The 57,671-nt window shown below is 48.2% G+C and carries 36 protein-coding genes and 2 pseudogenes (1 of these 38 running past the window's edge); 28 read left to right on the top strand and 10 right to left on the bottom strand.

Annotated features, from left to right (window positions below; genetic code table 11):
• A protein-coding gene (locus L692_RS0122970; RefSeq protein WP_025702311.1) for a XylR N-terminal domain-containing protein crosses the window boundary here: on the top strand, positions 1-1,078 show its 3' portion. It extends 854 nt beyond the left edge of the window; 1,078 of the gene's 1,932 nt are visible here — the last part of the coding sequence; its start codon lies beyond the left edge, outside the window; it ends in the stop codon at positions 1,076-1,078.
• Positions 1,079-1,107: 29 nt separating this feature from the next.
• Here L692_RS0122970 and L692_RS0122965 read toward each other — a convergent pair whose 3' ends face one another.
• Positions 1,108-2,316: an MFS transporter gene (locus L692_RS0122965; RefSeq protein WP_025702310.1), complete on the bottom strand. Its 1,209-nt coding sequence runs from the start codon at positions 2,314-2,316 to the stop codon at positions 1,108-1,110.
• A gap of 279 nt (positions 2,317-2,595) precedes the next feature.
• Between L692_RS0122965 and L692_RS32105 the strand changes: the two are divergent.
• Positions 2,596-2,772: pseudogene (locus L692_RS32105) on the top strand (amino acid permease); the annotation flags it as partial.
• 490 nt (positions 2,773-3,262) lie between these two features.
• Here L692_RS32105 and L692_RS33880 read toward each other — a convergent pair.
• Entirely contained in the window at positions 3,263-3,388 is a 126-nt protein-coding gene (locus L692_RS33880) for a hypothetical protein (protein WP_269636744.1), read from the bottom strand.
• A 26-nt stretch (positions 3,389-3,414) separates the two neighbouring features.
• Positions 3,415-4,542: an acyl-CoA dehydrogenase family protein gene (locus tag L692_RS0122950; RefSeq protein WP_025702308.1), complete on the bottom strand. Its 1,128-nt coding sequence runs from the start codon at positions 4,540-4,542 to the stop codon at positions 3,415-3,417.
• 604 nt (positions 4,543-5,146) lie between these two features.
• Here L692_RS0122950 and L692_RS0122940 point away from each other — a divergent pair.
• From L692_RS0122940 to L692_RS34080, 9 genes are all read left to right on the top strand, one after another.
• Entirely contained in the window at positions 5,147-5,707 is a 561-nt protein-coding gene (locus L692_RS0122940) for an NADPH-dependent FMN reductase (RefSeq protein WP_025702306.1), read from the top strand.
• Positions 5,708-6,017: 310 nt separating this feature from the next.
• Positions 6,018-7,301, top strand: a complete 1,284-nt coding sequence (locus L692_RS0122935) for a Rieske 2Fe-2S domain-containing protein (protein WP_025702305.1) — start codon at positions 6,018-6,020, stop codon at positions 7,299-7,301.
• A gap of 4 nt (positions 7,302-7,305) precedes the next feature.
• Positions 7,306-8,508 (top strand): dipeptidase, encoded by a 1,203-nt coding sequence (locus L692_RS0122930; protein WP_025702304.1) that lies wholly within the window; start codon positions 7,306-7,308, stop codon positions 8,506-8,508.
• Positions 8,509-8,649: 141 nt separating this feature from the next.
• Positions 8,650-9,279, top strand: a complete 630-nt coding sequence (locus tag L692_RS0122925) for a Crp/Fnr family transcriptional regulator (RefSeq protein WP_025702303.1) — start codon at positions 8,650-8,652, stop codon at positions 9,277-9,279.
• Positions 9,280-9,434: 155 nt separating this feature from the next.
• The gene (locus tag L692_RS33175) at positions 9,435-9,665 is read left to right on the top strand and encodes a hypothetical protein (protein WP_051503567.1); all 231 of its coding nucleotides are present in this window, start codon (positions 9,435-9,437) and stop codon (positions 9,663-9,665) included.
• Positions 9,646-10,782 (top strand): sulfite reductase subunit alpha, encoded by a 1,137-nt coding sequence (locus L692_RS29960; RefSeq protein ID WP_084463323.1) that lies wholly within the window; start codon positions 9,646-9,648, stop codon positions 10,780-10,782. The genes L692_RS33175 and L692_RS29960 overlap by 20 nt, the downstream gene beginning before the upstream one ends.
• Positions 10,783-10,993: 211 nt before the next feature.
• Complete coding sequence (locus L692_RS34085) at positions 10,994-11,191, top strand: S-layer homology domain-containing protein (RefSeq protein ID WP_084463322.1); 198 nt, start codon at positions 10,994-10,996, stop codon at positions 11,189-11,191.
• A 103-nt stretch (positions 11,192-11,294) separates the two neighbouring features.
• On the top strand, positions 11,295-11,486 hold the full coding sequence (locus tag L692_RS0122915; protein ID WP_376717941.1) for a TetR/AcrR family transcriptional regulator: 192 nt from the start codon (positions 11,295-11,297) through the stop codon (positions 11,484-11,486).
• Positions 11,487-11,701: 215 nt separating this feature from the next.
• Positions 11,702-12,418: a CPBP family intramembrane glutamic endopeptidase gene (locus tag L692_RS34080; protein ID WP_084463321.1), complete on the top strand. Its 717-nt coding sequence runs from the start codon at positions 11,702-11,704 to the stop codon at positions 12,416-12,418.
• A gap of 286 nt (positions 12,419-12,704) precedes the next feature.
• On the opposite strand, the pseudogene L692_RS33665 reads toward L692_RS34080, so the two are convergent.
• From L692_RS33665 to L692_RS34070, 3 genes and pseudogenes are all read right to left on the bottom strand, one after another.
• Positions 12,705-13,754, bottom strand: a pseudogene (locus L692_RS33665) (tagatose 1,6-diphosphate aldolase).
• Between the two features lie 346 nt (positions 13,755-14,100).
• Positions 14,101-14,334 (bottom strand): transposase, encoded by a 234-nt coding sequence (locus L692_RS34075; protein WP_084463318.1) that lies wholly within the window; start codon positions 14,332-14,334, stop codon positions 14,101-14,103.
• A 111-nt stretch (positions 14,335-14,445) separates the two neighbouring features.
• On the bottom strand, positions 14,446-14,661 hold the full coding sequence (locus tag L692_RS34070) for a transposase (protein ID WP_084463317.1): 216 nt from the start codon (positions 14,659-14,661) through the stop codon (positions 14,446-14,448).
• 316 nt (positions 14,662-14,977) lie between these two features.
• Here L692_RS34070 and L692_RS0122900 point away from each other — a divergent pair, with 316 nt between their 5' ends.
• From L692_RS0122900 to L692_RS0122865, 8 genes are all read left to right on the top strand, one after another.
• Entirely contained in the window at positions 14,978-26,389 is an 11,412-nt protein-coding gene (locus L692_RS0122900) for a non-ribosomal peptide synthetase (RefSeq protein WP_084463316.1), read from the top strand.
• Between the two features lie 17 nt (positions 26,390-26,406).
• Positions 26,407-33,348: a non-ribosomal peptide synthetase gene (locus L692_RS29950; RefSeq protein ID WP_156940560.1), complete on the top strand. Its 6,942-nt coding sequence runs from the start codon at positions 26,407-26,409 to the stop codon at positions 33,346-33,348.
• Between the two features lie 7 nt (positions 33,349-33,355).
• Positions 33,356-34,576, top strand: a complete 1,221-nt coding sequence (locus L692_RS0122890) for an MFS transporter (protein WP_312000863.1) — start codon at positions 33,356-33,358, stop codon at positions 34,574-34,576.
• Between the two features lie 74 nt (positions 34,577-34,650).
• Positions 34,651-35,934 carry an ACP S-malonyltransferase gene (gene fabD / locus L692_RS0122885; RefSeq protein WP_198027811.1) on the top strand — a complete coding sequence of 428 codons (1,284 nt, stop codon included), beginning with the start codon at positions 34,651-34,653 and terminating at the stop codon, positions 35,932-35,934.
• Entirely contained in the window at positions 35,931-37,706 is a 1,776-nt protein-coding gene (locus L692_RS0122880) for a M28 family peptidase (RefSeq protein ID WP_025702296.1), read from the top strand. Before fabD ends, L692_RS0122880 begins: the two co-directional genes overlap by 4 nt.
• 12 nt (positions 37,707-37,718) lie before the next feature.
• The gene (locus L692_RS0122875; protein WP_025702295.1) at positions 37,719-38,456 is read left to right on the top strand and encodes a thioesterase II family protein; all 738 of its coding nucleotides are present in this window, start codon (positions 37,719-37,721) and stop codon (positions 38,454-38,456) included.
• A 240-nt stretch (positions 38,457-38,696) separates the two neighbouring features.
• On the top strand, positions 38,697-40,805 hold the full coding sequence (locus L692_RS29945; RefSeq protein WP_084463315.1) for an S-layer homology domain-containing protein: 2,109 nt from the start codon (positions 38,697-38,699) through the stop codon (positions 40,803-40,805).
• Between the two features lie 196 nt (positions 40,806-41,001).
• Complete coding sequence (locus L692_RS0122865) at positions 41,002-42,180, top strand: phosphoribosylaminoimidazolecarboxamide formyltransferase (protein WP_198027810.1); 1,179 nt, start codon at positions 41,002-41,004, stop codon at positions 42,178-42,180.
• An 81-nt stretch (positions 42,181-42,261) separates the two neighbouring features.
• On the opposite strand, the gene L692_RS0122860 is transcribed toward L692_RS0122865, so the two are convergent.
• From L692_RS0122860 to L692_RS0122850, 3 genes are all read right to left on the bottom strand, one after another.
• Positions 42,262-43,989, bottom strand: a complete 1,728-nt coding sequence (locus L692_RS0122860; RefSeq protein WP_025702292.1) for an ABC transporter ATP-binding protein — start codon at positions 43,987-43,989, stop codon at positions 42,262-42,264.
• Positions 43,986-45,764, bottom strand: a complete 1,779-nt coding sequence (locus tag L692_RS0122855) for an ABC transporter ATP-binding protein (RefSeq protein ID WP_025702291.1) — start codon at positions 45,762-45,764, stop codon at positions 43,986-43,988. Before L692_RS0122855 ends, L692_RS0122860 begins: the two co-directional genes overlap by 4 nt.
• Before the next feature lie 233 nt (positions 45,765-45,997).
• Positions 45,998-46,738, bottom strand: a complete 741-nt coding sequence (locus L692_RS0122850; RefSeq protein WP_025702290.1) for a radical SAM protein — start codon at positions 46,736-46,738, stop codon at positions 45,998-46,000.
• 264 nt (positions 46,739-47,002) lie between these two features.
• Here L692_RS0122850 and L692_RS0122845 point away from each other — a divergent pair, with 264 nt between their 5' ends.
• The 3 genes from L692_RS0122845 (at position 47,003) to L692_RS0122835 (ending at position 50,540) form a co-directional block, all read left to right on the top strand.
• Positions 47,003-47,788, top strand: a complete 786-nt coding sequence (locus L692_RS0122845) for a hypothetical protein (protein ID WP_025702289.1) — start codon at positions 47,003-47,005, stop codon at positions 47,786-47,788.
• 173 nt (positions 47,789-47,961) lie between these two features.
• Positions 47,962-48,408: a DUF1259 domain-containing protein gene (locus tag L692_RS0122840; RefSeq protein WP_025702288.1), complete on the top strand. Its 447-nt coding sequence runs from the start codon at positions 47,962-47,964 to the stop codon at positions 48,406-48,408.
• Between the two features lie 185 nt (positions 48,409-48,593).
• Positions 48,594-50,540, top strand: a complete 1,947-nt coding sequence (locus tag L692_RS0122835; RefSeq protein WP_036725089.1) for a primary-amine oxidase — start codon at positions 48,594-48,596, stop codon at positions 50,538-50,540.
• 66 nt (positions 50,541-50,606) lie between these two features.
• Here the strand turns inward: L692_RS0122835 and L692_RS29940 are convergent, their stop codons facing one another.
• Positions 50,607-51,443: a helix-turn-helix domain-containing protein gene (locus tag L692_RS29940; protein WP_025702286.1), complete on the bottom strand. Its 837-nt coding sequence runs from the start codon at positions 51,441-51,443 to the stop codon at positions 50,607-50,609.
• Between the two features lie 288 nt (positions 51,444-51,731).
• Here L692_RS29940 and L692_RS0122825 point away from each other — a divergent pair, with 288 nt between their 5' ends.
• The 6 genes from L692_RS0122825 to L692_RS0122800 all read left to right on the top strand — a co-directional run.
• Complete coding sequence (locus L692_RS0122825) at positions 51,732-52,091, top strand: hypothetical protein (RefSeq protein ID WP_025702285.1); 360 nt, start codon at positions 51,732-51,734, stop codon at positions 52,089-52,091.
• 35 nt (positions 52,092-52,126) lie between these two features.
• Positions 52,127-53,245 carry a class II histone deacetylase gene (locus L692_RS0122820; protein WP_025702284.1) on the top strand — a complete coding sequence of 373 codons (1,119 nt, stop codon included), beginning with the start codon at positions 52,127-52,129 and terminating at the stop codon, positions 53,243-53,245.
• A 12-nt stretch (positions 53,246-53,257) separates the two neighbouring features.
• Entirely contained in the window at positions 53,258-54,574 is a 1,317-nt protein-coding gene (locus L692_RS0122815; protein WP_025702283.1) for an extracellular solute-binding protein, read from the top strand.
• A gap of 75 nt (positions 54,575-54,649) precedes the next feature.
• Positions 54,650-55,531 (top strand): carbohydrate ABC transporter permease, encoded by an 882-nt coding sequence (locus L692_RS0122810; protein WP_025702282.1) that lies wholly within the window; start codon positions 54,650-54,652, stop codon positions 55,529-55,531.
• Between the two features lie 91 nt (positions 55,532-55,622).
• A complete protein-coding gene (locus tag L692_RS0122805) occupies positions 55,623-56,444 on the top strand; it encodes a carbohydrate ABC transporter permease (protein WP_025702281.1) in 822 nt (273 codons plus the stop codon).
• A gap of 32 nt (positions 56,445-56,476) precedes the next feature.
• A partial coding sequence (locus L692_RS0122800) for a glycoside hydrolase family 3 protein (RefSeq protein ID WP_025702280.1) occupies positions 56,477-57,671 on the top strand: 1,195 nt, incomplete at its 3' end.

Raw genomic sequence — 57,671 nt, 5'->3', positions numbered from 1 at the left:
GAAGGCGGGCCATCAGCGCGACAAAATCAACAAAATGCTGGCGGAGCGATGCACGGTCCAGCTTGAAATTAACGAGCCGTACGAGTTGCCGCATATCCGGCTTGTGACGCCGATCGTGCTGCGCAATCAAATGCTGGGCTTTATTTCGCTGCTGAAATGCGAAGGTGCTTTCGGCGAACTGGAGCCGGTTCTGCTCGAGAGGTCGGCCAATACGTGCGCGATCCAGATGCTGAACGAGCGGACCGTGACGGAGACCGAACAGCGCTTGAAGGGCGAGCTGCTGGATGAGCTGTTTAACCCGACCGCCGACAACCATTCGGTTTCCAGAAGGCTTGCCTATTTGGGCTACGATTTAAGCCAGCCTCATTTTGTTTTCGTCTTTCAGTTTGAGATTGTCGGAAATAAAGTGCTGATGAAGGATAACGAAATTTCCACCGCGCTGAGCAGCAAGATCATGCAGCTGCTCTCGGATCAGGCGGAACAGAAAGGGTTTCGCCTGCTGTTCTCGACAAGACTGGACTGTATCCATGCGCTCATCCCGGAAGCGCTTGTTGACAAGCTGAAATTGACCGTGCGGGAATTCGGGGAAACGATGATCGGGAAGCTTGACCCATTGGACGATTCCGTGAACGTCGTACTGGGCATCAGCGAGGTATGCCGCGAGCTGTCCTCCTTGTCCAAAGCGTTTAACGGCGCCGTCAAAGCGACCGAAATCGCGAAAATGAAACGGAAAAACGGCCAGGTCACGCTTTCGTCAGATATCCGCCACTTGACGATTTTGCTCGATGCCCGGCGGCCGGAAGAGTTGGAACAGTATTCCGCCAATCTGCTCGGATCCATCTATGAGTACGATCAGAAATACGGGGCAGAATTTTTAAAAACGATCTATTATTATTTTGAGAACGAATGCAATCTGCACAAGACGGCGCGGATGCTGAATGTGTCGATCAGCGGCATGCGCTACAGGCTCGAGAGGATCAAGCAGCTATCGGATATCGATCTGTCGAATTCGATAAGCCGCTTTGAAGTCCAATTGGCGCTGGAAATTTTTTTGGTGCTTGGGAAAGTGAATGTGTAAGTTCAAGCCGACAAAGCCGGCAGGCATCATTATTCCTTAAGGGAGGAGGATGCCTGCCGGCTTTTGACGCGAACGAGTGACAAACCGTACAGGGTCAAAAACAGCACCATAAACAGCGCAGACGCCCGGTACATCACGGCGTAGCTTGCTTGGGACGCGATAATGCCTAAGCTGAGGGAACCGCCGGCAATGCCGACGTCCATCGAATTGAAGAACGCCCCGCTAGCGGCTCCCCGTTTCTGAGGGTGCGACCGATTGATTGTCCATGCCTGCAAAGACGGTTGTAGCGTACCGAAGCCGGCGCCGTAACAAACGGATGAAAGCAGCAGTACCGTCATGGAATCGGCCGCGGACAGCAGCAGCAGTCCGATCAGCACCATCAATCCGCCCGGAATCAACACGGTCCGGTGCCCTTTTCGGTCGAATAATTGTCCGGCGAAGGGCCGTACAAGCATGACCATCAAAGCGTTGCACAAGAAAAACCAGCCTACGTTGGATACCCCGATTTCATTGCCAAACAAGGTCATATAACTAATCAGTCCGCCATATGTAAACGAAAGCAACAAGTTAAGCGTACAGGGAAGAGCAATGCTTTTGTCTATCCATTCCAGCATCCCCGATGTTCTTAATTCCGCCGAATCTGCGCGGCGCAGGGCTGAAGAAGTTTGGATGCAGTAAATCAGCGGAAGCGTGAATAGGACGAGTGAGGTTGCGACGCCGAACAATCCCGAAGGACCGTACTGAGTGAGCAGCCATATGCCGACAACCGGAGCGAGCGCCATCGACAAGCCGGTGGATAAGCCGAAGTAGCCCATCCCTTCTCCCATTCTTTGGGCAGGCACGATTTCCGAGACCATCGTTCCAAAGGCTGTCGTCGCAATACCGAAGCCGATGCCGCTAATAAAACGGAAGAGCAGAAACAGAAGTACGGAAGGCAGCCAGTAAAATGCCGCCGTTGCAACGAGAAGACAGAACAGAGCGGTGTACAATAGCTTTTTCCGGTTCATTGTTACTACCGTTTTTCCAACATAGAAGCGGGTTAGAATGGCAGATAACGCAAATATGCTGATGACAAAACTGATCGCCACACTGCTGCTGCCGAATTTATGGGAGACGTAGGCCGGCAACGAGACCGTCGTCATTTGCAGGTTTAAATAGACCAGAAAATTGGAGAAGGTAAATAATATGAAATCTTGAGTCCACAGCTTGGGCTTTTGTTGTTCCTGTCGTATCCTCATCAAGTCCCTCCGTGCTTTGATCCCGGTTATCGAAAATATTGGGGCCAAGGATACTTAGTTGCTGCTTTAACTATATGGGCATAAACTTTACGGGTCAATCTGACGAACGGCGCGGAATTTTCATTCAGGAACTGTATGAAAAGGATAGTTCACGAACCGAGGGTGCGACGGATCCCTTTATTGCAAGGAGTACGAAAACACAACGTCGAATCATTATTCGTGACAGTCAGTTGATCGAAAAATGGAAGAGGAGTGTTCCTTGATGGCAAACAGCAGAATAAATTTCCGAACGCCGGAGGGGTCTCCTATTTTGTTACGCTTACGTTCGGTCAAAAGGCCGGAGCGCTGGTCGGCTGGTTTTTTCTCTTGTCGGTGCCGATCGGCGCTCCAGTGGCTGCGCTAACAGGGGCCGGCTATATGACGGCAGCTATGGGCTGGGGCGAAGGAGCGCGAATTGGGATCAAATATTCGATAAAATTCTTCCCTATGCATGAAGTTGGAAATGGGATAACATTGAAAATTCGACATACAAAAGAAGAGGGATCTCCTCCATATCCAAGTCTCGGATGACGGTTTGCCTTTCAAATGGAGGAGAAGAAAGATCAAATGGGTCTGCGACATATTAGGACCCAATCCATTAAAGCAAAACAAACATTCTAAGTCGTTGCAATCACGAATCGGGATGCTGGTTTTTTTAATGGGAATTCGGATTTTATCTTAGAAAAGGGCTTATAATTCGCCCTTCTCCAGTTTCTCAATCAAGGTGGAAAGATTGATACCAAGCAGGGTGCAGCAGAAGACACAGCGACCGGTATAGTTCGAGATCAGCGAGCAGACTCGTGAGAGCGTCGAAGCATGGTAAGGCAGGCGGGACTGATTGCAACAGATTCCCCTTCTGAAGTTGCAGTGGAGCATGTTTATTCCAGTTCAATCTTGAAGGTCTTGATCAGGCCATCCTGCTTCGCATAGTCGACGGCCAGATCATCAGGCTGTCATCGTCGATTGTTCCAAGGATCGTGACGCCGGGCAGCATCGCCAGCGAGGTCATCATGGCGCTGAATCCCCTCCACACCTCGATGCCTTTGCCGGTTGGCAGGGTCAGATGTAGCCGGGCATCGGCGGCACGCCCAGGAATACCGAGCCGGCGTTGTCGTACATGCTTTCGCTGAGGAACGCGTGCTGGGTCACGACCATCGCGTCGCGCAGATAGCGCTGCAGTGGGTGCCCGTCGTAGATCGCTGCGGTGCCGGCAAGCAGGTAGGCTGACTGAACAGCGCTCGCGCCTGCGCGGGTAGCTTGTACGGATGCCAGACGCAGCATGCTTGTTTGGTCAGCGGAGACACCTTCGCCCCTCAGGATCGAGTCCCAAGCAGAATCGGTGGCCTCGTAGAAGAAGGCGCGCGCCGACCTTAACGAGGCTTCTGACTTTGCCACGGCGATTCGCAGGTAAGCGCGATCGGCCATCTTCGGTGCACCGGTGATGCCAGTACGGCCACCGGCCATTCGAGAAACTTCATCAAGCGCGGCGCGGGCGACGCCAAGATTGACCACCGCCAGTACCTGTGCCGCATAAGCGATGGATGGGTACTGGTAAAGCGGCTCATCGATAGAAGGCACACCGCCACGAACAAAGGTCATTTCGTCAGAGACGAAAACATCTTTCACCCGCAGGTCATGGCTGCCCGTTCCTCGCAGCCCGAACACTTCCCAGTTCTCGACGATTTCCACGTCTTCGGGCATGAGCACGGCGGTGCGCGGCTTGCCGCCGTCCCCGGCGCCAATACCGACGCCGAGAATGTCGGCGCCCTTGCAGCCGCTCGCGAACTTCCAGAGACCGTTCACGCGCCAGCCGCCCTCGACCTTCTCTGCGGGCTGGATTGGAAACAGGCCGCCCGCGAACGCCAAGTCCGGCCCATTTGCGTAAAGGCGTGCGAGCGTGTCGCGCGGCAGGGCCGCCAGGTAGACCCCAGCAGAGCCGAAGCTCGCCACCCATCCGGCGGAGCCGTCAGCCTCGGAGATGGTTTCGATCAGCCTGAGGAATTCCGAGGGCGAGCTGGCATCGCCGCCAAAGCAACGCGGAGTAGCAGCACGAAAGACGCCCAGTTGCTTTAGTTGCGCTACCATGTCCCGAGGCACGTGCCGCTTCGCGTCAAATTCGTCCCGTCGGGCGCGGATTTCGGTAAGTACGCGGTTGAGCAGGTTCGGACTTTGCACTTCAACTTTCATGATTGTTTCCTCCTTTGGATGTTTTAATTTAGGGGTATATTTGCGGCGTTAGGATTCCAATAAGAAGAATGGACGCCCAATGATGGCCTTAAGACGGAAATAACGGTCGATTCCGGTAGCGCGGAATACGTGAGTCATATTTGTTACTGTCTGCAAATTCGGAACATCGTAAAGTAATACGGCGTGATAGCCCTTATCTCCCGCATGACCGGCAGTAAGGATATCTCTATCAAAAGTTCCTAGAAGCGTAATATCGTATTGCTTCCAGCCGGAAATCACTTCGTTCAGCCATGCAAATCACCTCTTCAATCAATTGATTTGTTAAAGGATGTTACTGTTTGTTCCACACCACTAACATTAAATTAATTTACATTTTGAAGAAACCAATCGGACCCTGCTGTATTTTTTAGGTTTTACTGTATGAATCGATCAGTCTCATTAAACAACTATGAATAAGTCATACCGGAGTTTTTTTTAGGAACCGTGGCATATGGGAGAGATTCAATAAAACAAGAAATAAGTAAACTTCTTTACAATAAACTTGAGTGATTCAAATTATAATAGAAGCAACTAACCATTATTTAAAATATGAGGAGAGCAGAAGATGAAACTATTAGGGATTTCCGGAACGATTACAGGGTCCAAAACAGTCGTTGTGGTGAATAAAGTGTTAGAAAAAATACAAGCGGATTACCCGGAAATAGAGGTTGAATTGCTGGATTTAAAAAAATTCGATGTGCAGTTTTGCGATGGGCGAGATCCGTCTACTTACACGGGAGATACGAAAAAGGTTATCGATCTCGTTTCTTCTGCAGATTTTTATATCATTGGTACGCCTATTTTCCAAGGATCCATTACAGGAGCACTAAAAAATCTGTTTGATCTGGTTCACCCACAAGCTTTGCGTAATAAAGTGATGGGCTTTGTGGCTACAGGGGGAACCTACCAGCATTATCTTGTCGTTGAGAATCAATTGAAGCCGATCGCCGGTTACTTTAGAGCTTTCGTGGCCCCGGGCTATGTTTATGCTCAAAATGATCACTTTAATAAGCAAAATGAAATCATCGACGCGGAGGTTCTGGAAAGAATTCATAATTTGGCCGATGAAGTCGTTATGATGCAAAAAGCCTTAAAAGTTATCGCGAAGAGCGAAGAGGTCGTATAGTTCATTTAAGGTCATCAAAATGTATTTGAGTCAGGCGGCAAACGCGTGGAGTTATTCTCTGACGGCTACGTGGAGTGAGCGGGATTTAGAAAATAAACCGTATTTTGGATGGGAAACTAGACCCTGGAGCCTTAGCCGCTCTGGGGTTGTTTTTTTGCGACAAAAAATGAGTTTGTGTAAATCGCTTTACAATTTTGATCTGTAAAAGTTCGTATAATTTGATTAAAGCCAATTTATTTATATTCTACGCAATTTTATTAATTGCATACGAATGCTAAATTTCCAGCAAAAAAATAGGAGGTTCAACCACATGTTAAAAACTGAAGATAACAAACTCTTAACCCAAACGGATGCGGGCACACCCATGGGCGAATTATTTCGCAAATACTGGATTCCAGTCGTTAACTCGAATGAGATTGCAGAACCGAATGGCAAGCCGTTGAAAATTAAAATTTTGGGAGAAGATTTGCTCATTTTCCGGGATTCGGAAGGTAAAGTGGGACTCGTTGACGAGAAATGTCCACACCGTCGTACATCTTTATCTCTAGGTATTAACGCTGATTGTGGTTTAACCTGTATCTACCATGGATGGAAATTTGATGTGGAAGGAAACTGTTTGGATATCCCTTCAGAACCGGCCGAAAGCAAAATGAAAAAAGCAATTCATTTAAAATCATATTCGGTGCAAGAAAAGAACGGCATCATTTGGGGATACCTTGGTCCCAAAGAATCCGAACCGCCGTTCCCTGAATTTTACTGGATGGGTCTCCCTGACGATCAACTGATTTCAGAACGTGTTTGGCAGGAATGCAACTACCTTCAGGTTATGGAAAATGATGTGGATTATGTGCATGCCGCTTTTTTGCATAAGGCTTTGAATGAACAGAATATTAGCAGCGAATTATTAAGCAGCGATCTGGGGATCAATCCATCTCATCCTTTGGTGAAGAATCCTCCGGTTAAACAAGCGGTTGAGAATACGAATTACGGTAAACGTTGCATAGGTGTTGGCGTTGAGGATGAGGACAATTTTGCTTTTATGGAAATTCATTATATTTTCCCATTCTATACCTTTCCACCGCGGATGGAGGGTGAGGATGGCATGTGGCATGCATTTATTCCGCGCGATGACCACAGCACATGGAGCTGGGATGTCCAATTCTCCCATAATAAACCGATTGACGGGGCAGGGCAAAGCCAAAGAAGAGGCTTAATCTTGGATGAAAACTTCCGTAAGCTTCGTAACCTTGGAAACGATTATGAGCAGGACCGCGACTTGATGATTGATGGAAATTATTCGGGAATTCGCGGAATCGCCAATCAGGACCATGCGGTAACGGAGACAATGGGGCCAATCGTTGACCGCTCCAAGGAGCATCTGGGAACTAGTGATTTGCCACTCATTCATATACGCAAAATGCTGCTTGAGCAGGTGAAGGGATTAAAGAAGAAAGAAAAAGAACTGCACGAAATTCCATTAAAGAAACTATTCAGCTGCGGAACAGTAGATTCGAAAACAAAAACCTGGAGAGAGGCTATCCCGCTTCAAGAAAGCTTTCAGCTGAGCACTGACAAACATTTTGAGGAGACCTGATTCCATGAAACAGAAAGCTTATGACGGTTACACTTCGTTCTCTTACTTGGCTGAGGGGGCCCATTATCAAAACGTACCGTTATCAAGCCAGGAAGCCGCTCCAGAGTCGTATGTTTTCGATTTAACCGGAAAGCAGGAGGCACAAGTTCAACGAATCTTTGACAAGCATATCATGGTATCGATGAGAGATCATGGATTTATCATGCCTGCTCGTCGTGAGGATATCGATCCCTATTGCCGGGATGGATATACCGCATTTGCTTACGAAGGGTTAGCCAAATCCGGGCTGGATGTGGTGTTCGATAATTTTATGGATGGTATCATGAACATTACCTCCAAGGCAGGGTTAAAATGGGATGATGTCATCTACAATCTAGGTTTGAGATATTGTGATATTGCTAGGCAGGATACCGCGATCATAGCAGGAACCTTAACCGATATCCACAAAGCGCATGAAGGCGGCAAGGTCGCAATAGTCCCTTGTCTGGAGGCTGCTACAGCCATAGAGAATGAGATTGACCGTGTTGATATCCTGTATGGATTTGGCATTCGCTGCATGGGAATAACCTATAATGAAGCGAATACGCTTGGCACGGGATTGGCCGAGGAAAGGGACGGCGGTTTAACCAAGTTTGGAAAAAGAGTGATTAAACGGATGAATCAACTAGGGATGGCGATCGACATCTCTCATTGCGGAGACGTGACAAGTATGGATGTCATTGAAACGAGCGAGAAGCCAGTGTTGATTACGCATGCCGGAGCAAGGGCTCTTTGGAACACGCCACGTATGAAATCGGATGAGGTACTCAAGGCTTGCGCAGCAAAAGGTGGCATTATTGGAATATTGGCAGCGCCAAATACAACCTTGACCAAGGTACATCCAGGACATTCATTAGACTCGGTAATGGCACATTTTGAATATATCCGTGAGTTAGTCGGAATAGATCATGTAGGGTTTGGTCCTGATACGTTTTATGGCGACCATGTCGCTTTGCAACATGCGGTTGATCAGCGACTAAGCATCGGCGACTCCCATAGCGGGGAAAAATTTAATGAGGCTCCCTTTGTGTTGGGTGTAGAAAATCCTACTGAGGCCATGCCCAATATCGTGAAGTGGCTTGTTCAGCATGGTTACAGCAATAAGGATATTGCAAAGGCAGCAGGCGGAAACGTCATGCAGGTTTTACAGAAAATCTGGATTAGATAAGGGCTAATTATTGGAAGCCATAATGTATATAGGAGGAGGGGCAGATTGCACGCATGACTCGGCTCTTACAATTTGTGTTCATTGTTAAGACCTCATGGGATCTTTTATAATATAAGAAACTCTTCCAAAAGGAGGTTTCTTATGACTGAACTAAAATCCATTAATGATCCATGGGATGCGTTCAAACAATTCGGAGAACGCAAATTTGTACCCAAACATACAGTTATCTACAATCAGGGAGATATTATTATTGGGTTTTATTGTGTCGAGAAGGGGCTTATCAAAATTAAAACCTGCACCAACCTTGGGGAAGAGAAAAATATCAATTTTATTGGGCCCGGGCAAATGTTTGGTGAGCTTGCACTTATACAGGAACCCTCGATTTCAACGGCAATTTCAGCAGAGGATTCGGTCATTTATTTTTTTACGCTACAGCGTTTCAAAGAATTACAACAGCAATCGGACAAACCGCTTATGCTCATTTTCAGCTCCATGCTAAAGAAGATGAGTGTGCTTGTCGAACAATCATTTCACTCTACAGCCGAACAACAAATTGCCCATGCACTACTTCAATTATGCGAATCGTCGGGAAACGAGAAAATATACATTAAACAAAAGGATTTGGCTGAATTTTCCGGACTTACTCGAGTTACCGTGAATAAGGTGCTGAAAGTTTGGAGGGAAAAAGGGATTATTGAAGCACAAAATAAATTGATTCATATAAAAAACAAGGAAATACTAGCTACTTTTAGCCAACATACTACATTATAAATAATTAAGAGCCGGTTATCTCTATTATTTAAGGGATTAACCGGCTTTTGTAGATGCATTGGAAGCGGGCCGCAGAGATTAATTGTCCCGAATCTCTTTACAACTTATCCTAGGTATGGAGAACATGACCGAATCCGCTCATAGGGGAAAGAAACATGAGTTTGCACTACGAAAATCTGCGGCTAACACGCGTTGTATCGACTAAAGACGGAAACGAACATGTTGCCGGAACGATGAGTGCCTCTCTTGGTCGGTTAATTTTGAGCTTGACACTTAACCCTGAGCTCAATCTAGTGGAAGGTCTTTGGAAATGGTTAAAATCCGATATCATCATAGTAAACTCCAAATACGAAAGAAGGCAAAAAGGTGAGTACAATATTTTCTAGAACAAATCCATTTCATGCGAAAGTTCTCAAAAATGTAAATTTAAATGGAGTTGGCTCCAGCAAAGAGACAAGGCATCTCGAGTTGTCGTTAACAGGAGCTGGCCTTTCCTATGTCCCGGGCGATTGCCTGGGAATGATCCTCCAAAATGATCCGGAACTTGTGAATTCCATTCTTGAGGAAATGAAATTGGACGCCGAAACGGCAGTTGAAATTAATAAGCATGGTGAGACCCTCCCATTAAAGGAAGCTCTAACTACAAACTTTGAAATTACGCTCTTAACGAAAAAAATTGTACAGCAGGCAGTGGGATTAACAGAAGACGAAAAGCTGCAAGAGCTTGTAGCGGTTGAATATGCCGATCAACTTAAAGAATATGTAGACGGGCGTGATCTGCTTGATTTGTTGCGTGATTATGGACCTTGGAAAGCTTCTGCCCAGGAGCTTGTCTCTTTGTTAAGAAAAATAACGCCACGGCTATATTCAATTGCAAGCAGCATTTCCGCTAATCCTGAGGAAGTGCATTTAACAATCGGTGCTGTGCGCTATACGGCTCACGGACGTGAACGTAAAGGCGTTTGTTCGACCTTAGTTGCTGAACGTCTCCAAGAAGGAGATTCGCTGCCGATATTTATTCAACAAAACAAACATTTTAATCTGCCGGAGTCGCAAGAAAAAGACATTATCATGGTCGGTCCGGGCACAGGCATTGCGCCATTCCGTTCCTTTATTCAGGAACGTGCAGTAAATAAAGCACCAGGCAGAGCATGGCTATTTTTTGGCGATCAGTATTCAGCCACGGATTTCCTCTATCAAGCCGAGCTTGAAAGTTATCTAACAGACGGGGTACTGACCCGATTAGAGACTGCGTTCTCCCGTGATACGGCGGAAAAAGTATACGTACAGCATAAAATGGTTGAAAACAGCAAAGAACTGTTTGAGTGGCTGGAAAATGGCGCATACTTCTACGTTTGTGGAGACAAGCAGTATATGGCGAAAGACGTCCACAACACACTCATTGACATTATTGAAAAAGAAGGCATGATGACCCGTGAAGCCGCCGAAGCATATCTGAATGATATGAAAGAGCAAGGGCGTTACCAACGTGATGTATATTAAAATAAATAGGCGATAACCGCACGGACGAATAGTTTAGAAGAAGAGGAGTGACTTAATTCCGCAATTAGCGGTTGAAGTCATTCCTTTTTTACAGCTTTGTAGAGGGGCAGCATACTGCAATGAGTATTGAATCCGATCATGGCAAGCCGGTCACGTCCGAACAATGACAAATAAAGCTAGCCATGGAGTGTATTCGTAATTACATGCTGCACTGGAAAAGGGCACGCAAAAACACAAGTATACGGATGCGAACGTCATATCGGATTTCGCAAAGAAAGCCGTAGAAATGACCTCTTCTCTGGGTCTGATCCAAGGGTTTAGTGACAGAACGTTCAAGCCCAGGAGTCTGACGACACGCGCCGAAACAGTTGTCGTCATGAAGAGGCTCCTCTTCACTCACTTTATTTAGAGGAATTTTTCTTACTTAAACCATACTATTTCAATTGGAATTATAATTTTGTTATTGACGGGTATACCGTCCGGATTGTACAGTAAAAACGGAAGGAGCGGTAATGATGAAGTCAGGCTCTAAACGTGACACCATTTTAAAAGTGGCCTGCAAATTGGTCAGGGAAAGGGGCGCCTCACAGCTCACGCTCGATGCGGTCGCCAAGGAAGCTGGGATAAGCAAGGGCGGACTTCTTTACCATTTCCCGTCAAAGAATGCGCTTATTCAAGCAACAGTAAAGATAAGTGTGGTTTAACGTATACATTCGAAGAGGGCGACTTATCTTTCATTTATAAAGAGAAAGTATGCACTCTTTTAAGTATGGGTAAACCTAATAGCTTTATATAATAAGAAGAGGTGTTTTTGATGTGAATTTCTTTAATTCCTTTTATCTTTATTACAGTAGCTATTGTATTTTACCGTAAACGAGACGCCTAAGTTTAGGCTTCATCTCTTTTATAAAATAAGGAAATGAATTTGCCCCTCTGGAAAAGGATTGGCTTAAACCGATTAATGAAGAGCGAAAGCGAAGAACTTTTGATGATTATACAAAAAAGGATGGATTACATGTGGAAAAGAAGACGCTCCCTATTTTTTCTTATATTTTACATCGTGTGGGCTTTAAAAGAAGTTATTTTCCGTGACCATCATGATGCAACATTTGCTCTAATCTTTGTAAAGATCGTGATCTGGATCATCCCAGTTTTTCTATTTCTTCGGTACCTTGAGTGTAATCATAAACCGTTCTCCTATTTGAAGTTAAATACAAATATAAGACGGGGGATTCTATGGGGAAGTATAGTAAGCCTACTGCTAATATTAATTGAGGGGACCTTAATAACCGTTACGCATACACGATTCAATTTAGATTTAGGATGGCGGTGGATTACCACTTTCGTATTTGCTTTACCAGAAGAGGTATTGTTCAGAGGATTTATCTTACGAGGTCTTAATGACTCTATCGGTTTTAAGAAAGCCAATATCATTACAGCTGTTCTGTTTGTATCGATTCACTTTCCTGTATGGTTTATTCAAGGGATTGTCCTCCCGAAGCTAGTCTTTAATATAATCGTTGTTTTCATTGTTGGGGTCGCCCTGGGATATCTCTTCAAAAGGACAAACTCCTTATGGTCGGCCACCATTGTACATACGGTCTATAATTTGTTGATATACACTAGGTCGGTATAAGGACCCATTACTTGGCATTCGTGATGAGAGAAAAATTGAATCTTTGCGCACCATGTCAACAAGCAGAAGATGCACGCAAACTCGTCGGTCTGTTCTTTATATGAGGATGAGGTTCGTGACCTTGATTACCAGACTACTGCTTCATCTAAGTTGCTGCGAAAACGGCCACAAATGATGTCACTAAGCGTGGTTACTAAAAATAAGCGATCATTCGAGAAGGCGGTTAAACCTTTTAACTCGATTGATCGCTTGTTTTGTTATCATTGATGATGCAAGAAACGATGTATTATATCCAAGGAGTAGCGGTTTCTTGAAGAACATTTTTTAATCTCTCCAGGTTGGCCAGCCCGTCCTTTTGCAACCATTCCCGGAATGCGTTATCGCCTTGTTCTGCAAAGGGTTTTACTCCGTCATTCCAAGTTGCTCTTCCACAAAGAACACCGCAAAATGTAGAACCTGCATTTTTGGCGAATTTCAGAGTATCAATGAACTGCTCATTGGTTACTCCGCCACTTAAATAGATAAATGGAATACGGCTTTTTTCGGAATTTCTGCGATAGAATTCAGACGCTTCATTTTGACTGAACACCGGAAGATAATTTGAGTATTGGTCATAACCGGCAATATTATAGATGGAGACAGGAACTTCTACTTTGAGCAGTTCAATACCATACTCTTACTTTGAAAACTCATCCATAAAATAATCAATAATAGCAGGTTTAATTCTTGCAAATGCATCGCTTTTTGTCGATAAACCCTCAGCACTGTAGGAAACGGCTTCGAGAATAAATAACAAATCATTTTGTCTGCATTCGTCGCCGACTCTTTTGATGAATGCTTTCTTAATAATGTTATATTTCTCCTCTTCGTTTGGGTCAAAGTACACAAGAAGTTTAAGTGCCGATACACCTTTTTTTACAAAATCCTGTACGGACCAGAAATCCACCAGATTGGGTAGTCTGCCTTTTTCATTAGCATCATATCCTGTCTTCTCATAGGCCATAATTAAGCCGACATCCGGATTAAGTTTATTGGAGGCTTCCCATCCGTATTCCGGATCAAGCAATAGGGAGGAAGAAGCGTTTCCGAGAACCTCACTGATACCTGCCTTAAACTGGGTTAGCCCTTCTTCATAGGACAAATTGTCATTGTAGCTTTGAATCATTTTTCCCAGAGATCCGCGTTGATCAATCGCTGTAGCCAGAATGATATGATTTTCGGTTGAAATAAGCTCAAGTCCTCTGAAAGAAACTCCGTCTACGATACGAACGGTATTTCTTCTGTACAAATTGTTACTTCCACTCTCCGCTTTACCACTATTTGCGATACGGTTCACCGTAATTGATCTTCAACTACCCTGCTCGTTTAACGGCGCCGTCAGTCCGCTCTCAATTTCCTGAATGATGGAGCTATATACTTCTTTTTATGCATAAATATGCTCCCCTTGCAGTAACAGGTCTTTATTATTTCACCTGTCTACCGTATGGGGAGCATATCAAAACCCATGAACTGGCTGCTGGGGACCGTTGTTCCAATCGCTGTTGTCTCCAGATTTTTTTATTCTCCTTAGCAGTGAAAATCCGGACACAAAGGCGACCGCTGCCGCGCAATCTCTAAAATCCTACTTTTGAGACGGCCTCTTCTTTGATCATCTAGGCTCCTCTTTATTTATGTTTCACGGTCTAACGCGCTTTTTCACCCGCCGATTGCGTTTGCTTTGGGATAACAGGAGTGATTGCTCGGCTTTGCAGAAGTTCCAGAATGGCATTTGTATCGTAAGCGCGGTCTGCTAAAACTTCGCCCGGGCCGAACTCCAGCTCATGGAGAAGGCGATAGCAGGTGACGGAATCGTGGTCTTGCCCTGGCGTCAACTCAAAACGCAGAGGATAGCCGAGCGCATCCACGATCGTATGAATTTTGGTGGTTAATCCTCAGCGTGAACGTCCGATGGTGGCGTCCATCATGATTTGATCCCAATCCGGCTCTATGGCAACGTGTTTCAGAAATCTCATCCCATATCTTCGTTTTTACAACCGCCAGAAGAAACTGTAGGCGGAAGACCATGGGCCGTAATGACTGGGTAAAACTCGCCATGGCGCTCCGGTTCGAGCGACCCAAAGTACCGCGTTCAGCATTTGCCGCCGATCTTTAGGCGATCGTTCTCCTTGTTTTTTTCGGGCCGGGGGCAATAGGGGTTCTAGTACATTCCATTCTTCATCCGTTAACTCATATCTTCGTCTCATGTTCCTTATTTTACTTAATTTCTACGCGTTGTTCATTTTGCGTACAAGCCCTAAAACTCTTTTTGCTTACAAGAGAAAGAAATTCGGAAAAGTTGACGTAATAAGCTTTTTGGCTAAATTCACAGTAGGTACATTAAATGCAAGCTTCCAGGCGAATCGCAAAGAGTAGAAACAAGCGATATTAAAGTGGAAGACAATGATTTTATCACAAAAATTCCACATTTCATTGTCGATTACAGTTAAAATATTGAATTTATTAAGTATAATCTCTGTATATGCCAAATTTTCGTAATAGAAACAATAATCGATAAATTATATGTGGATTTCCTTTGTAGGAGGAAGATTGTATGTATGTTCATGTATGGAGGGGACGCAATTGTACATAGCTGCAAGTATATCCAGTTTAGTTCATGTAATTACTGAAGTAAGCTTATCGGACAATAAAGCGGGTATTACGTTTGTCAAAGGTGAACATAAGGAAAGCTTCATGTCGTATCCCGAGTTATACAGCAGTGCTATAAGAATCTTGCATCATATGCAGGAGCTTGGAATGAAGAAAGGCGATGAAATCGTATTTCAACTTGAAGATAATGAGAAGTTTATTAAAGTATTTTGGTCATGCCTGTTAGGCGGGATGATACCGGTTCCGGTTACTGTAGGCAACAATTTCGAACACAAGCGGAAGCTGTTTAAAATTTGGGGAATCCTGAATCGTCCCTGGCTGATCGCAGACACAGCATCTGCAGCATCTTTGAAACTGAATTCGGAGAGCGGCGAATGGACTGACCTGATGAAGGAAATCGACGGTCAAACGTTCCTTTTCGAGCAACTAGAGGGCGAAAGCGCGGGAAGGGGGAAGATTTACGAGGCACAGCCCGATGACATAGCCTTTATACAATTTTCGTCAGGCTCTACAGGAGATCCCAAGGGAGTGATCCTGACTCATAAGAATCTGATGGCAAATATAGATGCGATTATTTCATGTGCCGGTATTACCGTTCATGATTCCGTATTTAGCTGGATGCCCCTTACCCATGACATGGGGCTAATCGGTGGTCATCTGGTTCCATTAAGAAGGAACATTCGGCAGTACAGCATGCCTACCTCGGTATTCTCCAGAAATCCCATCTTATGGATCAACAAGGTGAACGAACACAGAGCAACCTTGTTGTCATCGCCCAACTTTGGTTATCAATATCTTCTCAAGTTCATGGAACGCAAAAGCTCGAGGGGCCGTAGAACCCCGATCGACTGGGATCTATCCTGTGTACGGCTGATCTTTAACGGTGCGGAACCGATATCAAGTCAAGCTTGCAAGGATTTCATAGATGTGATGCATCAGTATGGACTTAAGCCCAATGTCATATTCCCTGTTTATGGCATGGCCGAGGCTGGTTTGGCTGTTACTTTTCCTCCGCCGCAAGAGGAAATGGTCACGCTCCACCTGGACCGCAGCAGTTTGGTTACGGGCAGACGAGTCACTACTCTTGAAAGCGGAGATTCTGCCAACTCGGTTTCTTTTGTTGATCTTGGTTTTCAGGTCGACCAATGCCGTTATCGTATATGTGATGAGGAGAACCTACTATTGCAGGATGAAGAAATCGGCTATATCCAAATCTCAGGGAATAACGTTACGGGCGGTTATTACAACAATAAACAAGCTACGGAAAAGGCATTTACTCCTGATGGCTGGCTTATAACCGGAGATTTGGGCTTCTCTAGAAAGGGAAGGTTAACCGTTACGGGCCGGGCTAAGGATATTATCATTGTGAACGGACAAAATTACTATCCGCACGACATTGAACGGGTTGCTGGCGAGGCGCTTGGTTCCGCAATGATTGAAACAGCGGCATTCAGCGTATATAACCATGCCGACCAACAGGAAGATATCATGCTGGCTGTATTATTCAGGAAGTCCATTGAAGATTTTATTCCGGTTGAGCGCAAACTGATAAACCACATTAACATGATGATGGGGCTGGAAATAAAGTCAATCATACCGGTTAAGCAAATTCCAAAAACAACAAGCGGAAAGGTACAGAGGTATAAATTTGCCGAATGGTATGGTTCCGGTGAATACGATCAGCTGATTCAAGATATGGAGCAGAGGATACTTCGGCTGGAATCGGGCAGAGCGATTGCCTCTCCAACTACGGAAACGGAAGCAGCGGTTTTGTTCCTTTTTAAGGAGTCGCTAAAGAAGGAGCAGCTGGGCATTAACGACAACTTTTTTGAATTCGGAGGAACTTCTCTTAAGGCAGCATCCTTGATTGCAATGATTCAGAAGGAATTTGGGGTTGTTCTTCCTATTCGTGAGATATTTCTTAACCCCACTGTTAAAGGGATTGCCGCTTTACTGGAATCGGCTGGGGACGGAGAGTACCTGATTATTGAAAGGGTTGAAGAGAAAGAGAATTATGAGTTGTCCTCCGCACAGAAGCGGATCTATCTTCTGAGCCAGATGGAAGCTACAGGTACCAGCTATAATCTTCCGGCAGTAATGAAATGTACGGGAACGATTCATGTTGAAAGATTCGAAAAAGCGATTGCGGCATTGGTACAAAGACATGATATCTTACGAACCTCATTCGAGTTGATTGAGGGTCTGCCCATGCAGCGGGTTCATCAAGATGTAGTATTCCAAGTTGGGCATATTGATCTCGGCCGCATGGATTTGGATCGAACAATCAACGATTTGGTCCGTCCTTTTGACTTAGGGAAGGCGCCATTATTTCGGGTAAGCTTGATAAGATGTTCCGACGATGAGCATGTGATGCTCTTTGATTTCCATCATATCATTTCCGATGGAGTATCCATGGGTATTCTTTTCCAAGAGCTGATGGGCCTGTACAACGGATCGGAACCGGCACCTATTCAATTTCAATATAAAGATTTCTGCGCCTGGCAACGCAGGTATGCGGCCGGGAATGAGATGAAAGAAGCGGGGGCCTATTGGCTTCAGCAATATCGGTCGCAACCAACGGTGCTTGAACTGCCAACGGACTATTCCAGACCTTCCGTCCAATGCTTCGAAGGAGACAGTATTAGATTTCAGGTAGAGAAACCGCTGACCGAACAGCTGCAAAAGACGGCTTCACAAGAGGGTGCAACGTTATTCATGACTCTGCTTGCCGCATTTAATGTGCTGCTCGCAAGGTACACCGGTCAAACAGACATCATTGTGGGAAGCCCGGTAGCCGGCAGAAGGCATGCAGGCCTCGAGTCGATGATGGGGATGTTTGTGAATACCCTCGCGTTACGAAATTGGCCCGAAGGGGAGAAGACCTTCCGCTACTTCTTGAATGAAGTCAAGGAAAACTTTATTAACGCCTATGAGCATCAGGATTATCCCTTTGAAGAGCTGGTTGAACATCTTGCGATTCAGCGTGATTGGAGCAGAAATCCATTATTTGATGTAGTATTTGCCATGCAAAACATGGAGTGGCAGCAATTGCAGCTAGACCAGCTAAAGATTGAAGCTTATCCATGGAAAGCTGGCACATCCAAGTTTGACATATCGTTATTTGCCGCCCTGGACAATGATGTGCTGGAATTTGAGCTTGAGTACAGCACAAGGCTGTTTAGAACATCACGTATCAAGGCGATGGTCGCTCATTTTATCCATGTGCTAAAAGAAGTCTCAGCAAATCCAGACCTTCCGATTAGTCTGATCGAAGTGATTCCGGAAGAGGAGAGGCAGCTTCTTACATACGGCTTTAACAATACGGCTGTCCAATACCCGCTTGATAAGAGTATTCATATGCTGATTAGTGAGCAGGCTGCGAAGACTCCGGAAAATACCGCGGTTTGTTGCAATGGTTTATGTTTGACCTATGGAGAATTAAATACAAGAGCACACCGTCTCGCTTCTATTCTGAAGGAGCGTGGTATTGGCACGAACGATATTGTAGGCATCATGCTGGAGCCATCTGTAGATATGATTATCGGTATTTTGAGTGTTTTGAATACAGGAGCAGCCTTTCTTCCGATTGACCCTGGTTATCCTGCGGAACGGGTCCGTTTCATGCTTGAGGACAGCCAGGCTGCACTCTTGCTTAGCCAATCCGCGATAAGAGAGAAGGGTGTTTACACGGGAGACGTGCTCTGCGACATCATGGAACTGACCAATCAGGAGCAGATCAAGACTCGTACAATTTCTGAAGGGCGTTCAACAGATTTGGCGTATGTGATTTACACCTCGGGCACAACCGGGCTGCCCAAAGGCGTAATGGTCGAACACAGGTCCCTCGTTAATATGTGCCATTGGCAAGTGGATACCTTTCGGATAACCGAACAAGATAAAAGCTCGAAGTACGCCGGCTTTGCGTTTGATGCATCGATTTTTGAGATTTTTCCATACCTGATCAGTGGAGCTTCCGTCCACATCGTACCGGAAGAGATTCGGCTTGATCCGGAAGCGTTGAACAATTTTTTTCATACCAATGGCATAACGATTTCTTTCCTGCCCACACAGCTGTGTGAACAGTTCATTCAACTGGAGAACCGCAGCTTACGGATCTTGCTCACAGGCGGTGATAAGCTGAGAACTTATTATCCCCGGAGCTATCAGGTTATGAATTGTTACGGCCCGACGGAAAATACCGTAGTGACAACCTATCACCCGGTCACGGAATGGAGTGAGAATATATCCATTGGCAGACCGATATCCAATACGCAAGTCTATATCCTGGATGGACAACATCGCCTTCAGCCTATCGGTGTGGCTGGGGAGCTTTGTATCGCCGGCGCCAGTTTGGCGAGAGGATATTTGAAACGACCTGAACTGACCTCGGAGAAATTCGTGCCGAATCCGTTCGAGGCCGGAACCCGTATGTATAAAACAGGTGATTTGGCCAGATGGAAGGCCGACGGTACGATAGAATACCTGGGGCGGATTGACCAGCAAGTCAAGATTCGGGGAAATCGGGTCGAGATCGGAGAGATCGAGGATATTCTGTTGAAGCATGCAGCTGTTGCGGATGCGGCAGTCATGGCGATGGAAGACCATCATAACCAGAAGTTCCTGGTTGCCTATGTAGTTGCAAGGTCGGAAATTATTTCGGAGTTGCTCCGCGAATATATGGCGAAAGCATTACCCGATTATATGGTTCCGGCATGGATTATCCCGATAGACCATATCCCTTTGAACCAGAACGGGAAGATCGATAGAAAAGCATTGCCTGAACCCGAGCTGGAGGCAGCTTCCGTATATGTTGCTCCCGTAAGCCATATCGAGCAAAAGCTGGCCAAGCTGTGGCAAGAAGTATTGGGTGCCGGGCAGGTGGGTTTAAATGATCATTTCTTTAAGATGGGTGGACATTCCTTAAGTGTCGCTATGCTTGCTTCAAAAATTCACAAGGAATTCGGCGCAAATATGCCGATTAGTGAATTGTTCAAGGCTGCTTATCTGCACGAACAGGCCAGATGGCTGGAAACGGCTGAGAAAAGCTTGGGTTCCGTGATCAAAAAGGCTGCAGAAGCAGACTATTACAAAACCTCATCCGCGCAGCGAAGATTGTTCATCCTTTCCCAATTGAAGGGAGCCGGAATTAACTATAATATGCCTCAAATTCTTGATATCTCCGGAGAATTGGATATTGAGAAATTCAGCTCGGCATTCCAGAAACTGGTTGAACGCCATGAAGCGCTGCGGACCTCATTTGAACTGAAGGCTGGCGAGGTTGTACAGAAAATCCACCATGACGTAACACTTGAAATCAGCCGGTTCACAGGTGCGGAAGGACAGGCGCTAAATGAGATCGATTCGTTCATAAGGCCGTTCGATTTGAACAAGGCTCCGTTGGTTCGGGTGGGCTTGTTAACACGTCCGGATGGCAGTTCTCAGGTACTGTTCGATATGCATCACATCGTCTCGGACGGATTATCCGTATCGATTCTGATTAAGGAGTTCATTAGTCTTTATAAGGGAGAAGCTTTGCCTGAGATTTCGCGGCAATATAAGGATTATTCGGAATGGCAGGCCGAATTCTTGAACGGGGAGGAACTCAAGAAGCAGGAAACCTACTGGTTGGAGCAGTTTGCCGGTGAACTGCCCGCTCTCCAGCTTCCTGCAGATTATCAGCGTCCCTCTGTATACAGCTTTGAAGGAGACAGTCTCAAGTTCGGAATAGACCGTGTGTGGACAGACAAGCTGAAATCCTTTGCGGTTAACGAAGAAGCGACCTTATATATGGCGCTTCTCAGCGCCTTCTATGTACTGCTTCATAAATACAGCGGTCAGGAGGATATCATCATCGGCAGTCCGGTAGCAGGACGGAATCACGGCGAGCTTGACCGAGTTGTAGGAATGTTCGTCAATACCATTGCGATCCGCAACAAGCCGTTGCCGGATATGACCTTTAGACAACTGCTTGAGGAAGTCAAGAAAAGCTCCCTTGAAGCTCTTGAGAATCAGGATTATCCGTTTGAAGAGCTGGTAGAAAAGCTGGATTTGCAACGAGATTTAAGCAGAAATCCTTTATTTGATATTATGTTTTCCCTTCAGAACATGAATAAAGGACTGATGGAAGCTGACGGGGTCGCTTTCATTCCACGTGGATTTAAGAGCAAAACGGCTAAATTCGACATCACTCTGATTGCAGAAGAACAGGAGGATCAACTTGGTTTTGAACTCGAGTTCTGTACCAAGCTCTTTAACAATCAGACCATGGAACGGCTGGCGAGACACTTTATTCAGATTGTGGAATCCGTTATAACAGACCCGGATGCGAGATTGTCGGATATCTCGATGCTGTCCGAGGCGGAGGTTACCGAGATTCTGTACGATTTTAACCATACACGGACTGAATATCCCAATGATCGTACGATTGCCGGATTGTTCGAGGAGCAGGTAGAAAGGAATCCCGGATGCATTGCGCTTGTTTATGGTGACGAGCAACTTACTTATCAGGAGCTTAATGAGAGAGCCAATAGTCTCGCTTGGCTGCTGAAGAGCCAAGGCGTACAACCAGATACCCCTGTCGGGTTGATGACGAGACGTTCCATGCAGATGGTTATCGCCATGCTTGCCATACTCAAATCGGGCGGGGCATACGTTCCTGTTGATCCGGATTATCCGCTTGACCGCGTTCATTATTTGCTCGAGGACAGCGGGGCCCGGCTGCTGTTAACTACTCCAGAGTTTATTCATGCCGCGCGTGACGGAATGGAATTGGTCGATCTGAGTGACGTGTCTGTGTACCAGGGCAATAGAGCTAACCTGAGTACAGAGAATAAGCCTAATGATCTGGCTTATATCATCTATACATCGGGTTCTACCGGCAAGCCGAAGGGCGTTCTGGTAGAGCATATTAATGTGATTAGACTGGTGAAGTCCACCAACTATGCCTCTTTTACGGAAAAGGATAGAATGCTTCAAATCGGTGCGCCCGTCTTCGATGCCACCACTTATGAAATATGGGGTGCCTTATTGAACGGAGCTAGACTTCATCTGGTGGATAAGGAAGACATCATCGATCCGGACAAGTTCAGCCGGATACTTGCGGAGCATCAAATCACTTCGATGTTCATCACGGCAGCATTGTTTAATCAGATGGCGGTACATAATGGGGCAATGTTCAGTAGCGTATCAAACCTCCTGGTGGGAGGAGAAACGTTATCGGCCAAGCATATCAATCTTGTTCGTAACCATTGCAAGGATCAGGCGCTTTGCAACATTTATGGACCTACAGAGAATACCACATTCTCTATCTTCTTCAGGATCGACAATGATTACGGAGAGAATATCCCGATCGGAAAGCCCATTTCCAATTCAACGGCTTATATTGTCGATAAGAACGGATGCCTCCAGCCGATTGGAGTGCCGGGTGAACTGTGGGTAGGCGGGGATGGCGTAGCCAGAGGTTACCTGAACAGACCGGAGCTTACAGCGGACAAGTTTATTCCCAGTCCCTTTGTGGAAGGGGAACGGATCTATAAAACAGGCGATCTTGCAAGGTGGTTGCCGGATGGGAATATTGAATTTCTGGGACGAATCGACCAACAGGTCAAAATAAGAGGATACCGTATCGAGACAGATGAGATTGCAGCCGTGATACAAAGTTATGACAGCATCAGTGAAGCGGTAGTGGTAACAAGTGAGGATGCAAGCAACGAGAAGTTCTTGTCTGCCTACATCGTATCAGATATGAATTTAGAGGAATCGGATTTAAGAGAATATCTTGCCAAAGTATTGCCGATCTATATGATTCCTTCTTTCCTCATGCAGGTGGACAAAATACCGCTGACTCATAATGGCAAGGTGAATAAAGTTGAATTGCTGCAGATGAAGGGAACATCCATTAGGGGAAATCAATATCAACCGCCTTCCAATCCGACCGAAGAGAAGCTGGCCGAAATATGGTGTGACATACTGGGAATTTCCCAAGTCGGTATACGCGATAATTTCTTTGAGGTGGGGGGGCACTCCTTGACTGCAACAGTGCTGGTCTCCCGCATACACAAGGAATGCAATGTTGAAATTGGACTGAAGGACGTATTTTCTTCACCAACCATCCAAGAGATGGCTATACTAATCCATTCTGCCAAGAACAACAACAACTACCGGGTCATTAAACCTGTCGCTGCCGCCCATGTGCAAGGGGATCAATTCTATCCGGTATCCTCTGCGCAGCGCAGAATGTTCCTGATGAGCAAGATGGAAGAGTCCTCCATAACGTATAACATTCCGGTTGCGATGGTAGTGGATGGCGAGATTAGTCTCAAGCAGATGAAAAATGTCTTTACGCAGCTTATCCGTCGGCATGAATCGCTCCGGACCTCCTTCCATATGGTTGATGGAGACTGCATGCAGAAGATCCATGACCAGATCGAATGTGATGTCGCTTATTCCGAGGATGGAGACCGTGAGCTAGGAGATCCGGAGAGAATCCGTGCAGCTGTAGAGAGCTTTGTTGTTCCTTTTGAATTGGAGAAAGCGCCTTTGTTCCGGGTTAGCTTGATTAAGCTGGATCATATGAAGCATGTCATGCTCTTTGATATCCATCACATCGTCGCGGATGGTGTCTCCATGGATATTCTGACCAAGGAATTTATAGCTTTGTATACCGGGCAGGAGCTTTCGCCGCCGGACATTCATTATAAGGACTTCGTCGCTTGGCAGCATGAAGCATTGGAGTCCGGTATGATCAGCAGGCAGGAGAAATACTGGAAAGACTTGTTCCAAGGCGAAATTCCGGTATTGAATATGCCCACAACTTATCCAAGGCCCTCCAGACGAAGCTTTAGAGGGGACACGCTGGAATTTAAGTTGGGGGGCAGCCTGTTTGGCAAGCTCAGTGAACTGGCTTCCAAGCAGGGCGTTACGATGTATATGCTGCTTCTGGCCTCGTTTAACGTGGTTCTAACCAAATATACGGGCCAGGAGGATATCGTGGTCGGCTCACCTGTTGCGGGCAGACGTCATGCTGATCTGCAAAGCATGATCGGGATGTTTGTTAACACCCTGAGTATGAGAAATGCTCCCGCAGGCAACAAAACATTCGCTCACTTCCTGGAAGAAGTGCGTGAAAATACGTTAAATGCGTATGAGAATCAGGACTATCAATTTGAGGAATTGGTAGCGAATTTGGACCTTCAACGGGATCTTAGCCGGAATCCGTTATTTGATGTCATGTTCTCTTTGCACAGCTTCGGTGAGGATGTCTTCCAAGCGGGCGGCCTGACATTTACCAACTTTGGCATAGACAATCAAATTTCCAAATTTGATCTGTCCCTGGATGCCATACATGGAGATTCTCATATTACATGCAACGTGGAGTATGCGGTTGACCTGTATTCCCGGGAGATGGTCGAACGATTCATTCAGCATTTTATTCATGCCCTTGTACAAGTAACAGAGCATCCGGATAAGCAAATTTCCGAGATAGAGATCATGTCCGGCGATGAGAAAACAAGCATTCTGGTAGGCTTCAATGATACCAAGCTGGACTACGAGAAGACCAAAACGCTGCATCAGCTTTTTGAAGAACGGGTTCAAAAGCAGCCCGACTATCCGGCGGTTCATTTCGAGGGGGAAACGCTAACTTATGCGGAACTCAACAGCAGAGCGAATCAGCTTGCCCGCCGATTAAGAGAACTGGGGCTTCAAGCGGGAGAGATGGTGCCCATCATGTGCGAACGTTCTATCGATATGATAGTAGGCATTCTCTCCGTATTGAAAGCGGGCGGTGCGTATTTGCCGATCGATCCTTACTACCCTGTTGACCGCATCGTGTTTATGTTCGAGGATAGCCAGGCTAGAATGCTTCTCACCCACAGCCGGTATGTGAACGGCATCGGCTTCAACGGCAAGCTCCTGCTCTTGGACGATAAGGAATGGTTTAATGGAGATGAAGGTGATCTTGTAAATGTCACTAAACCTGAGGATCTGGCTTATGTGATCTATACGTCGGGCTCCACAGGCAAGCCTAAAGGCGTCATGGTCGAACACAGAAGTGTTATCAATCTTGCGACGTGGTTAAGTGGAATGCTTGCCCTGGAGGGCAAGCGGTTCCTGCATATGTCGAACGTTTCTTTTGACAACTCGGTTGAAGAGATCTTTCCCCAGCTGATTTCCGGGGCAACCGTCTATATGCTGAGCAAGGAGGATTCTTTGGACCGAAATACCTTTACTTCATTTGTGAATAAAAATCAGATCCAAATCGTCAACCTTCTTCCTATGACGATGAAAGAGTTGCTTGCCGGACAAGGCAGAATCGAATGTCTAAAGCATGTAATGGTGGGCGGAGATAAGCTGGAGGAATCATTAAAGGATCAGATCTTATCACTGGGCTACACGCTTACGGATCATTACGGACCTACAGAATCGACGGTTGATGCAATCTACACCCGATGCGAAGCCAATAAAGCGGTCATAGGCAAACCTATTTCCAATACGCGGGTGTATATCGTCGACTCCTATGATAAACCCGTTCCTGTTGGGGTAGCCGGGGAAATTTGCATAGCGGGCGATGGATTGGCCAGAGGATATTTGAACAGGCCGGAGCTGACCTGCGAAAAGTTTGTTCCTAACCCCTTCGAAGAGGGGCAGCGCATGTACCGGACAGGCGACTTGGCCTATTGGACGGCGGAAGGGGAAACTGTTTATTTGGGCCGGGTAGATAATCAGGTTAAAATAAGAGGTTTCCGAATTGAATTGGGCGAGATTGAGAAACAACTGTTGGCACATGAAAGTGTTCAGAATGTCATTGTCATGGATCGGACCGACAACCAGGGAAGAAAATATTTATGCGGCTACATTGTATCCGGCCAAGAACTCTCCATCAGCGAATTACGTACCCATTTGCTGAAGGTACTCCCGGACTACATGATTCCTGCTGCTTTCGTGATTCTGGACAGGCTGCCGCAGACTCCGAATGGAAAGATCGACAGAAAAGCGCTCCCTGAACCGGTTGAATCATTCTCGGCCGGCACGACCTATGTTTCCCCTCGTAATGAAACGGAACATACTCTCGTGCAAATTTGGGCGGAGGTCCTATCGGTTCCTGTACAAAAAATCGGCATCCATGACTCCTTCTTTGACCTGGGGGGCAACTCCATCATGATCATGCAGTTAACGAATCTGATTAATGACAGATTTGATACGCAATGCGTACGGGTGACAGACTTATTCAATTACACAACTGTCGACGAAATAGCAGTCCATATCAACAGCCAATTAAATAAGACCGAGGCAGATCAAGAAGAAATCATCAAATTCACTTTCTAGAGAGAAGGAGTACTCCCGTGTTACCTCAACCGAATTCATATAAGGATGATGACATAGCTATCATAGGGATGTCTGGCGTATTTCCGGGTGCAGATGATCTGGAAGAATTTTGGAGCAATCTTGTAAGTGGTACGGATCATATTGGGGAATTTCCAGCTGCCAGGAAAGATGAACTTATAAATGTCATTCCCGATGTTAGGGACCGCGACTTTATGAAATCAGGCTACCTTGGACAAGTGGCACAGTTTGAACCGGAGCTATTCTCGATCAGCCATGAAGAATGCAGGTTTATTGACCCTCAGCAGAGACTTCTGATCGAGCTTGTGGAAGAAGCGATTTTGAATGCGGGTTACGATCCCGTTCAGCTTGCCGAGCATCATGTTGGGCTATACTTTTCCAGCAACCTGAACAGTTATACCGACAAGATTGCAACAGATTCGGCAATGAAGTTTCTTAATGGCATTCCTTCCATGAGTGCAGGGAGGATCGCCTATATCTACAATTTTCATGGACCGGCCCTCACGTTCGATGCCGCATGCTCATCGTCTCTGGTGGCATTTCATTATGCCATTCAGAGCTTAAGAGCAGAAGAAGCGGATATAGCCATAACGGGCGGAACAAGCCTGACCATTCTGCCGGAAGAAAAGAAAGATATTCATAAGCAGAGTGTACTGTCACAGGAACAGAAGGTTCGTGCATTTGATAAGAAGGCGGACGGAACAGTCGCCGGAGAAGGCGGCGGTATTGTTATCCTGAAGCTGCTTAAGAAGGCGCTTTATGACGGCGACACTATACATGCCATAGTTAAAGGAAGTGCCGTTAACAGTAACGGCAGCAGATCAAACGGAGTGGCGGCGCCTAGTGAGCGGGGACAGGCGGAAGTAATCAAGAAGAGCATAAAAAATGCCCGGATTGACCCATTGAGCTTATCCTACATTGAAACTCATGGCACAGGAACCAAGATCGGCGATCCCATTGAAATCGCCGCGGTAACGAAAGCATTGGATGAGCTTGGTTACAGACGGCAGTATGTAGCTGTTGGTTCTGTCAAGTCCAATATCGGACACTTGGATTCGGCGGCAGGAATCGCCAGCCTGCTCAAAGCGGTTCTGAGTTTGAAATACAAGCAAATTCCGGCCTCGATTAACTTTGAAGCCCCAAATCCGCTTATCGATTTTGAGAATTCACCGGTATATGTAAATGATGTGTTGGCTGATTGGAGCGCGGACAAGGTTCGAAGAGCAGGAGTGACTTCGCTGGGGCTGATTGGAACGAATTGCTTTGCGATCCTGGAAGAAGCTCCCGAACCAAACGATGCGCTATCGGCAGGGCACGATAACGTGGTAATGCTTTCTGCCCGCACTGCATCTTCTCTGGAGAAAATGGCGGCAAAGCTGCTGCGGTATTTAGAGCGGCACAGGGATTTGAATATCGACCACATCTCCTTTACTTTGAATACTGGCCGAAGAAATTTGTCGCACAAAATAGGTTTTGCCGCCCAATCCACAGAAGAATTGCTGGACGGGCTGCAAGCGTTCCTAACTAAACGAGACAACCATCGCCCGTTTGAAATCAACAATAAGTCTGCATTCAATGCAATCTACATCCTTCCGGATATGGAGGATGCGGAAATCCAATCATTCGGCCAGTTGTATACGAAACATCCGCAATTCAGAAGATGGGTGCAATGGGGCAAGGCCCGAATCACAAACGAAAGCGATCTACAAGATCCCAATGTCATGTACCTCCTACATATGTATGCGTACGTGAAATTGGCGGAGGCATACTCCATTCCCATTAAAGCTGTCTTGGGAATGGGGAAAGGCGATCTTGTTGCGGATTTGGTGACAGGGAAGAAATCTTTTGAGGAAACCTTGCAGCGGGTAAAGCTCTATAACCAACCGAAAAAAGCAATCGAAGGGGAGAAATTGAAAGCCCTCGGGGCGCAACTGCTAAAAGCCGGGATTCATACGGTTGTGACGTTCTGCTTCAAACCGGAGCTTTTCGCAGCCTTTGAACAAGCATTTTGTCAGCTTTCGGGAATTGTATTATGGAATTTGAACCAACAGAGCCGCAGTTTCACCCACACTGTAATCTCCTTGGTACGAAGCGGACTGGAGATTAACTGGAATAAGGTCTACGAAGGCGAAGGGCGCAAGCGGGTCAGCTTGCCAGGGTATGTGTTCCACAAAGCGCATTACTTTATTCAACCGGGAGAACTGAACTTGCCGATACAAGGCAACTCACCAATTGAAGCGGTGGAAACGGCAGAAGCGGAAGAACGAACCGGCCTTTCTGTGCGGGAGAACCTGCTTCATATGTTTGGCGAAGTATATCACAAGCAAGATTTCACCCTGTCTGATTCGACTGCCAATCTGGCTCTGGATTCCATCATGATCATGCAGTTCGCGGGCAAGGTCAAGAAAGTATACGGAGTTGACGTCCCTCTCTCCCTGTTTTTCGGTGACAACAGGCTCGGCGAGGTGTTTGACAGCATAGAAGGCTCGATCGGCAGTCTTACATCATCCGCGAATAAGATCATGAAGCAGCCTGAGAGGGAATATTATCCCGCATCTTCTCCTCAGAAGAGGGTGTACATCCTCAATCAGCTGGCCAATGATCATACGAGCTATAATATGCCGGGTGCCATGATCATCAATGGAGTGGTGAATCGGACCGCCTTCGAGCAAGCATTCCAAACTCTTATAGAACGGCACGAAAGCTTGCGAACAACCTTTGAGTTTGTTGACAATGGGTTAGTACAACGAATCCATCCTGGTTTTCAGTTCCATATGGATTACCTTGAGGCGGAAGAAGACGGTGTTCAGCGTGTCATACACGATTTCGTCAAGCCCTTCGATGTAAGTCGGCTTCCATTACTGCGGGTTGCCCTTGTCCGGCTGGAGCCGGATAAGCATCTCTTCCTGTTCGATATTCATCATATCGTTTCGGACGGGCTGTCCATGGGCATCTTGATTGAAGAATTAATTCAGCTTTACGAGGGTGCTCCATTGCAGGAGCTGAGCATTCAATATAAGGATTTTGCAGTATGGCAGGCAGAGTGGATGCAATTGGAAGACTTTCACAAGCAGGAGCAGCATTGGCTTCAGGTATTTGCTGCTGAAGCTCCTGTACTGGCTCTGCCAACAGATTACCAGCGTCCGCCGGTTCAGAGCTTCGAAGGGGATAGTTGGAAATTCGAAGCGAGTCCGGAAATTGCTCTACGATTGTTCGAGATGGCTTCGCAAGAAGGCACGACCCTTAATATGCTGCTGCTGGCCGCCTATAATGTCCTTATGTACAAGTATACAGGACAAGAGGACATCGTAGTGGGGACGCCGATTGCCGGAAGGCGTCATGCGGACTTGGACAATGTGATTGGTATGTTTGTCAATACTCTCGCCATGCGGAATTATCCTGCAGGCTCCAAAACATTCCGGACATTCCTGAATGAAGTTAAGGAGCATGCAGCGCAGGCGATTGACAATCAGGACTATCAATTTGAAGATTTGATCGAAAAGCTCGACTTGAAGAGGAATCAAAGCCGCAACCCCTTATTTGACACCATGTTTGTTCTGCAAAATATGCACAGCGGCCAAGCGGATTCGGGCAGCTTAAGGTTCGAGCCCTATCTGCTTGGCAGCAAAGTCTCGAAGTTCGATCTGAACATGACGGCATCCAATAATGAGAAACACATTTACTTTGATCTGGAATACTGCACTAAGCTGTTTAAAGAAGAGACTATTAAGCGAATGGCCGGGCATTATTTGAAGATCTTGACGGAAATTACAGAGAATCCGCTTATTGAACTTGATCGGATTGATATGCTGTCTGCCGATGAGAAGAAGATGCTGCTTGAGAGCTTCAACCGCACGGAGAGCGATTATGAGAAGGATAAAACCATTCACCGGATGTTTGAAGAACAGGCCAAGAAATCTCCAGAGAGAGTAGCCGTTGTATTCGCTAACCAATCATTGACTTATGGAGAGCTGAATTCCAAAGCGAATCTGCTGGCTCAAGAGTTGCGGCATCGGGGGGTTGGGAGAGACAGCATTGTGGGATTAATGACGGAGCGATCTCTTGAAATGATGGTCGGTTTGTTAGGAATATTGAAATCAGGGGCCGCATACTTGCCCATTGACCCTCAATATCCGAAAGAACGGGTAGAATATATGCTGGATGACAGCGGCACCCGAGTGCTTCTGACACAGGGCAATCGCGTCAGCCTTCCTCATTTCCATGGAGACCGGATTGACCTTCAGCAAGCCGAGCTTTGGCGCAGGGAGTCGAAGGATATTCCGGATGTCAACGGCCCCGATGATTTGGCATATATTCTCTATACCTCCGGCTCTACCGGAAAACCGAAGGGTGTCATGATCGAGCACAAGGCCGTAATGAACTTCATGAAGGGAACGGCGGAGCAGATTGATTTTTCGGCTAATAAAACGGTCTTATGTCTGACGACAATTTCCTTTGATATTTTTGTTCTGGAAACATTGCTGCCGCTTACGAGAGGATTAAGGGTTGTGGTAGCCGATGAGCATCAACAGGTTGATCCTATGCTGCTGGGCCAACTGATTATTTCAAATCAAGTGGACATGCTTCAGACCACGCCATCGCGACTTCAAATGCTGCTTAGCGATTCGGAGGGCTTTGAATCTCTTCAGCGTCTCAAAGAGATTATGGTAGGAGGAGAAGCGTTCCCGGAAACCCTGCTGGCAAAGATGAGGAAATTGAAAACCACGAGAATTTACAATATGTACGGCCCTACGGAGACGACGGTTTGGTCTGCCGTTAAAGATATGACCGATGCGGAGTCCATTAGTATTGGGAAGCCTATCAGCAATACCCGTCTCTACATCGTGGATAAGAACAACCGCATGCAGCCGGTCGGGGTTCCTGGTGAGCTGTGCATAGCAGGAGACTCCTTGGCCCGGGGTTACTTGAACCGTCCCGACCTTACCTCGGAGAAGTTTGTTCCAAATCCGTTTGAGCCAGGTCATAAAATGTACAAGACCGGGGATATGGCAAGATGGCTGCCGGACGGTAACGTTGAGTTTATAGGACGGGCGGACAATCAGGTAAAGATCCGGGGTTACCGGATTGAACCAAGTGAAGTGGAGTCCTGCATTCTTCAATGCGATATGATCAAAGAAGCGGTTGTTGTTGCCAGAGAGGATGCCAGTTCCAATAAATATCTGGGTGCCTATTACACGGCAAGTGAACCCGTTGCACCTGCGGTTATTAGACAATATTTATCCAAGGAACTGCCGGAGTACATGATTCCCTCCTATTACATGCAATTGGAACGTATGCCGCTTACACCCAATGGCAAGCTTGATCGAAAGCAGCTTCCGCCATTTGAAGCCAATGTAAGCTCAACGGCCGAATATATGCCTCCGGAAACGGAGACGGAGGGAAAGCTTGCAGCCATATGGCAAGAAATGTTGGGATTGCAGCAGATCAGCATAAATGATAATTTCTTTGAAATCGGCGGACATTCCTTGAAGGCCGCGCTATTTATAGCCCGGGTCAATAAGGAATTCGGATTTCAGATACCGCTTCGCGAAATCTTCAAACAGCCAACGATCCGAAACATAGCGGGACTCATCGATTCCTGCAATGACAGGGTGCAATCCCCCATCCTGCTTGCCGGTGATAGAGCTTATTATCCTGTCCCTCAACAGGTGCAGGAGGTGATTAGACATAGCCTTGCACGCGATACCGGAACGCTGTACAACAAGACACTGGTCACCATCATCGAAGGGCTATTAGATCGACCGCGGCTTGAGTATGCTTTCGGAAAATTAATTCAAAGACATGAGATATTACGAACATCATTCGATATAAAGGATGGTGTGCCCAAGCAAGTTGTGCATAAGGAAGTGCAGCTTCCCATAACGGAAATTGTACCGATCACCATGGAGATCGACGATGCCATCAACGATTTCGTACGGCCCTTCAAACTGGATCAAGCTCCTTTTATACGGGCAGGACTAATGGAGATGGATACAGACAAACATGTATTCATTCTGGACATGCACCAGACGATAACTGATGGCACCTCCGGAAATATTCTCGTTGCGGAAATGCTGACTCTCTACACGGACGTGGAATTGGAAGAGCTGCCCCTCCAATACAAGGATTACTCCGTATGGTTAGCAGAACAGAGCGGTTCAGAAGAGATGAAGGTCAAAGAAAGATTTTGGTTGGATAAGTTTGCAGGTGAGCTGCCTGCATTTGATTTCCCGACGGATTACGTAAGGCCGGCCATCCAAAGCCTTGAAGGGAGCCGTCTCAAGTTTGTACTGGATAAAGAGCTGATATACGATCTGAAGCAATTTTCTGCGGATTCCGGGGCAACGTTATTCATGACATTGTTCGCGGCATATAATATTCTGATGCACAAGTATACCAAACAGGAGGATCTTGTTATCGGCACTTCCGTCGCAGCCAGACCGCACAGTGATTTGCAGAAAGTAATAGGCAGCTTTACCAATAGCCTTGCCATGAGGAATTATCCAAAACCACAGCTGTCGATCATGCAATTCATAGATAGTGTCAAGGAGAACACGTTAAGTGCATTTGAAAACCATGAATACCGGTATGCAGATCTCGTAGACAAGCTGAAGCTGCGCGGGGATGCCAGCCGCAACCCGCTGTACACGACAATGTTTGTTCTCCACAATATGGAGATAACGGAGGCCCAAATGGGGAACATGACCTTCACTCCCTATGAGCAGGAAAAATGCATGACCAAGTACGATTTCATCTGGCACGCTCATGAAGCTGAGGACGAGATCCGGGTTGACCTCATGTACAGCGCCGGGTTGTTCCGAAGGGAAACCATTCATCGGTTATCACAGGATTATATTAGTGTGTTGAAGCAGATGATCCGAAATCCAAATGCGGCAATTTGCGATGTTTCTGTAGTTGGGTTTCAAATTATGACTACCTAGAGGTGAGATGTTGAAAAAAGGTACGCTCGCTGCCCACAATATCAGGATTTTGTTTTGGGTTACGATATTGCAAGGAACCAGCTTTATTGCTCCGGTGCTTACCCTGTTTTATTTTGCAAGGGGTTTGATGGAGATTCATATTTTGCTGCTTCCCGTGTTTTGGAGTTTATCTCTTCTCATTGGGGAGGTTCCTGCGGGAGTATATGCGGATCGCTTTAACACCAAAATCTCGTTTATTACCGGTTCGATAATACGTTTGGCGAGTATCGGCATTCTGCTGTTCGCCAATGAACCTTGGCTGTTCTTCTTAAGTTCTATTCTGAACGGGCTATCGGTCGCCTTCTTCTCCGGTTCGGACCAGGCATTGATCTATGACTCGCTTAAACAATCGGATGAGGAACATATGATGGACAGTGCAGTTGGCAAGATTCAATCAGCCACATTCATCGCGACCATGATAGCCGTTGTAATCGGAGGATTCATTGCGCAAGATCTGCGAAACGAACAATTTATTCTATTAATTTCATTAGGGCTAATACTTAACGTGGCTTCCATACTATTCATCCTGTTCATCCGGCCTGTGACAGGGGAAGCCGATGCAGAAGAAAGCCCTGCTGCCTCTGTTATGGAAGGGGTGAGAGTCATTAGGCAAGCTCCCCAGCTGCTGGTGATGGTATTGAATGCTACACTGGTTTTCGTTGCAGGTGTAGTGGCATTCGAAGCCTTTGACCAGCCGTTCTTAAAGGGCGCCGGGCTTCCCGTAGAATATATCGGAGTGATGTATGCGGTCGGTGCAGTTATTGGCTACTTCTCATCACGTTCTATCAGGTGGTTAACCAAGCGCTTTTCGAGAACCGCGATTCTGTTTGTTACCGGACTTTTAGCGGCAGGAGCCTTATTGACAGCAGGTTTATTCGGGAATTCACTAATGTTGGCATTAATCGTTTTCTTGGCGTTGAAATTTGTTAGTGCCGTTCGCGTTCCTGTCTACTCTCAATTAAGTAACGATCTGATCCCTTCCCATGTACGGGCGACCACGATTTCGCTATTGTCTATAGTTGACGGCGTTCTTGATCTGATCGTTTTTGGGACCTTGACGTTCTTTGCAACAGGCGGAATTTCGAGTGTCTATTTGGTTTGTGCGGGAATCGCCTTGATCGGGACCTTCCTGCCGGTCCGTACAATCAAACAAGAGGTAAAGGTACTGGGAGAGCAGCAGCAAGCATAACAAGAAAAAGGAAAAGCGTCTGAAATGCACAGACGTTTTTTCTTTGAACACGAATATGGCAATGGAGGAGATGGATGGATATGGGCAAGGTTGCTTTTGTATTTCCGGGACAGGGTTCCCAATATGTCGGGATGGGTAAAGCCTTATGTGAAGAGCATGATATTGCGGTTAAGCTGTTCGAAGAGGCAAACAGCGTTCTGGGCTTTGACCTGATGAAGCTAGTCTTTGAAGGTAGCATCGATGAATTAACCGAAACAGAACATGCGCAAGCCGCCATTTTGACTCATAGCGTTGCAGCCTTCCAGGTTTTCATGAAGGAGCATAAGGTTGAACCCGCTTATTTGTTAGGGCATAGTCTTGGGGAAATAACGGCACTAACCTGCGCGGGTGCCATTGCATTTCAGGATGCCGTAAGGCTTGTCTATCAGCGGGGAAGATTCATGCAGGAGGCAGCGGCAAAGGGGGTAGGAGCCATGGCCTCCATCCAGCAGGTTGATAGAGGTTTAATCGAGCAAGAGTGCGAGCGGGCTTCTGTTGGCGGGAAAATAGCCGTCGTTTCCAACTATAATTCTCCCCATCAAACCGTCATATCCGGCCATCGGGATATTGTAGCGAACATCTGCAAGACCTTGGAAGAAGCAGGGGGGATCATCGTTCCCCTGCAAGTAAGCGCCCCCTTCCATAGCCCGCTCATGGACAGAGCCGTTTCCAAATTTAGGGAGGTGCTGTCCAAACAGAGCTTCGACGATATGAAATGGCCGGTGCTGTCTAATGTAACGGCCACCCCTTACACCGGTCGCGATGCCATAGCCGGGAATCTCGCGAAACAAATGGTAAGTGCTGTGAGATGGCAGGATTCCATCGAATTTATTCAAAAACAGAGGGTTACATGGGCAATAGAATTCGGGCCAGGCAAAGTCCTTCGTAATCTCATCCAGAAGTGTACACCTTCTATCAGAGCCTTCTCCTATGATATCACGGCGGACCGGAAGTCGCTGGAGCAAGAAATTCGCAAGTCTCACGAAGAGGATGTCAATCTCCGTCAAAAAAATCTCGCTGCGGCCGTGGAGAGATGCATGACTGTCGCGGTATGCACCAAAAATTACAACTCGAATAATGAGGAGTACCATGAGGGGGTTATAGTACCTTACCGGACGATTAAACAAGTATTGCATGCCTATGAACAGGACGGTACCCCTATTACCATCGAAAAGGTGAATGAAGCTCTGCAAATGCTTAAATCTGTCTTTAGTACCAAGCGAACACCCACTCCGGAGCAAGCATTCCGATTCGACCTGATTCGAAAAGAGATGGAGGACTTGGAAATCTGCCTCGATTGGAAGGAGAGCCTCATTTGAATAGGATTATTACCGTGAAGGAAATCAAACCGTTACATTCGGGTATTAAGATGCTGATGGTTTTAATATGCATTGCAGCTTTAGTTGTTTTGACATTAGTATTACAATCGCCGCCAGAACCCAAATCAAGCCGCAGTCCCTTATCCGAGTTTTCATCCGAACGTGCAATGGTGCATTTAAAGCAGATTGCAGCTGACTTTCATCCGACAGGCTCAGCTGCGAATACGAAAGTCAGGCAATACCTTACGGATCAATTGAAAGAGCTTGGTCTGAATACGAAGGTCGATTCGTTTAACGGGGGCATAGAAACCCCATATTTTAGCGGTGAGATTGAACTGCACAATGTAATAGGTGTCCTCAAAGGAGCGGGAAATGGGAAAGCGGTTATGTTATCCGCTCATTACGACTCCGTGGCGACTGCTTATGGAGCTAATGACAACGGTGCGGCTGTAGCTGCTTTATTGGAGGTGGCCCGGGTGTTGAAGGCTGGGCCCGCCTTGAAAAACGATGTATGGTTTGTCTTTACCGATGCGGAAGAAAAAGGCTTGATAGGTTCTACCCTGTTTTGGAGGAATCAAGATTACATTGATAAAATCGGATTAACCGCCAATTTTGAGGCAAGAGGATCGAAGGGCTCTTCGATGATGTTTCAAACCAGCGATGACAACGGGAAGCTGATCCGGGAGTTCGCCAAGGCCTCTCCGACCAACCCTCTGGCAAATTCCTTCATGGGGGATCTATACAAGAAGCTTCCTAACGATACGGATTTCACTATATCTTTGAAGGCAGGGATACCCGGCTTTAATTTTGCTTATATTGACGGCTGGGAAACCTATCATACTCCAGAAGATAGCATAGAGCATGTCGATCTTTCTTCCTTTCAGCATCAGGGAGAGAACGCTTTGCTGATCGCCAGGCATTTTGGGGATATGGATCTTCAAGATTTACGTTCATCGAACGAAGTGTATTTCACATTTCTCGGCACATTCATTCACTATTCCGAGTCGTTAGTCAAACCTGTCACCGTCGTACTGGCCATTCTGGTTATCCTCCTAATAGCAGCAGCATGGTACAAGCGCCTTATAACCTTGCGGGGGTTGACCTATAGCATCGCGATGGCGGCGTTATGCATCATAATATCCGCTGTGCTGTCTCTAGGGCTGTGTTATGGAATCTATCAGCTCTGGGCTGAACGAATGACTCTGTTTAACGGAGATACATATGATTCGGGATTGTATAGTTTTAGCTTTTTGCTCATTACCATGGTAGTCCATGCTGTTCTCTTTCGTTTATTACACCGTAAAATTAATGATCTGGAATTCGTGTTGACCGGTATGCTGTTGTTCTTGGGTTTGCTGGCAGCCTCAGCGTTATATTTGCCGGGGGCAAGCTATCTTCTGACCCTTCCGTTACTTATACACGTAATCATTGTGGGATATTCTCTGATAAGACCGAGGCCACTGGACGCCCTGAATCATCCCATCTCTGTTGCGGCAGCCGCATTTATGCCGGTGGTTCTTTTTACAACTGTATTCCATCTCTTGTTTATTGGATTGGATCCATACGTAAATATTATAGGGGTAGGTATTCTCTCGATTCTGCTTATGCTGCTTCATACGTTGAATAAATCCTTCCTGTTTGCGCCGCGCATATTTATTCCGTTGGCATTAGCGGTCCTGGTGGCATTGGTTGGAACAGGTTTTGTCCATGCCATAAACCCAGGCCCCGCACGTCCTGTTTACCAGGATGAGACATCCACCCTGAAGAGTTAGGAGGTTCTGGATATGCATAATAAAATTCTTAAGACACTTTCTCCGGGAGCCGTGTTGGGCAATGTGATCTGCTTCCCGTTTGCGGGAGGAAACTCAACCTCATTTCGTGCAATGAGTCAGTTTTTTTGCGGTACGGGATGGGGGGTGCTGGCCATCGATCCACCTGGACACGGGACGAATACGGAAAATTTGTTGGAAGACCTCGACTCGATGGTATCGCTCTATGAGCGAACGATCCATAATGAGGTCTTCAAGCCCTTTGTCTTATTTGGCCACAGCCTGGGAGCATTAGTCGCTTATCTGCTCGCCCAACGTCTCGAGAAACATGGGATTATCCCAAGCGCTCTAATCCTGTCGGCAATGGGTCCGCCGGATGTGGTGCGTACAATGAGGTCATCATTACCCGATGAAGAATTATTCGATTATATTGTGGGTTTGGGAGGTATGCCAAGCGAACTTATAAATAATATCGAATTTCGTAAATTCATCATACCGATATTCCGCTCCGACTATAAAGCGCTTGATCAATTTATCCATACAGACCAAACCCCGATTCGCTCTCCCGCTTATGTTTTTGCAGGGAAAGAAGATACCGGATGCTCTCCGGAGTTATTGTTGGGTTGGAAAAGGTGGTTAACCTCATCTGAAATATTTGTATTCGATGGTGGACATATGTTTGTTGTGGAGCATCCTGAAGCTGTGGCAAAGAAGATTATTTCGATTGCAGACAGAACGGTAGTAAAACGTTAAATCTAGCCCACAGTAATTGACGCTGTGGGCTCTTTTTTGTGGAAATACGCACTAGCAAAGTTAATAGGGCAGCCTTAACCTTCGTTTTGGTTTAGCTTTCGATCATTACCTAAAAAGGAACCGATGGTTGGCAAGGATTTACATAACCAATACAACAATCTAACATTCTATTTACCATTCATTGCTAGACTTATCCTATTGTCCCTCGTGACGAAAATAAGAGGATAGAAGGAGATCAGGATGAGATTATTGAAGTGCTTCACAGTTATGCTGCTAGCTTTTCTGGTGGCAGCGGGGTCTTTGAATGCGGCAGGACCTGTATGGGCAGCAGAGTCTTCGGATGCTGCGGTATCCGTCAGCAAGGTGACGGTAACGTTCAATGGCGACCCCAAAACCTCCAAGGGGTTCACGTGGTATACGCCACAGGCTTCACAAAACAGTAATGTGCAGGTGATCGAAGCAACCTATGGAAAAGCGGAGTTTGACACCGGCCTCACGTTCAAGGGAAGAACCCAGGTATCTACAAACTCTCCGCTGGAAAATGTGCACAAGGTCGAAGCCACCGGCCTCAAGGCGGACACCGCTTATTATTTCCGAGTGGGAGACGCCGCGCTGAATGTATGGAGTGAAGCAGGAACGTTCCGGACGGCGCCTGCAAGCGGAGCCTTCACGTTCATCGACCTGGCCGATACGCAGGCGAAGACCGAGGATGAAGCGATCCTTTCCTCCGAAACGCTGGCCAAAGCGCTGGCAACGGTTCCGAATGCCGACTTTGTGGTCCATAACGGCGACATTGTCGATAACGGAATCAAGGAGGAACAATGGAACTGGCTGCTGGGACATTCTCAGCAAAGTCTGCTGAACACAACGATTGTACCGTCCGCAGGCAACCATGAAGATGAGAACTATGCATTCATCGAGCATTTTGATGTTAAACCGGCCGCAGGCTCGGCAACAGAAACGGGAGCGTATTACTTCTACGATTACAGCAACGCGCATTTTGTGGTGCTGAACACGAATGAGAACTCGGAGGAGTACGCGGATTTCTCCAAGGATCAGGTAGAGTGGCTGAAAAGTGATGTAAAAGCGGCCAAAGCGGCGGGCGCCCAGTGGATCATTGTGAACATTCACAAGGGACCGTACACGACATCGAACCATGCGACCGACAGCGACATCATCGGACCGAACGGAGTCCGCAACAAGATTGCTCCGCTGATGGCAGAGCTGGATATTGATTTTGTTCTTCAGGGGCATGACCATATCTACGCCCGCACCAAGCCGATCAAGAGCGATAACACTGCCGCTGCGGGAACGAAAATCACAGAAACCGTGAACGGCCAATCCGTGGAATACACGGTTAATCAGGACGGGACCATCTATTTAATCCCGGCGACAGCGGGACCGAAGGTCTATTACAAGAATCAGAAGCCGGCGCTTGGAGACAAGTATTACAGTTTGTTCGAGCGCGCGGAAGAAAACCATGCGGCGAAATACGGTCCGGACCCAAGTGACGCCACCCGTCCGAAGCGCAGTCAGGTACAGAACTTCATCGGCATTACGATTGACGGCGGCAAGCTGACGGCATTTACGTATGAAATTGACCAGAACTTGAACAATGGCGCTCCATACCTGATTGACCGGTTCGGTATTCAAAAAGTTGCCGCCACCGATACAGGAAGTAACAACAATAATGGCGGTAATACCGGAGGAAACAACGGTGGGAATACGGGGGGCACCAACAATGGCGGTGCAGTAACGACACCAACGATACCAGCCGCACCAACAACGCCAGCGCCAACCGCCCCAGTGGCAACGCTGAAGGATATTAACGGGCACTGGGCGGCATCTGCAATCAACAAGGCCGTGGAGCTTGGATTTGCCAAAGGATATGTGGACGGGACCTTCCATCCGAATCAAAAGGTCAACCGGGCGGAGTTTATTACGCTCCTGATGCGTGCTGTGAAACTTCCGGATACCGGGAAAGCACTGGGCTTCAAAGATGCGGGCAAAATTCCGGCCTGGTCGCAAGCCTTCATCGCGCAAGCTTTGGACGCGGGTATTATTGCTGGCTATAACGATAGCACCTTCCGTCCCGATCAGGTCATTACGAGAGCCGAAATGGCGGCGCTGATTGTCCGTGCTGGCGGGGTTCAGGTGAACCCTGAAGCGGCGCTGTCCTTTGCGGACGCCAAGGATGCTCCGAAATGGGCGGTTCCTTATATTGCAGCGATTGCGGATGCGGGGCTTGTGAACGGAATCGGCCAGAACCGGTTTGCTCCAAATCAAAGTGTTACAAGAGCGGAGGCGGTAGCCATCATTCTGGGGCTGCTGCAGCAGCGAGCAGGATAACAGCAGCTTTACCACGAACAGGGGCGTCCCATAAGCCATGCAATGGCCAGGGGCGCCCCTTTTATTTTTAACAAGTTAAGCCGGTGTCCTGCCCGGTTCCGGGAGCGGGCGCGGATAGTCCTAAATAGACAAGCGATGTGTTGAGGAATATGATATATATAGAAATATATGTAATGGTTTATGGACAGGAGGATTGATGATGAAGCAAAAAGAAATTATTTTGAAATATGGAATAAATCCCTACCAAAAGCCGTCAAGGATTTTTTCCGAAACAGATCAATTGCCTATTGAAGTATTAAACGGGAATCCGGGATACATCAATTTTTTGGATGCCATTCATTCCTGGCAGTTGGTTAAGGAGCTTAAGATTTCCTTGAAACTCCCTGCGGCAGCTTCCTTCAAGCATGTAAGCCCGGCAGGCAGTGGAGTAGGACTGCCACTTGATGAAAATCTGAAGAAGGCTTACTTTGTTGAGAATATGGAGTTAAGTCCATTGGCTGCTGCGTATGCCAGGGCTAGAGGTGCGGACCGGATTTCATCCTTTGGAGATTGGATTGCTCTAAGCGACAGGGTGGATGAGTCCACTGCTTTGCTGATCAAAAAGGAAGTATCAGACGGGATCATTGCCTCTGATTATTCCGCCGAAGCCTTGAAAATTCTTAAAGAAAAGCGCAAAGGAAGCTTCAATATTATCAAAATAGATCCGGACTATGAACCTGATGCTTTAGATACAAGGAGAATTTATGGAATTGTTTTTGAGCAGCACCGGAATAGCCTGATCCCCAACACGGATTTGCTACATAATATTGTAACTGAAAATAAGAATCTGCCCGATGAAGCTGTCCGTGATTTGATAATCTCGATGATAACTTTAAAATATACCCAGTCCAACTCCGTTTGTTATGCCTTGAATGGACAGGTTATCGGATGTGGAGCCGGGCAGCAGTCCAGAATACATTGTACTCGTCTCGCTGGAGAAAAAGCTGACCTCTGGTTCCTGCGTCAGCATCCAGCGGTGTTGAACTTACAGTTTAAGGAAGGCGTTTCGAGAACAGAAAAAGATATTTCAATCGATCAGTTCCTGGGGAACAATACCACAGCTGAGGAAATGAAAGATTGGGGCGATATCTTTGTAGATATTCCCAAAAGACTCACCCTGGAAGAAAAAAACGATTGGCTGAAAAATTTAAGTGGCGTTTCCCTTGGTTCCGATGCATTTTTCCCTCAAAGGGACAATATTGATCGCGCCCAAAAAAGCGGTGTGAAATACATTGTCCAGCCAGGCGGCTCAATTCGGGACAATAGGGTCATTAACGCGTGTAACGAATATGGAATGGTGATGGCGTTCTCCGACACTCGGTTGTTTCATCATTAGCGGTCGAGATATAACCAACAGACCTGATACGAAAAACGCTCTACCAGGTCTGTTTATCTTGTTGATGAAAGAAGCAGCTTCTTACGCGCTTGCCAAGTCCTTGGCTTCTCGTTCAAAGGTCCGAACCAATTCCGGATAAAGATCGCCTTCTCGCAGCAGCTCCTCATGTGTGCCTTGCTCAACGACCTGTCCTTCTTTCATCACGAAGATGATATCGGCATTCATTACCGTGGACAACCGGTGCGCAATGATGATTGTTGTCCGTCCCGAACGCTTGTCATCCAAGAGCTGCTGCACCTTCCTTTCCGTCTCCAAATCAAGGGCGGATGTGGCTTCGTCCAGGATGAGAATATCGGGATCTCTCAGCATCGCTCTGGCCAGGGCAAGACGCTGACGCTGACCGCCGGAGAGCTGAATCCCCCGTTCGCCAATGGTTTCATCCAGCTTGTTCGGCAGCTTCATCACCGTATCGAGAAGCTGCGCGTCCTGAAGCGCGCGGGTAAGGTGCTCATCCGGGTCCTCCCGGCCGAACAGCACATTCTGCCTGATCGTATCGGCGAGCAGGTAGGGCTCCTGAAAGACGATCCCAATCCTGCTCATCCAGTCCTGGCGCCGAATATCGGTAAGCGGAACGCCGTTGACCAGAATTTCGCCTTCGCTTGGATTGTAAAACCGGGTGAGCAGCTGAGCGACAGTCGATTTGCCGCCGCCGCTTGCTCCGACGAACGCGATTTTCTTTCCGACAGGAAGGACGGCGGTAAGGCCGTTAAGTATATTTTTGTCCTCATAAGCGAAGCTGACGTTCCGGAATTGGATCGATTGAACCTCGCCGCTGAGCGGCTGCGTCCCGTTATCGATTTGCGGGATTGTATTGAAAGCTTCAATGCGGTCAATTAAAGCGAAGCGCGCGATCATCATCATGACGTAATCGAACAGCCAATGGATTTTATCCATAATTTGCAGTACCAATTGAAGGATGACCACGAAGGTGCCAAGGCTCAGTCTGCCCTCGATCAACTGATAGCCGCCTACGGCTACAACCGCAACGGCAACCCCCCAGCGCAAGGGGGCGCTAAGCAGCGTCTGAAGGTTGACGGTCCGGCCTTCCCGCAGAATTGCGTCAAAATATGTCTGGAACAAGGCTTGATAACGGTTCGCCTCCCACTCGGTCCTGTGAAACGCGACGACCTCCCGTGTCGAGGAGATTCCTTCCTCCAGATGGACTGTAAGCTCAGTCCGTTTTTCCAGCACCTCGGCTGCCGCTCCCTTGATTCTTTTCGCGAAGAAACAGGCGTTTCCAATGTACAGCAGGCATACAGCCAGAACGCAGACCATGACCCAGAGGCTCGAATACCCGACAATGGCAAGCATGATGAGCGCTTCGAACATACTCCTGATTCCGGTGGGTGTAAGGTAGCTGACCAGGGAACCCGTATCCAGCACATCGCTGTTCAGGTTTTGGACGAACCTGGCGGCTCTCTCCTTTTGGAAGGTGGAGATGGGAAAGCGGAACAACCGGCTGAACATGTTTTTGGTCATGATCTTCGTAATGATATATTCGTTTCGGACAAACGTATACGGCGTGGCGACGAACAGGATGGCACTACAGATGAAAATAACGGCGTAAACACTAAGCAGAACGGGCAGAAGCTCGAACTTTTGCTGCATGAACAGATCATCGATGATGTATTTTTGCACGTAGACGGAAGCGACCCCGAAGAAACTTTCCAGAATGAGCAGAACGATGGCCAACTGGAAGCCGCTTCTGATCATCATGAGATGATTCCATATCCATTTCATATATTTCATAGCGTAACCTCCGAATCCACGGTAATAACGGCCGCTTGATCCTGTCCCTGGGCCAGCTTGTAGAAGAGGCCCTCCCGGGCTATCAATTCTTCATAAGTACCCATCTCTGCGATTGTCCCCTCATCAACGACCACAATCCGGTCAAAATCCTTGATGGTCGATAACCGGTGCGCGACGGCGATCATGGTACGGCCTTCAAAAAGATGATCCAGCGCTGTCTTCACCTCTCCTTCGGATACGTTATCCAGCGCCGAAGTTGCTTCATCGAGCAGGACAATTTTCGGGTCCGAGATCAGCATGCGGGCAATCGCGATTCGCTGCTTCTGTCCGCCCGACAGCTTCATTCCGCGGTCGCCGACCAAAGTGTCATAGCCCTGGGGAAGCTGAAGGATGAATTCATGCGCCATGGCGGCTTTCGCGGCCCGCTCAACCTCTTGATCCGATGCTTCCGGCCGTCCGAAGCGAATGTTCTCTTTCACGGAGAAGCCAAACAGATACGATTCCTGAAAGACATAACCAATGCTGCCTCTTAAATCCTGAAAAGACAGCCGGGCGAGGGGGACGCCATCCAGCTCGATCGTTCCCTCCTGCGGATCGTAGAAGCGGGCGATCAGCTTGAGTAACGTCGATTTGCCGTTGCCGCTTGTGCCGACGAAGGCTAGCCGCTCCCCGGGCCGGATATCCAGCGTGAAATCCCTGATGACAGGCGGGCGGTCCGGGTAGTGGAAACCAACCCCTTTGAAAGTAATTTGACCGGTTATCGTTCCCATGGGAACCGGATGCTCCGGTTCCTCCACAAGCGGTTGCAGCAGCATCAGCCTGCGAATCGGGTTGGCCTGCTCCAGCATCATGCCTTGCTGCGCGAGATTGCCGATCAGCATGGATAATTTGAACATGACCACAGAGTAAATGAGGAAAAAGGAAAGGAAAGCGCCTACAGTTAACGTCTGATTACGGATGAACCAAAATCCGGATACGAACAGCGCGACCGCGCCGGCGTCGAAGAACACTCTTCGAATGCTCCACCGGGTATGTATGAAGAACACCCATTTCAGGGTGGTGTCCGTGACCGTCTGATACAGCCGCAGCCCACGCTGCAAATCCCAATGCTCTGCGGAAAAAGCCCGAAAATCACGGATACCCGACACCGATTCATGGATTTTGCGGTTATAATCCATCCGCTGTTCATTCATGCGTTCATTCCACTCCGCTGTCTTTCGGTCCAGGCTCGGCCCTACGGCATAGTAGATCAGGAAGAACGGAACGGCAACCAGCGTCAGCTTCAGACTGCCCGACACCATAACGCAAACGGCGAGAATCACGAACAGGGCAAGCTCCAGCATATCAGGGAAAAAGCTAGTGTACAGCTCCTGCACCGCATGCACCTGATTGTTCATCAAAGAGAGCGTTTCGCCTACGGGACGCTGTTCATAGTAGGAGAAGCCCAGCTTCCGCAGCTTCTGGAGCACGGAGAATTGCAGATCACGCGCGGCTTTGCTTCCGACCGCCCTTTGAAGCAGGTTGCGAAGCAGGGAAGCGGATACGGAAAGCGCCACTATGCCAACCAGCAGGAGCAGCATCCTCGTAAAAGCGCTTTTGTTCTTGGCGGGAATGATATTGTCGACCAAATGCTCAATCATTTTTGGAATGACCAATTCTCCAGCGGCCGCAATCAGTCCGCACAAAACGATAACGGCAAGCTGGCCCGCGTAAGGCCGAAGATAGGATACGACCCACAGATAAAGCTTGAAGCGGCGTTCCTTGGGATAACTCAAGCATCAACACTCCTCGTGAAGTAAAAATTCTTCCAAAATTGGTTGCCTGTTCAATGAGATCAATTAGACAATATACGATTATTTTTCTGTTCACTACTATTTTTATTGGGTTTTAAGTTTCAATTTGATGGGTTTTTTGAACGAACCGGCCGGTCCGGAATTTATGGCGCCGCCCAGCCGGTCAAAATAAAAGACAATCTTCCTTGTCAGGGAGGATTGTCTTGCCGTTTAAATTAAGTTGGAAAGGCGTCCTGGTATTCGGTCATTTCCACCCCGGTGAACGGTGAAGCGTGATCGGCAGGATTGCTCCGCACAGGTGGGGCAGACGGGCTTAAGGGAGGAAGCTGAACTTGTTTGACACCGACATGCTGGAGCATCCTGGAAAATCCTGCGACATCCTCGGGACGGTCGTTCAATCCCGGAACAAGGGTAAGCCGAACCTCAACCTCGCTTGAACTGCCGAGAGAATTGCGCAAATTGCTCAGGATTAAATCATTATAGACTCCGGTTATTTTCCTGTGCGCTTCACGTTCATAGTGCTTGATGTAGAATATCAGATGATCGATTAGCGGCAGAAGCCGGGCGAATTGACTCTCAGCTACATATCCGGTAGTTTCAACGGCAGTGTGAACGCCCCGTTCCTTCAAGCGTGACAGCAGTTCATAGACAAAAGCATGCTGCATCAGGGCTTCACCGCCAGTCAACAGGACCGATGTCTCACAGAGGGTATCCGGATGGTCGAGGCACAGCTCCAATACCTCCTGAACGGAAAAGATCCGTCCGTCCTCGAAATGTCTGGCCCGAGCCGGGTCCCACACCAGCCTGACCCCGTGATTTCGGATCTCCGGACTGGGGCACGAAGTACAGTACATAGGGCAGCCCTTTAGGATGACGACCGTTTGGGGACCGGAACCCTCCTGGAAGCGGTGTTTCTGTATATCACGAATGCAAGCGCTTACGTATTTCGTTATCACAGAAAGCTCCTCCTTAAAAAATGATGACAACCCAATCTGCCGCCGCATGCTCGTTATTTAACCAAAATCCAGCGTGCAAAACCCGGACAACCTGAACATAATGTGAACGATCAGCTAAACTTATGAAGTTACACTTCCATTTTGAGGAAGAGGGCTTATACAATGATCATTACAATATATATTCACCAGGCTGTGAAATATAATACAAGTTGAGTTTGAAACATTAAACTGAGTATTCGCGTCAAAGAACTGAGGTGATCAGGAATGAAAAAGATCAAGCAAACTGCACAGATACTACTCGTACTGGGTTTAGTGCTGACCGGAACCGCCTGCGGCCCGGCAGTGAACAGAGATGGAGAACAGCATGCCGCATCGGAGACGGTAACTGCTACGTATCGGGTTCCGAAACAATCGGCAGAACCCTGTTTAGCGGAAATCGAGTGGGTTGATTTTTTGATGATTAATGACATCAGATATGTTCGGAACAACGAAGAAACGAAAGAAGTGAATCCCGGGCAGCTTGGCGCCGAGGTTGGACGAGTCGAGTATATGTTGAGTGATAATGCTTGTACGGATCATGTCACGAAGAACGGAGATGCGGCTTTCCTCCCGGCAGGGACTGTTATTTACGCATTAAAGGGGTACAAGCCGGAATTCCGGGTCGCAGTAAACAACAAGATCTATGAAGTATCGGAAAATCCGAATGCGGCAACGATGGGGGATTTGCTGGATATCGAAGGGAAAATGGAGAAGGTCAGCCTGGTAAGCGGCAAGGACGGCAGTCAAATTGGAGACTTCAGCGAAGAAGCATCATCAGAATTCATACGTGACCTGCTGATTCTGAAGTATGTGGGTTTCGATGCCGTTTATGAGCAAACAAAGCACGAAAATAGTGTGTTCCTGCGAGTGCAGCTTAGGGATGGAACCTCGCTGCGGCTAGTTTACTATCCGAAAGGTAACGGATTTTCGGCAGGCGCCTTCGGAACCGAAAGACTAAGAACGCTGATCATGTCGCAAAGAGCCCAAATTAAAGCGGCTGCGGGCTTGTAAGGACAAGCTTGGGTGATGACATGGAAACCGGGGATCTTCAAAGGATCGGTCTAAATAAGGAAGCAAATATATTGAAAGATATTGGTTAGAATGGGGGAATATAGACATCAAAACGCCGTTTCTGAAAGTATCGCCTCTCAATATGATGTAATCAAAAGGGAGGGTGATAGATAATGGCTGTAAGTCCACTTTGTAGACGGTTTGCGGAGATTTTTGGCGGAGAAGCACAGGTAGTTAATGGGGTATGTGTAGCAACGAAGTTACGTACCAATATTAAGGTGAAAATATTAGGGAGACGTTCCAAGGGCTTATTTACCCTTCCGTTCGGCATTTCTTTTGAGAGCGTGGGTAAAGATGGCAGAGCATTATGTCTTGGGGAATCGGTTATTCTTACCCGGGAAATAAACCCATTTATATCCAGGCTCCGTAAAGCGGGTATTAAAGTAACTGCTCTTCATAACCACTGGTTATTTACTAACCCGAACATTTGGTACATTCATTGGGAAGCCATCCAACCCCCGCTGGTATTCGCTAGGAATGTGCGGAACGCATCGAGCGTTCTGACGAATCAACCCGTAGGTCCGTTGTTGTGTAAGTCCCCTCGAAAAAAAGGTAAATAATATAAGTGGATCAACTATGGGCTGCTGTATAGATTATCAGCGATGCCGCTAAACGCTTTCGGGTGTTTGGCGGCTTTTTTGCGTTGACTGTCCGTCCGCGCCCCTTTCCGTTATTTCCAATACAAGCCGTCCGAGCTCCGAGTAAGATGTAATCAAATTCTTATCAAAGAGGAGCAGTGAAACGTATGACCATTTCGACAAGCCAGCATCCCTTGGAGCCTTTGACCGCAGAAGAGATTACAGCCGCTGTTCGCATACTGAGAGCAGAGAAGAATTTGAGTGAGTTCTACCGATTCGCGAGCGTTAATCTGCATGAGCCTTCCAAGGAGCTGGTGCTGCGGTACACCCCCGGAGATTCCACCAAGCGGGAAGCCTTCTGCATCGTCTTGAATTATAAGGAGAACCAGACATTCGAGGCTGTCGTTTCGCTGTCGGACAATAAAGTAACGTCCTGGAAGCATGTTCCCGGCATGCAGCCGGGGATTCTAATGGAGGAGTTTGAGGCCTGCCAGCGAATCGTCAAAGAACATCCGGAGATGCAGGAGGCTTTTCGCAGGCGCGGGATTGAGGATTTCACAAGGGTCATGGTGGACCCCTGGTCGGCGGGGAATTTCGGCATCGAAGAAGAAGTCGGGGTTCGTGCCGTTCGAGCGATCTGCTACTACAAAACTTCGGATTACGACAATGGCTATGCGCGGCCTCTATCCGGTCTGTATGCGATTTTTGATCTGAACCGGCTGGAAGTCATGAAGGTGGTCGACAAAGGTGCGGTTCCTCTGCCGCCGCTGGACGGCAATTATACACCGGATAAGGTGGGGCCGCTCCGAACCGACCTGAAGCCGCTCGAAATTATTCAGCCGGAAGGACCGAGCTTTACAATTGGCGGGCATGAAATCAGCTGGCAAAAATGGAAAATCCGCTTCGGCTTCACAAGCCGCGAAGGGTTGGTGCTGCATACGGTAAGCTATCTGGACAAAGGGGAGCAGCGTCCGATTCTGTACCGTGCTTCGCTTTCGGAAATGGTAGTTCCTTACGGGGACCCGACCGATCCGGTTAACCGCAACAACGCCTTTGACGCGGGGGAATACGGCATCGGCGCATTGGCCAATTCGCTGGAGCTGGGGTGTGATTGCCTGGGAGAAATCCGGTATTTCAACGCGAATCTCGTGGACGGTGAAGGAAATGCCGTCGTCATCAAAAATGCCGTCTGCCTGCATGAAGAGGACTTCGGCATTCTGTGGAAGCATACGGACTGGAGAACGGGGCAGGTGGAAGTCCGCCGTTCCAGGCGGCTGGTGCTGTCGAGCATTTCAACCGTGGGGAACTACGAATACGGCTTTTTCTGGTATTTCTATCAGGATGGAACGATTCAGTTTGAAGTCAAGCTGACCGGGATTCTCCATACGCAGGCGCTCCAGCCCGGCGAAAGAGTGCCATACGGCAACCTGATCGCGCCTCAATTGGTGGCGGCCCATCATCAGCATTTCTTCAATGTGCGGATGGATATGATGATCGACGGAGTGAACAATTCCATCTATGAGGTCAATACGTCCAGCATGCCGCCGGGACCTGACAATCCTTATGAGAATGGGTTTATTCCGGTTTCGACCCAGCTCAAGACCGAAACCGAAGCGGTCCGGGACATGGATATCCGCTCTTCGCGCTATTGGAAGATCGTCAACCCGAACAAGAAAAACCATGTAGGCGATCCTGTGAGCTACAAGCTGTTCCCGGGAGAGAATGCCTTTCCCTTTGCGAGCGATAACTCCAGTCTCATCAAACGGGCGGGCTTCCTCAAGCATCATTTGTGGTGCACGCCATACAATCCGGAAGAAAAATATGCATCGGGCAGCTATCCGAACCAGCATGCAGGCGGGGCGGGATTGAGTTCTTGGGTGCAGCAGGATCGGTCCCTCGACAACACGGATGTGGTCGTATGGTACACGATGGGCCATCATCATGTCACGCGGCCGGAGGATTGGCCGGTTATGCCGACGGCTTATATTGGATTCTCGCTGAAGCCGGTAGGCTTCTTCGACCGGAGTCCCGCGCTGGACGTGCCTCCGTCGAAGCCAAAGCACGGCTCAAGCTGCCATTCGGATCATGGTCCGGGCTGCGGCTCCAGGAAATAACCGGGACGTTACCCTGACCCGGGCACAAATCAAAGGCTGACGCGATGAGAAGCGTCAGCCTTTTTACTATACCGAAACCGTCATTCGCTCGGAATCGAGCACAAAATGATCCCATTTCGCTTTGATTTCAAGCGGCGTATACTTGCTGAACTTCTTGAATTCTTTGATCAGGTGCGATTGATCGTAATATCCCTGCTCATCTATGACCTCGAAAGGCTCGATATTATGTTTCAACATCATGATGAGCGATTGCTGAAACCGCACGATTTGACTGAACAGCTTGGGGGAGATGCCGAGGGTGTCTTCAAATTTAATGCGGATATATCGCGTAGAGTAGCCGGTAGCGTCGGCGAGCTGGTTGATCGTGATATTTCCTTTGCTGTGATAGATCTGATTGATGCAGTAGTCAATCAGATTGGGCGATTGATAGACGTCGAGCAGGGTGCCCAGCAAATATTTTTCGAAATAATGGATACGCAGTTGAAACTGGTCATGCCGCAGAATATCCTCGTAGATGCCGAGCTTGCCTTTAACGAGGTCCATCAGCGGAATTTCAGTTTCCAGCGCCTCCTTCAGACTCAATATCCGGTTAATGCCCGACTCCGGCAGGAATCGGACGCCGAAATAGGTGGTTCCGGCCTGAAAGTGAATCTGCCGGGTTTGCAGGACGCTTCCGCATACGTGCGAGTAGGGCCTCAGCGGGTCGCAGCCGAACAGAATGTCGACGCAGCCGTCCGGCAGCACCCGGATGATGTCGGAATCCCGGTTCATTTTGAATTGGAAGTACAGCACGGAATGGTTCAGCTTGGAACAGTAGTTGACCGATTTCTCTATATAATATTCCGTATCCATTTCAAATCCGATTTGCACAGGAACAAATGTACAGGTTGAAAGCTTGCCCATCAGATGACCTCCCGCTGGTATTCAAATCAAGTCATTCTGCAACCGAATTTAATTAAAATTTAAATAATTTAATTCATTGATTATGTTAATATAGGTTACATTACATAGTCAATGAAAATAATTCATGATTTTCATGTCGGTTTTTTGTTCCCTTTTTTCCTATAAAGCGACAGGGAGTAGCTCTATTATGGAATAAAAGAGCAGCACACTAACTCATGATGTTGACTTAGTTAACATTAAACACGGCTGCTTGGCGAAATTTGTCGATTAAGGAGGGGACGAAGGATCATGAAAAAAGGCTTCGCGGTGACGGCGCCCAGGTATTCCATCGTAGCGCTGGCGTCAAGCTCTCTGATGCTCCTGCTGCATACTATTCATTGGCTGTTGGCTCCGGCTCTGGCCCAGGCTGCGCATCAACACGCGCATGCCGGGCAGATGGATCACGGCGGGCCGCTGACCATCCTGATTGTGGCAGGGTTTCTGGGCATTTCCGCCGTGAGCGTCTACTGCGCCGTTCGGCAACTGGCAGCGGCGCGCAGCCAGAAGCACCGGGGCGGATCGGCGGTGCTATGCAGCGCAATGTCCGTGGTGTCGATCGGTATAACGGGGTACACCCTGCTGTCCGTCGCCCGGCATTTCATGAGCTGACAGGAAAAGAAACTTGTTGATGGAGGAGATACGCCTTGAGTTTACAAACCGGGTTCATTTATGATGAAAGTTATTTTTGGCATGATGCCGGAAACGGGGTGCTTGGCTGGCGGGCCGGCGGATGGCTGGAGCCGGACACCTATGCGGAGAATCCGGCGACCAAGCGGCGTCTGAAAAATCTTCTGGACCGCAGCGGCTTTATCCAGGAATTGAAATCCATCGCTCCCCGCATGGCAACTCCTGAAGAGCTCGCGCTGTTTCATACCCCCGCCTATATCGGCAAGGTGAAGACGCTCAGCGATCAGCAAGGCGGCGATGCGGGGATGATGGCGATCGTCGGCATCGGCTCTTACGAAATTGCGCAGCTGTCGACAGGAGGGGCGCTGACCGCGGTGGACGCAGTGATGAAGGGGGAAGCGGCCAATGTCTATGCGCTGACGAGGCCGCCTGGACATCATGCGGAACGCGACAACGGGATGGGATTTTGCCTGTTTAACAATGTGGCAGTGGCCGCGAATTATGCCCGTGAGCAATACGGCCTGAAGCGCATTCTGATTATTGATTGGGATGTCCACCACGGGAATGGAACGGAAAGCGGCTTTTATGAGGACAATGAGATTCTGTTCGTCTCCTTGCATCAGGAATTCAACTTTCCCTATAACAGGGGCTTCGTCAGCCATACCGGCGAAGGCAAGGGGCTAGGCTATAACGTGAATATTCCCCTTCCGGCCGGAACCGGCAATGCCGGGTATCTGTACGCGCTGGAGAAGGTCGTCGGTCCGATTGCGGAACGCTTTCAGCCTGAATTGATTCTGGTGTCGGCGGGTCAGGATGCCAGTCCGTTTGATCCGTTGTCGCAAATGATGGTGACGGCGGCGGGCTTTGGAGAGATTGCGTCTTACGTAAAGGGGATGGCGGAGCGGCTCTGTCAAGGACGGCTGGCCGTATGCCATGAGGGCGGCTATAGCACGGGATATGTTCCGTTCTGCAGCTTGAGAATCATCGAGTCGCTGAGCGGGAAGAAGAGCGCTGTGGAAGGCGATCCCTTTCAAATGGGGATTCAAGGTCTGCCGACAGATACGCTGTTCCCCCACCAGAAAGCGGCGGTTGATGAGGTCGTAAAGGTCCAGTCTGAATTTTGGGATATAGGTTAGGGAGGGTTAAATATGAGACAAGCAAGAAGCTTCATAGTAATCACAATGGTATTTTTACTCGTTTTTGCTCTGGCCGCCTGCGGCTCCGGCGATAACACCGGGACAACGGACAAGGCTTCCGGCTCTGATGCGCAGAGCAGTTCCGAACCAATCACCCTCACTTTGCAGACCCCTGTAACCGGTCAGGAAAGAGTCTCCGACAAGATCATTGCCGATTATCAAGCGGAGCATCCGAATGTAACGATCAAGGTGGATGCGCTCGATCTTGGCGCCCATAATGTGAAGCTGAATACGCAGGCGGCCGCCGGAGCGCTGTCGGATATCGTTGTCGTGAACGCGGGCGCCGCGATGCAGCCTTATGTCGATGCCGGACTGCTTGCCCCGCTTGATGATATTCTCTCCAAGGACGGCCTGAAGGACACCTTCCTTCCGCTTGTGCTGGACGGCTATAAATTCAATGATCAGCAATATGCGCTGCCGATGGCGTATAACCTGACCGCATTGTTCTACAACAAGGCCCTGTTCGAGAAGATTGGAGCGGAGGTTCCCAAGACGTTCGAAGAGCTGGTGGAGGTTTCGAAGAAATTCAAAGAAGCGGGCATTCTTCCGATCGCCCTTGCCGAGAAGGAGGCGTGGACGGGTGGACTCCTGTTCGGATCTGTTCTGACACGGCAGAACGGCGGCCCGGGCTTCATCAAGGATGTCCTTGACGGCAAGCGGAACTTCCATGATCCCGACTTTGTGGAGTCGATCAAGAAATTCGAGGACTTGATCAAGGCCGGAGCGTTCCAGGAAGGGGTAACGGCGGTCGATTATTATACGGGACTGAACCAGTTCCTTAACGGAGAGGCAGCCATGCATATTAACGGCACCTGGATCAGCGCCGCCTTCCCGACAGCCAAAGCGATTAATGACCTGCGTGTAACGGAATTCCCGACGGTGAACGGCAAAGGGCAGATTACCGATTTCAGCGCCGGACCCGGCATTGCGCTTGCGGTCTCCTCCAAGGGCAAGCATACCGAGCAGGCCAAGGATTTTGTCCACTATTATATGAAGCATTTCCCGGGCGTTTCGCTGGATATGGATAATGCCATCGGCATTGCGCAAAGAATCGACGGAGATTTGAAAGCTAAGGGATACAGCGAGCTGAATATTCAGATTCAGGAGCTGTTCACCAAAATCAAGCGGGTGGAGCCGGTCGATGCCAATCTGAACGCCGCCACCTCGGAATCGCATAACAAGACGCTGCAAAACCTGTTCGTCGACCCTGACGTCAAGCCGGAGGATGTTGCCAAAGAGTATCAGGATGCTTATGAGGCCAATAAGTAGACGGGCTGCCGCCGAGAGGGACAAGAGGTCCCTCTTGGTTCTACCGAGTGATTACGCGAAAAAGGGGGATTGGGGATGAACGGAGGATTACGGGTATCCAGAAGAATCTATGCCGTCTTTGTGCTCCCGTCCTTGCTGGTTTATCTGCTGCTGGTTTTCTTTCCCATCCTGACCTCTGTCTATTTCTCTATGCTGAACTGGTCGGGAATCGGGAAAGCGAAGTATATTGGTATAGAAAATTTTGTAAATTTGTTCACAAAAGACAAGGTATTCTGGACCTCGCTCAAGAACACGTTTCTAATTGTCGGTTATTCCCTGATCGAGCTGCCGATTACCTTGCTTGTCGCCATTCTGGTCAACCGCCACGTTCGGCGGTCCAATTTTCTCATCTCCGTCTATTTTATCCCGATCATCATGTCGAGCGTAGTGGTAGGCCAATTGTGGAAGGCCATATACAACCCGGTATCGCAAGGGGGAATGCTGAACAAAATCCTCATTTCCACCGGATTGGAGAGCTGGACCAAGGCCTGGATCGCCGATCCTTCAACCGCTATTTACGCGCTGATTATTGTCGGGATGTGGCAGGTGTTCGGCTATTACGTCCTGCTGTATTTTACCGCCATTCGCGGCATTCCGGACGAATTGTTCGAAGCGGCCCGTATCGACGGCGCCGAAGGTTTGAAAGCCGACCTGCATATTACCCTTCCTTTGGTTGGTTATGTCATTAAAATTTCAACGATCCTGATGGTGGTGGGTGCGTTGAAGGCATTTGACATCGTCCTCGTCATGACGGGCGGCGGTCCCGCGCACAGAACGGAGGTCATCTCCTCCTATATGTACAACATGTCCTTCATTTCGCTCAAATACGGCTACGGAAGCGCATTGTCGACGGTGCTGGTGCTCTTGTGCCTGATTGCCACCGTCATTATGAATAGGGCGTTCAAGCGTTTTGATTGAGAATATCCGAAAATAACTGGTGGTGAAACCATTGAAAAGCGCGGTTTGGAAACAGACGATCATCAAAGCGGGAAGAACAAGGAGCACACGCATGAGCCTGAAGCAAATCCTCATTCGCGGACCCCTATTGATTCTGTTGGCAACTCAGATCTATCCCCTGTTCTGGCTGCTGCTGTACTCTTTGAAAACAACGGATGAGATTATGAAAGGGAGCTTTATTGCGCTGCCGGATTCCTTCCGTTGGGGGAACTATGCGAAAGCCTTTACGGAGGGGCATTACCTGAAGTATCTGTGGAACAGCATTATCGTTACGTGCATTACCGTGGCGGTCACGATATTGTTAAGCACGATGGTCTCGTATGCGCTGGCCCGGTTCAAGTCCCGTATGTCCCAGCCGGTGCTGCTGCTGTTCATGATTGGCATCATGATTCCGATTCAGTCCACGCTGCTGCCGCTGATGATTATTTTCAGAAAAATCGGAATACTGGACACTCATCTGTCCCTGATTCTGCCTTATGTCGCCTTCTCCATTCCGATTGCCGTCATGATTATGTCCGGCTTTATGCGAGATATTCCCTACGAGCTGGAAGAGTCGGCTTTTATCGACGGGGCGTCGATTCTGCGGATGTTCTTCAGTATTGTGCTGCCGATCTCCATGCCGCCGGTCATGACCGTCTGCATTCTTACCTTTATCAGCAACTGGAATGAGTATATTATGGCGGCGACCTTTCTCTCATCGGTAGATTTAAGGACGCTGCCGTTTGGAACCAACAGCTTTATGAGCCAGAACACGACAGACTATGGAGCTTTGGGCGCGTACTTGGTCATGTCGGTTCTGCCGGTGATCCTGATCTATTTCTTTCTGTCGGAAAAAATCACCAGCGGCATGATGGCGGGAGCCGTGAAAGGCTGACCGCGACAGCATTCAAGCGGGAGGACAAACTGTTGCGTGAAGACATTCAATCACTTATTGAACAGATGACACTGGAGGAAAAGGCGGGGCTGTGCTCCGGTCTCGATTTTTGGCATACGAAAGGGATCGGGCGGCTGGGCATCCCTTCCCTGATGCTGACCGACGGTCCGCATGGGCTGCGCAAGCAAAGCTCTTCCCCGGATCACCTGGGGCTGTCCGACAGTGTGCCGGCGACCTGCTTCCCCTCGGCGGCGGGCCTGGCCAATTCATGGGACCGCGGCCTGATCGAGCGGATCGGCCAAGCCTTGGGGACCGAGTGCCGGGCGGAGGATGTCTCCATCCTGCTTGGACCCGGGGCCAATATCAAGCGCTCCCCGCTGTGCGGACGAAACTTCGAATATTTCTCGGAGGACCCCTATTTATCCTCTGAAATGGCAGCTCATCATATTATGGGCGTGCAGAGCCAGGGGGTGGGCGCCTCGCTCAAGCATTTGGCGGCCAACAATCAGGAGCACCGGAGAATGACGGTGGATGCGGTCGTCGATGAGCGGACGCTTCGGGAAATCTACCTGGCGAGCTTCGAGGGCGCCGTGAAGAAGGCGCAGCCCTGGACAATCATGTGCGCGTACAACAGGCTGAACGGCGAATACTGCTCTGAACATGACAGGTTATTGAGCGGGATTTTAAGGCGGGAGTGGGGGTATGAGGGCTTCGTCGTTTCCGACTGGGGGGCGGTGAATGACCGGGTCAAGGGACTGTCCGCCGGTATGGAGCTGGAGATGCCAGCGAATGACGGGAAAGGCGACCTCAGCATCATCCGGGCCGTGAGAAGCGGCGAATTGCCGGAAGCCGTCCTGGATCAAGCCGTCCTGCGGCTGCTGACCGTCATTCTGAAGGCGGCGAGTCCGCCTGGGCCCGCCCCCTTATTCGATAAAGAGGCTCATCACCTGCTGGCGAGACAGGCGGCGGCCGAGAGTATGGTTCTGCTCAAAAATGAAGAAGGAATTCTGCCGCTGCGCCGGGAAGGGAGCATCGCCGTAATCGGCGAACTGGCGGTAAAGCCCAGGTATCAGGGCGGGGGAAGCTCGCATATCCGTCCGACCCGGCTGGATGATATTTACGAAGAGCTGAAGCGAACGGCAGGGGAGTCTTGCGAGCTGATGTATGCGCAAGGGTATCACCTTCACACGGACGATCCCGATCCATTGCTGCTGGACGAGGCGGTAA

This window comes from Paenibacillus forsythiae T98 (genome assembly GCF_000520735.1).
Classification (GTDB): domain Bacteria; phylum Bacillota; class Bacilli; order Paenibacillales; family Paenibacillaceae; genus Paenibacillus_AQ; species Paenibacillus_AQ forsythiae.
This window is presented reverse-complemented; position numbering and strand designations above follow the sequence as displayed.

Bases quoted from the DNA above. Each gene is read 5' to 3' on its own strand.
- L692_RS0122940 (WP_025702306.1), top strand. From the start codon at position 5,147: ATGAAACTATTAGGGATTTCCGGAACGATTACAGGGTCCAAAACAGTC.
- L692_RS0122805 (WP_025702281.1), top strand. From the start codon at position 55,623: ATGAGCCTGAAGCAAATCCTCATTCGCGGACCCCTATTGATTCTGTTG.
- L692_RS33175 (WP_051503567.1), top strand. From the start codon at position 9,435: ATGAGTTTGCACTACGAAAATCTGCGGCTAACACGCGTTGTATCGACT.
- L692_RS0122860 (WP_025702292.1), bottom strand. From the start codon at position 43,989: ATGAAATATATGAAATGGATATGGAATCATCTCATGATGATCAGAAGC.
- L692_RS0122840 (WP_025702288.1), top strand. From the start codon at position 47,962: ATGGCTGTAAGTCCACTTTGTAGACGGTTTGCGGAGATTTTTGGCGGA.
- L692_RS0122875 (WP_025702295.1), top strand. From the start codon at position 37,719: ATGCATAATAAAATTCTTAAGACACTTTCTCCGGGAGCCGTGTTGGGC.
- L692_RS34070 (WP_084463317.1), bottom strand. From the start codon at position 14,661: ATGAGACGAAGATATGAGTTAACGGATGAAGAATGGAATGTACTAGAA.
- L692_RS0122930 (WP_025702304.1), top strand. From the start codon at position 7,306: ATGAAACAGAAAGCTTATGACGGTTACACTTCGTTCTCTTACTTGGCT.
- L692_RS0122825 (WP_025702285.1), top strand. From the start codon at position 51,732: ATGAAAAAAGGCTTCGCGGTGACGGCGCCCAGGTATTCCATCGTAGCG.
- L692_RS0122915 (WP_376717941.1), top strand. From the start codon at position 11,295: ATGATGAAGTCAGGCTCTAAACGTGACACCATTTTAAAAGTGGCCTGC.
- fabD (WP_198027811.1), top strand. From the start codon at position 34,651: ATGGATATGGGCAAGGTTGCTTTTGTATTTCCGGGACAGGGTTCCCAA.
- L692_RS0122815 (WP_025702283.1), top strand. From the start codon at position 53,258: ATGAGACAAGCAAGAAGCTTCATAGTAATCACAATGGTATTTTTACTC.
- L692_RS29940 (WP_025702286.1), bottom strand. From the start codon at position 51,443: ATGGGCAAGCTTTCAACCTGTACATTTGTTCCTGTGCAAATCGGATTT.
- L692_RS0122965 (WP_025702310.1), bottom strand. From the start codon at position 2,316: ATGAGGATACGACAGGAACAACAAAAGCCCAAGCTGTGGACTCAAGAT.
- L692_RS0122810 (WP_025702282.1), top strand. From the start codon at position 54,650: ATGAACGGAGGATTACGGGTATCCAGAAGAATCTATGCCGTCTTTGTG.
- L692_RS0122890 (WP_312000863.1), top strand. From the start codon at position 33,356: ATGTTGAAAAAAGGTACGCTCGCTGCCCACAATATCAGGATTTTGTTT.
- L692_RS0122925 (WP_025702303.1), top strand. From the start codon at position 8,650: ATGACTGAACTAAAATCCATTAATGATCCATGGGATGCGTTCAAACAA.
- L692_RS0122900 (WP_084463316.1), top strand. From the start codon at position 14,978: ATGTGGATTTCCTTTGTAGGAGGAAGATTGTATGTATGTTCATGTATG.
- L692_RS0122865 (WP_198027810.1), top strand. From the start codon at position 41,002: ATGATGAAGCAAAAAGAAATTATTTTGAAATATGGAATAAATCCCTAC.
- L692_RS29945 (WP_084463315.1), top strand. From the start codon at position 38,697: ATGAGATTATTGAAGTGCTTCACAGTTATGCTGCTAGCTTTTCTGGTG.
- L692_RS0122845 (WP_025702289.1), top strand. From the start codon at position 47,003: ATGAAAAAGATCAAGCAAACTGCACAGATACTACTCGTACTGGGTTTA.
- L692_RS0122935 (WP_025702305.1), top strand. From the start codon at position 6,018: ATGTTAAAAACTGAAGATAACAAACTCTTAACCCAAACGGATGCGGGC.
- L692_RS0122950 (WP_025702308.1), bottom strand. From the start codon at position 4,542: ATGAAAGTTGAAGTGCAAAGTCCGAACCTGCTCAACCGCGTACTTACC.
- L692_RS0122835 (WP_036725089.1), top strand. From the start codon at position 48,594: ATGACCATTTCGACAAGCCAGCATCCCTTGGAGCCTTTGACCGCAGAA.
- L692_RS34080 (WP_084463321.1), top strand. From the start codon at position 11,702: ATGAATTTGCCCCTCTGGAAAAGGATTGGCTTAAACCGATTAATGAAG.